The organism is Thioclava sp. 'Guangxiensis', assembly GCF_045348365.1.
Classification (GTDB): Bacteria; Pseudomonadota; Alphaproteobacteria; order Rhodobacterales; family Rhodobacteraceae; genus Thioclava; species Thioclava kandeliae.
On sequence record NZ_CP155822.1, the window covers coordinates 676160 to 732433 of the forward strand.

At 62.0% G+C, this 56274-nt stretch carries 56 protein-coding genes and 1 other RNA gene (2 of these 57 only partly in view); 27 read left to right on the top strand and 30 right to left on the bottom strand.

Translation table 11 applies throughout. From position 1 onward, the window contains the following. From thrC to cyoE, 3 genes are all read right to left on the bottom strand, one after another. Nucleotides 1-687, bottom strand: the 5' end (the start) of a protein-coding gene (thrC, locus tag ABEB22_RS03310; RefSeq protein ID WP_406870815.1) for a threonine synthase. It extends 711 nt beyond the left edge of the window; the window shows 687 of its 1398 coding nt (coding positions 1-687); it begins with the start codon at nt 685-687; its stop codon lies beyond the left edge, outside the window. 112 nt (nt 688-799) lie between these two features. Beyond that, nucleotides 800-988 (bottom strand): hypothetical protein, encoded by a 189-nt coding sequence (locus ABEB22_RS03315; protein WP_350936268.1) that lies wholly within the window; start codon nt 986-988, stop codon nt 800-802. Continuing rightward, nucleotides 985-1944 carry a heme o synthase gene (gene cyoE, locus ABEB22_RS03320; RefSeq protein ID WP_406870816.1) on the bottom strand — a complete coding sequence of 320 codons (960 nt, stop codon included), beginning with the start codon at nt 1942-1944 and terminating at the stop codon, nt 985-987. Before cyoE ends, ABEB22_RS03315 begins: the two co-directional genes overlap by 4 nt. A gap of 362 nt (nt 1945-2306) precedes the next feature. Between cyoE and tldD the strand changes: the two genes are divergently transcribed. The 5 genes from tldD (at nt 2307) to ABEB22_RS03345 (ending at nt 9368) form a co-directional block, all read left to right on the top strand. Continuing rightward, entirely contained in the window at nt 2307-3731 is a 1425-nt protein-coding gene (gene tldD, locus ABEB22_RS03325) for a metalloprotease TldD (protein WP_406870817.1), read from the top strand. Between the two features lie 171 nt (nt 3732-3902). Further along, the gene (gene dprA / locus ABEB22_RS03330; RefSeq protein WP_406870818.1) at nt 3903-5012 is read left to right on the top strand and encodes a DNA-processing protein DprA; all 1110 of its coding nucleotides are present in this window, start codon (nt 3903-3905) and stop codon (nt 5010-5012) included. 101 nt (nt 5013-5113) lie between these two features. After that, nucleotides 5114-7858, top strand: a complete 2745-nt coding sequence (topA, locus tag ABEB22_RS03335) for a type I DNA topoisomerase (RefSeq protein ID WP_406870819.1) — start codon at nt 5114-5116, stop codon at nt 7856-7858. Between the two features lie 160 nt (nt 7859-8018). Next, on the top strand, nt 8019-8720 hold the full coding sequence (locus ABEB22_RS03340; protein ID WP_339114266.1) for a CoA transferase subunit A: 702 nt from the start codon (nt 8019-8021) through the stop codon (nt 8718-8720). A gap of 3 nt (nt 8721-8723) precedes the next feature. Continuing rightward, nucleotides 8724-9368: a CoA transferase subunit B gene (locus ABEB22_RS03345; protein ID WP_339114265.1), complete on the top strand. Its 645-nt coding sequence runs from the start codon at nt 8724-8726 to the stop codon at nt 9366-9368. 454 nt (nt 9369-9822) lie between these two features. On the opposite strand, the gene ABEB22_RS03350 is transcribed toward ABEB22_RS03345, so the two are convergent. Further along, nucleotides 9823-10710: a lytic transglycosylase domain-containing protein gene (locus ABEB22_RS03350; RefSeq protein ID WP_406870820.1), complete on the bottom strand. Its 888-nt coding sequence runs from the start codon at nt 10708-10710 to the stop codon at nt 9823-9825. Nucleotides 10711-11121: 411 nt separating this feature from the next. Here ABEB22_RS03350 and ABEB22_RS03355 point away from each other — a divergent pair, with 411 nt between their 5' ends. The 13 genes from ABEB22_RS03355 (at nt 11122) to ABEB22_RS03415 (ending at nt 23054) form a co-directional block, all read left to right on the top strand. Then, nucleotides 11122-11325: a pilus assembly protein gene (locus tag ABEB22_RS03355; RefSeq protein ID WP_406870821.1), complete on the top strand. Its 204-nt coding sequence runs from the start codon at nt 11122-11124 to the stop codon at nt 11323-11325. A 98-nt stretch (nt 11326-11423) separates the two neighbouring features. Continuing rightward, a complete protein-coding gene (locus ABEB22_RS03360) occupies nt 11424-11618 on the top strand; it encodes a pilus assembly protein (RefSeq protein ID WP_350936283.1) in 195 nt (64 codons plus the stop codon). Nucleotides 11619-11668: 50 nt separating this feature from the next. Beyond that, a complete protein-coding gene (gene cpaB, locus ABEB22_RS03365) occupies nt 11669-12547 on the top strand; it encodes a Flp pilus assembly protein CpaB (protein WP_406870822.1) in 879 nt (292 codons plus the stop codon). A gap of 174 nt (nt 12548-12721) precedes the next feature. Continuing rightward, nucleotides 12722-14083, top strand: coding sequence for a type II and III secretion system protein family protein (locus tag ABEB22_RS03370; protein WP_339114262.1), 1362 nt, complete (start codon nt 12722-12724; stop codon nt 14081-14083). A gap of 3 nt (nt 14084-14086) precedes the next feature. Continuing rightward, nucleotides 14087-14734 carry an OmpA family protein gene (locus ABEB22_RS03375; protein ID WP_339114261.1) on the top strand — a complete coding sequence of 216 codons (648 nt, stop codon included), beginning with the start codon at nt 14087-14089 and terminating at the stop codon, nt 14732-14734. A gap of 217 nt (nt 14735-14951) precedes the next feature. Further along, complete coding sequence (locus ABEB22_RS03380; RefSeq protein WP_350936288.1) at nt 14952-16220, top strand: AAA family ATPase; 1269 nt, start codon at nt 14952-14954, stop codon at nt 16218-16220. Between the two features lie 26 nt (nt 16221-16246). Beyond that, on the top strand, nt 16247-17680 hold the full coding sequence (locus ABEB22_RS03385; RefSeq protein ID WP_406870823.1) for a CpaF family protein: 1434 nt from the start codon (nt 16247-16249) through the stop codon (nt 17678-17680). 2 nt (nt 17681-17682) lie between these two features. After that, nucleotides 17683-18651 (top strand): type II secretion system F family protein, encoded by a 969-nt coding sequence (locus tag ABEB22_RS03390; RefSeq protein WP_350936292.1) that lies wholly within the window; start codon nt 17683-17685, stop codon nt 18649-18651. Nucleotides 18652-18677: 26 nt separating this feature from the next. Beyond that, nucleotides 18678-19655 carry a type II secretion system F family protein gene (locus ABEB22_RS03395; protein WP_339114257.1) on the top strand — a complete coding sequence of 326 codons (978 nt, stop codon included), beginning with the start codon at nt 18678-18680 and terminating at the stop codon, nt 19653-19655. 15 nt (nt 19656-19670) lie between these two features. Beyond that, entirely contained in the window at nt 19671-20228 is a 558-nt protein-coding gene (locus tag ABEB22_RS03400) for a tetratricopeptide repeat protein (RefSeq protein ID WP_406870824.1), read from the top strand. A gap of 23 nt (nt 20229-20251) precedes the next feature. After that, complete coding sequence (locus tag ABEB22_RS03405) at nt 20252-21112, top strand: hypothetical protein (RefSeq protein WP_350936294.1); 861 nt, start codon at nt 20252-20254, stop codon at nt 21110-21112. A 1-nt stretch (nt 21113) separates the two neighbouring features. After that, the gene (locus ABEB22_RS03410; RefSeq protein ID WP_406870825.1) at nt 21114-21620 is read left to right on the top strand and encodes a prepilin peptidase; all 507 of its coding nucleotides are present in this window, start codon (nt 21114-21116) and stop codon (nt 21618-21620) included. 123 nt (nt 21621-21743) lie between these two features. Beyond that, entirely contained in the window at nt 21744-23054 is a 1311-nt protein-coding gene (locus ABEB22_RS03415; protein WP_406870826.1) for an ATPase, read from the top strand. On the opposite strand, the gene ABEB22_RS03420 is transcribed toward ABEB22_RS03415, so the two are convergent. From ABEB22_RS03420 to ABEB22_RS03515, 20 genes are all read right to left on the bottom strand, one after another. After that, nucleotides 23051-23959, bottom strand: a complete 909-nt coding sequence (locus ABEB22_RS03420; protein WP_406870827.1) for a LytTR family DNA-binding domain-containing protein — start codon at nt 23957-23959, stop codon at nt 23051-23053. The genes ABEB22_RS03415 and ABEB22_RS03420 overlap by 4 nt on opposite strands. A gap of 196 nt (nt 23960-24155) precedes the next feature. Next, entirely contained in the window at nt 24156-25058 is a 903-nt protein-coding gene (folD, locus tag ABEB22_RS03425; protein ID WP_339114252.1) for a bifunctional methylenetetrahydrofolate dehydrogenase/methenyltetrahydrofolate cyclohydrolase FolD, read from the bottom strand. Then, the gene (locus tag ABEB22_RS03430) at nt 25055-25360 is read right to left on the bottom strand and encodes a chorismate mutase (RefSeq protein WP_339114251.1); all 306 of its coding nucleotides are present in this window, start codon (nt 25358-25360) and stop codon (nt 25055-25057) included. The genes folD and ABEB22_RS03430 overlap by 4 nt, the downstream gene beginning before the upstream one ends. A 182-nt stretch (nt 25361-25542) precedes the next feature. Then, entirely contained in the window at nt 25543-26130 is a 588-nt protein-coding gene (locus ABEB22_RS03435) for an MOSC domain-containing protein (protein WP_339114250.1), read from the bottom strand. Nucleotides 26131-26266: 136 nt separating this feature from the next. Beyond that, nucleotides 26267-28180, bottom strand: coding sequence for an ATP-dependent zinc metalloprotease FtsH (gene ftsH / locus ABEB22_RS03440; RefSeq protein ID WP_339114249.1), 1914 nt, complete (start codon nt 28178-28180; stop codon nt 26267-26269). Nucleotides 28181-28263: 83 nt separating this feature from the next. Continuing rightward, entirely contained in the window at nt 28264-29469 is a 1206-nt protein-coding gene (gene tilS, locus ABEB22_RS03445; protein WP_406870828.1) for a tRNA lysidine(34) synthetase TilS, read from the bottom strand. Nucleotides 29470-29542: 73 nt separating this feature from the next. Continuing rightward, nucleotides 29543-30379, bottom strand: a complete 837-nt coding sequence (gene ybgF, locus ABEB22_RS03450) for a tol-pal system protein YbgF (RefSeq protein ID WP_339114464.1) — start codon at nt 30377-30379, stop codon at nt 29543-29545. A 2-nt stretch (nt 30380-30381) separates the two neighbouring features. Further along, the gene (gene pal / locus ABEB22_RS03455) at nt 30382-30915 is read right to left on the bottom strand and encodes a peptidoglycan-associated lipoprotein Pal (protein ID WP_339114247.1); all 534 of its coding nucleotides are present in this window, start codon (nt 30913-30915) and stop codon (nt 30382-30384) included. A 66-nt stretch (nt 30916-30981) separates the two neighbouring features. After that, complete coding sequence (gene tolB / locus ABEB22_RS03460; RefSeq protein ID WP_339114463.1) at nt 30982-32310, bottom strand: Tol-Pal system beta propeller repeat protein TolB; 1329 nt, start codon at nt 32308-32310, stop codon at nt 30982-30984. 146 nt (nt 32311-32456) lie between these two features. Next, entirely contained in the window at nt 32457-33755 is a 1299-nt protein-coding gene (locus ABEB22_RS03465) for a cell envelope biogenesis protein TolA (RefSeq protein ID WP_339114246.1), read from the bottom strand. Nucleotides 33756-33774: 19 nt separating this feature from the next. After that, complete coding sequence (locus tag ABEB22_RS03470; protein WP_339114245.1) at nt 33775-34245, bottom strand: ExbD/TolR family protein; 471 nt, start codon at nt 34243-34245, stop codon at nt 33775-33777. Between the two features lie 3 nt (nt 34246-34248). Continuing rightward, complete coding sequence (gene tolQ / locus ABEB22_RS03475; RefSeq protein WP_339114244.1) at nt 34249-34944, bottom strand: protein TolQ; 696 nt, start codon at nt 34942-34944, stop codon at nt 34249-34251. Nucleotides 34945-35061: 117 nt separating this feature from the next. Continuing rightward, nucleotides 35062-35463, bottom strand: coding sequence for a tol-pal system-associated acyl-CoA thioesterase (ybgC, locus tag ABEB22_RS03480; RefSeq protein ID WP_339114243.1), 402 nt, complete (start codon nt 35461-35463; stop codon nt 35062-35064). 4 nt (nt 35464-35467) lie between these two features. Then, on the bottom strand, nt 35468-36181 hold the full coding sequence (locus ABEB22_RS03485; protein WP_406870829.1) for a hypothetical protein: 714 nt from the start codon (nt 36179-36181) through the stop codon (nt 35468-35470). A gap of 54 nt (nt 36182-36235) precedes the next feature. Beyond that, entirely contained in the window at nt 36236-36790 is a 555-nt protein-coding gene (locus tag ABEB22_RS03490; protein WP_350936308.1) for a DUF924 family protein, read from the bottom strand. A 98-nt stretch (nt 36791-36888) separates the two neighbouring features. Beyond that, nucleotides 36889-38511, bottom strand: a complete 1623-nt coding sequence (locus tag ABEB22_RS03495; RefSeq protein ID WP_339114241.1) for a BCCT family transporter — start codon at nt 38509-38511, stop codon at nt 36889-36891. A gap of 252 nt (nt 38512-38763) precedes the next feature. After that, nucleotides 38764-39468 carry a CDP-alcohol phosphatidyltransferase family protein gene (locus tag ABEB22_RS03500; RefSeq protein ID WP_339114240.1) on the bottom strand — a complete coding sequence of 235 codons (705 nt, stop codon included), beginning with the start codon at nt 39466-39468 and terminating at the stop codon, nt 38764-38766. A gap of 177 nt (nt 39469-39645) precedes the next feature. Then, nucleotides 39646-40239, bottom strand: coding sequence for a hypothetical protein (locus tag ABEB22_RS03505; RefSeq protein ID WP_350936312.1), 594 nt, complete (start codon nt 40237-40239; stop codon nt 39646-39648). 167 nt (nt 40240-40406) lie between these two features. Next, nucleotides 40407-41327 (bottom strand): tyrosine recombinase XerC, encoded by a 921-nt coding sequence (locus ABEB22_RS03510; protein WP_350936314.1) that lies wholly within the window; start codon nt 41325-41327, stop codon nt 40407-40409. A 3-nt stretch (nt 41328-41330) separates the two neighbouring features. Beyond that, entirely contained in the window at nt 41331-42047 is a 717-nt protein-coding gene (locus ABEB22_RS03515) for a DUF484 family protein (protein ID WP_339114237.1), read from the bottom strand. A gap of 242 nt (nt 42048-42289) precedes the next feature. Here ABEB22_RS03515 and ABEB22_RS03520 point away from each other — a divergent pair, with 242 nt between their 5' ends. After that, on the top strand, nt 42290-42604 hold the full coding sequence (locus ABEB22_RS03520) for a hypothetical protein (protein WP_339114236.1): 315 nt from the start codon (nt 42290-42292) through the stop codon (nt 42602-42604). A 67-nt stretch (nt 42605-42671) separates the two neighbouring features. Here ABEB22_RS03520 and fsa read toward each other — a convergent pair whose 3' ends face one another. Continuing rightward, nucleotides 42672-43325 carry a fructose-6-phosphate aldolase gene (fsa, locus tag ABEB22_RS03525; RefSeq protein ID WP_339114235.1) on the bottom strand — a complete coding sequence of 218 codons (654 nt, stop codon included), beginning with the start codon at nt 43323-43325 and terminating at the stop codon, nt 42672-42674. Between the two features lie 150 nt (nt 43326-43475). Between fsa and ABEB22_RS03530 the strand changes: the two genes are divergently transcribed. Beyond that, nucleotides 43476-45665 (top strand): primosomal protein N', encoded by a 2190-nt coding sequence (locus ABEB22_RS03530; protein WP_406870830.1) that lies wholly within the window; start codon nt 43476-43478, stop codon nt 45663-45665. 36 nt (nt 45666-45701) lie between these two features. Here ABEB22_RS03530 and ABEB22_RS03535 read toward each other — a convergent pair whose 3' ends face one another. The 5 genes from ABEB22_RS03535 to ABEB22_RS03555 form a co-directional block, all read right to left on the bottom strand. Then, nucleotides 45702-46679 (bottom strand): glutathione S-transferase family protein, encoded by a 978-nt coding sequence (locus tag ABEB22_RS03535; RefSeq protein WP_406870831.1) that lies wholly within the window; start codon nt 46677-46679, stop codon nt 45702-45704. Next, nucleotides 46669-47484, bottom strand: coding sequence for a VOC family protein (locus tag ABEB22_RS03540; protein ID WP_406870832.1), 816 nt, complete (start codon nt 47482-47484; stop codon nt 46669-46671). Before ABEB22_RS03540 ends, ABEB22_RS03535 begins: the two co-directional genes overlap by 11 nt. A 74-nt stretch (nt 47485-47558) precedes the next feature. Then, nucleotides 47559-48014, bottom strand: coding sequence for a DoxX family protein (locus ABEB22_RS03545; protein WP_339114231.1), 456 nt, complete (start codon nt 48012-48014; stop codon nt 47559-47561). Between the two features lie 155 nt (nt 48015-48169). Beyond that, nucleotides 48170-48709: a hypothetical protein gene (locus ABEB22_RS03550; protein ID WP_406870833.1), complete on the bottom strand. Its 540-nt coding sequence runs from the start codon at nt 48707-48709 to the stop codon at nt 48170-48172. Nucleotides 48710-48769: 60 nt separating this feature from the next. Beyond that, complete coding sequence (locus ABEB22_RS03555; RefSeq protein WP_339114229.1) at nt 48770-49552, bottom strand: SDR family oxidoreductase; 783 nt, start codon at nt 49550-49552, stop codon at nt 48770-48772. 154 nt (nt 49553-49706) lie between these two features. On the opposite strand from ABEB22_RS03555, the gene ffs reads away from it, so the two are divergent. From ffs to ABEB22_RS03590, 7 genes are all read left to right on the top strand, one after another. Continuing rightward, nucleotides 49707-49805, top strand: an RNA gene (gene ffs / locus ABEB22_RS03560) — signal recognition particle sRNA small type. 164 nt (nt 49806-49969) lie between these two features. After that, entirely contained in the window at nt 49970-51181 is a 1212-nt protein-coding gene (locus ABEB22_RS03565; RefSeq protein WP_406870834.1) for an efflux RND transporter periplasmic adaptor subunit, read from the top strand. A 10-nt stretch (nt 51182-51191) separates the two neighbouring features. Continuing rightward, entirely contained in the window at nt 51192-53126 is a 1935-nt protein-coding gene (locus ABEB22_RS03570; RefSeq protein WP_406870835.1) for a MacB family efflux pump subunit, read from the top strand. Nucleotides 53127-53208: 82 nt separating this feature from the next. Further along, the gene (locus tag ABEB22_RS03575; protein WP_350936326.1) at nt 53209-55074 is read left to right on the top strand and encodes a DNA polymerase III subunit gamma/tau; all 1866 of its coding nucleotides are present in this window, start codon (nt 53209-53211) and stop codon (nt 55072-55074) included. A 15-nt stretch (nt 55075-55089) separates the two neighbouring features. Beyond that, the gene (locus tag ABEB22_RS03580; protein ID WP_339114225.1) at nt 55090-55443 is read left to right on the top strand and encodes a YbaB/EbfC family nucleoid-associated protein; all 354 of its coding nucleotides are present in this window, start codon (nt 55090-55092) and stop codon (nt 55441-55443) included. A gap of 4 nt (nt 55444-55447) precedes the next feature. Further along, on the top strand, nt 55448-56047 hold the full coding sequence (gene recR / locus ABEB22_RS03585; RefSeq protein ID WP_339114224.1) for a recombination mediator RecR: 600 nt from the start codon (nt 55448-55450) through the stop codon (nt 56045-56047). After that, nucleotides 56048-56274, top strand: the 5' portion of a protein-coding gene (locus tag ABEB22_RS03590) for a TfoX/Sxy family protein (RefSeq protein WP_406870836.1). The gene runs 130 nt beyond the window's last position; the window shows 227 of its 357 coding nt (coding positions 1-227); its start codon is at nt 56048-56050; its stop codon lies beyond the right edge, outside the window.

The window sequence follows — 56274 nt, forward strand, 5'->3', positions numbered from 1 at the left end:
CGCCAGAACACGGGCGAAGTTGATCGAGTTCACACCGGCAAGGCCAACCTCGTCGCGGAAGGTGAAATCGTTGAACATATCCTTCAGCTTGGCCTGGCAATCGTCGAAATCGCCCTCGAGCGCCAGCGCATGGACATTGCCTTCGATCGGCGTGGTCATCTGGCGGCGCTGCACTTCCGACACGCGGCCATGCGGGAAGAGGATGAAGACATCGACATTATCGAGCCCACGGAAGGCCTCGATGGCCGCCGAGCCGGTATCACCCGAGGTGGCACCGACGATCGTGACCTTGCGGTTCTGTTTCGCCAGCTCGATCTGGAACAGCTGGCCGATCACCTGCATCGCGAAATCCTTGAACGCGAGCGTCGGGCCGTGGAACAGCTCCAGCAGGAAATGGTTCGGCGCCAGCTGCTTGAGCGGCGCGCGCGCGACATGACCGAACCCGGCATAGGCACGGGTGATCGCGCCTTTCAGCTCTTCATCCGAGAAGGTCTCGGCGGTGAAGGGCTTCATCACGCGGAAGGCGACCTCCTCATAGGACAGACCGGCCATCGCGGCAATCTCGTCCGCGGTGAATTGCGGCACCGTCTCGGGCACATAGAGCCCGCCGTCACGGGCCAGACCCGTCAACATTGCTTCGCCAAAGCTCAGAGCCGGGGCCTGTCCCCGGGTCGAAATATAACGCATGGTCAGTCCTTCGGTTCGTCGGGGTCTGATACGCCAATGCACGGGCGCTGTCATCCCTGACTGCATATATCATGGAAAAATCAACGCAATCTGCGGCAGAAAAGCCCGCGGATCAGCGCGTCTGGGTGATGGTTGTGGGGGCCGCGGCCTCGGTGGCGGCTCCGGTGGCGGCTCCTGTCTGGGCCGAAAGCTTCACGATGGTCAGCCCGAAGACCAAGAGACAGAACACGGCAAGCGTCAGGCCCAGCCCCTTGTTGCGCGAGGCGCGGGCCAGATGCATGGGATACAGCCGACCACTCATGACCAGGTGAACCCTTGCACGAATTGCGCATAGGCGGGCCACAGATGCAGCGCCTTCTCGACCAGCAGTGCCCCGAAATGCAGCGCCAGATAGAGGAGCGAGAAGTAGAAATAGCGCTTCTCGAAACGGTAGCCCTCGGCCTCTGCGGTCTCTTCGGCGCGGCGCCAGATGACCCAGCCGCCATGGATGAAGATCGCGTTCAGCACCAGCGCCGTGGCCAGATAGACCGGCCCGCCGATCGAAGTCACGCCCAGCCCGATGGCCACCGGCGCGAGGATCAGCGCATAGGCAAGGATATGGCGACGCGTGGTCTTGCGGCCATGGGTCACCGTCAGCATCGGCACTTTGGCCGCCGAATAATCGCTCTTCATGAAGAGCGCGAGCGCCCAGAAATGCGGGGGCGTCCACAGGAAGATCAGGAGGAACATCGCCACTGATTCGACCGACACGCCGCCCGTTGCAACCGCCCAGCCGATCATCGGGGGGAAGGCCCCCGCCGCGCCACCGATCACGATATTCTGCGGCGTCGAGCGTTTGAGCCACATCGTATAGACGATGACGTAGAAAAAGATGGTGAAGGCCAGAAACAGCCCCGCGAAGATATTCGACGCAAGCGCCAGCATCACGCAGGAGATCACCGAAAGCGCCAGGCCAAAGCCCAGAGCCTCGGTCTCGCTGACGCGGCCAGCAGGGATCGGGCGGCTTTGCGTGCGCTTCATGATGCGGTCGATATCGGCATCATACCACATATTCAGCGCGCCCGAGGCACCACCACCCAAGGCAATGAAAAGAATGGAGATAAAGCCAACCAGCGGATGCACAGGCACAGGAGCTACCACAAGTCCCACAAAGGCGGTGAACACTACCAGCGACATCACGCGCGGCTTCAAGAGAGCCACGAAATCGTTGAACTGCGCGTCCTGTCCTTGCGGTTTTACATAGCCGATATCGCTCATCCGTGCCTTCCGGTTCGTCTTTGCCATCTGTCGCGCGGCTGCGCGGCACAAAACCTGTCCAGCTCCTGCCCACGGCATCCCGACCTGTCACGTTTCCGACAAGAGCCGAGAGCTACGAGGTGCCCCGATGCGGCAAAAGCCAAGCACAATCCGCCTCTGAAAGCGAAATCGCGCAGGGGCCGGATACACCTATTATTGATATTACGCCACATCTTTACATAGTGTGAGCGTTCAAATTTGCTGCTGATGAGCGCGTGCGGCCCCGCATCCTGTCTTCAAAACTTGTAACGGCAGGCCGGACGCGACATATCCATAGGCAGACCCGCGCGCGCCCGTGCCGCGCGAAAAGGAAAGGATACCGCATGAGCGAGACCCGCTTTGCCCCGTTCGAAACCCAGCTGGATGAAGAGCGCGCGCTTGCCGTCTTGCGAGAGGCGACGGCGGGCGCCGATGATGGCGAGCTGTTTCTGGAACGCCGTCGTTCCGAGGCGCTCGTCTTCGATGATGGCCGTGTGAAAAATGCAAGTTACGACGCCTCGGAGGGCTTCGGCCTGCGCGCTGTGCGCGGCGAGGTCTCGGGCTATGCCCATTCGACCGAGCTGACCGAAAGCGCGCTGAAATGCGCCGCCGAGACCGCACGTCTGGCCGTTGGCTCCGGTGGCGGCACGATGGCGCCCCCGCCGCAGGGCACCAATCTGCGGCTTTACACCGATAACGATCCGATGACGGACGCGACCTTCGCCGCCAAGATCGACATCCTCAAGGAGATCGATGCCTTCGCCCGTGATCTCGATCCGCGCGTGGTGCAGGTCTCGGCCTCGATGGCGGCCTCCCTGCAGGAGGTCTTCATCCTGCGCCCCGAAGGCGGGCTGGTGTCGGATATCCGTCCGATGGCGCGGATCAATGTCTCGGTGATCGTGGAGGAAAACGGTCGCCGCGAGTCGGGTAATCATGGCGGCGGTGGCCGCTACGGTCTGGCAGGGCTGATCACACCCGACACATGGCAGCCCGCCGTGCGCGAGGCGCTGCGCATCGCACTGGTCAATCTGCGCGCCGAGGCTGCGCCTGCGGGGCAGATGGATGTAGTGCTGGGTCCGGGTTGGCCGGGTGTCCTCTTGCACGAGGCCGTGGGCCACGGGCTGGAGGGCGATTTCAACCGCAAGAAATCCTCGGCCTTTGCCGGTCTGATGGGGCAACAGGTGGCCGCCAAGGGCGTGACCGTTCTGGATGATGGCACCATCCCCGACCGTCGCGGCTCGATCACCATCGACGATGAGGGCACGCCTTCGGGCAGGAATGTGCTGATCGAGGACGGTATTCTGGTGGGCTATATGCAGGACCGCCAGAATGCGCGCCTGATGGGGGTCATGCCCACCGGCAATGGCCGCCGCGAGAGCTTTGCCCATTGCCCCATGCCGCGCATGACCAATACCTATATGATGGGCGGCGATACCGATCCGGCCTCCATTCTGGCCGATCTGAAAGACGGAATCTATGCCGTGGGCTTTGGCGGCGGTCAGGTGGACATCACCAATGGCAAGTTCGTGTTCAACTGCACCGAAGCCTACCGTGTGAAGAACGGTGTTGTGGGCGCGCCGGTAAAAGGGGCCACGCTGGTCGGTGACGGCCCGACCGCGATGCAGAAGATTCGCGCCATCGGCAATGATATGGCGCTCGATCCGGGTGTCGGGAATTGCGGCAAGCAAGGTCAATGGGTGCCCGTAGGCGTCGGCCAACCCAGTCTGATGATCGGCGGGCTGACGGTTGGCGGCTCGGCTGCATCCTGACCTTGGGGCACTCATTTCCTTGGTATGACAACAGGATAGCCGCCTCTCTGGGCGGCTTTTCTATCGAAAGATCAAATAAATTTTTAGCAAAATTCCAGCGATGCCGGATTCGGTAACCTTTCGTTAATCTTAACGCAGCAATCTGGTTTTGCGATAGAGGCGGAGGACCGGATGAAAACAGGCTTGTTTTCTTACCCCACCCCCTTCACCCCACCCACCACGGAAGAAAATGAACTGCTGGTGCTCCGCCTCTTTCGCTCGCGTCGTATCGGGGCCACGACCTTTCACCGGATCATTGCCGAACACGGATCGGTCGCGGCGGCCTTTGAGGCCCTGCCCGAGATTGCCCGTTCTGCCGGTGTGACCGATTATTCTCCTTGTAGCGAGGCCGCCGCTCTGGCGGAACTGAACGCGGGCCGGAAGGCGGGCGCGCGCCTCCTTTGTTTCGGCGCGCCCGATTACCCGCAGGCGCTCTGCGATCTGCCGGATGCGCCTCCTGTCCTGTGGGCAATGGGCGATCTCGGGTTACTCAAACGCCCTGCACTAGCCTTTGTCGGCGCCCGCAGCGCCTCGTCTCTCGGGCGGCGGATGGCGGAAGGTCTGGCCCGCGAGGCGGGCGAGGCAGGCTATGTGGTGGTCTCGGGACTGGCCCGCGGGATCGATGCCGAGGCGCATAGGGCGGCGCTCACCACCGGCACGATCGGTGTGCAGGGCGGCGGGATCGATGTCGTCTATCCCAAAGAGAACAAAGCGCTGCATGCGGATCTTGCCGCGCAGGGGCTGCGACTTTCGGAAAATCCTGTCGGGATGCCGCCGCAGGCCCGCCATTTCCCGCAACGCAACCGCATCATTTCCGGTCTCGCGCGGGCGACGATTGTCATAGAGGCTGCCACGAAATCGGGAAGCCTGCTGACCGCCCGCAATGCGCTCGATCAGGGGCGAGAGGTCATGGCCGTGCCCGGCCATCCGATGGACGGGCGTGTGGGAGGCTGCAACCTGCTGATCCGCGATGGCGCCACATTGATCCGCGATTTCGCCGATATTGCCGAGGCACTGGGACCAGTGCAGACCACGCCCGTCCCTGCCGCCGAGGCTCCGCCCGCGGCGCCCGAAGATCCGGCGCAGGCGCTGCTGGAGCTATTGGGTCCCAGTCCGGTTCTGGAGGAGCATGTGATCCGTGATTTGCGGATCGATGCGGCAAGTTTCGCGCAGATCCTGACCGAACTCGAGCTGGACGGGCTGGTCCTGCGCCACGCCGGAAGCCGGATCAGTCTGGCCTGAGCCAGCCCTGCGACACAGGAAAATCAGGCCCTACATTGACATTGCCCGAAGAAATCCCAATCTTCCGCCCAACTCAAGAACATGCCCAAAGCGAGGTCCATATGGCGGTTGTCGTCGTCGAATCACCAGCCAAGGCCAAGACAATTAACAAATATCTTGGTTCCGATTATACCGTCCTCGCATCCTTCGGGCACGTTCGCGACCTGCCGCCGAAAGATGGTTCCGTCGACCCCGAACATGATTTCGATATGAAATGGGAGGTCGCCTCCGATTCGAAAAAGCACATCAAGGCGATCACCGATGCGCTCAAAGACGATGACACCCTGATCCTCGCGACCGACCCCGATCGCGAGGGGGAAGCGATTTCATGGCACCTCGAGCAGGCGCTTGAGAAGAAGCTCAAGGGCAAGAATGTCAGCCGTGTGACCTTCAACGCGATCACCAAAACCGCGATCCTCGAGGCGATGAAATCCCCCCGTCAGGTCGATACCGCGCTGGTCGAGGCCTATCTGGCACGCCGCGCACTCGATTATCTGGTGGGCTTCAACCTTTCGCCGGTGCTGTGGCGCAAGCTGCCCGGTGCGAAATCGGCGGGGCGTGTGCAATCGGTCTGCCTGCGGCTCATCGTCGAGCGCGAGATGGAGATCGAGGCGTTCAATCCGCGGGAATACTGGTCGGTGGTGGCCCAGATGGAGACCCCGCGCGGCCAGACCTTCGAGGCCCGCCTGACGATGATGGGCGGCAAGAAGCTCGATAAATACGACTTGGCCAACCAGACCGATGCCGAAATGGCCGTGCAGGCGGTGTCCTCGCGCGCGCTGATGGTCAATTCGGTCGAGGCCAAGCCCGCGACCCGCAACCCCTATGCGCCCTTCATGACCTCGACCCTGCAACAGGAAGCTTCGCGCAAATTCGGCATGGGCGCGAAGGCCACCATGTCGGCGGCACAGCGTCTCTACGAGGCGGGCTATATCACCTATATGCGGACCGATGGCATCGACATGGCGCCCGAGGCCGTGATGCAGGCGCGCGACGCGATCAAAGCCAAATTCGGCGAGAAATACGTCCCCAAATCGCCGCGTATGTACAAAAACAAGGCCAAGAACGCGCAAGAGGCCCACGAATGTATCCGCCCGACGGATATGTTTGTCTCGCCCGACAAGCTGAAGGTCTCGGCCGATGACCAGCGCAAGATCTATGATCTGATCTGGAAGCGCACGATCGCAAGCCAGATGGAAGCTGCCCGTTTCGAGCGCACCACCGTGCTGATCGGCTCGAAGGACGAGCAGATCGAGCTGCGCGCCACCGGTTCCGTCGTGACCTTTGACGGCTTCCTGAAGGTCTATGACCAGGGCCGTGACGATGATGATGACGAGGACAGCAACCGCCTGCCGCAGGTAATGCAGGGCGAGGCGCTGAAACTCGCCCCTGCCTATGAGGATGCTTTCGGCAAGGCGCAGGGCGAAGACGCGCTAATCGAGGACGAGAAGGCCGGTATCCGCCGCTGCCCCGCCGCTGTGATGAGCGAGAATGCCGCGATCCTCGGCGCACAGCACCATACCCAGCCGCCTGCCCGTTACACCGAAGCGACGCTGGTCAAGCGGATGGAGGAGCTGGGCATCGGGCGGCCTTCAACCTATGCCTCGATCGTCACGACCATTCAGGACCGTGGCTATGTCCGCAAGGACAAGAACCGGCTGTTCCCCGAGGATAAGGGCCGTCTGGTGACGGTCTTCCTCGAGAACTACTTCCGGCGCTATGTAGAATACGACTTCACCGCAGGGCTGGAGGACCAGCTCGATGACGTCTCGGCGGGCAGCCGCGACTACAAGGAAGTGCTCTCGCGGTTCTGGCGGGATTTCTCGGCGGCACTGGCCGAGACCTCGGAGTTGCGCATCACCGAGGTGCTCGACAAGATCGACGAGGTGCTGGCCCCCCATATCTATCCGCCCCGTGAGGACGGCTCGAATCCGCGGATCTGCCCCGTCTGTGGCAATGGCCAGCTGCATCTGAAGACCGCCCGCTCGGGTGGTGCCTTTATCGGTTGCGGCAATTACCCCGAATGCCGCTATACCCGCCCGCTTTCGGCCCCCGATGGCGATGATGCGGCGCAGGCGCTGGATGGCAAACTGCTGGGCTATGATGAAGGGATGCAGGTCACTCTGCGGGTGGGCCGCTTTGGCCCCTATGTGCAGAAGGGCGAAGTCACCGAGGATGTGCCAAAACCGCCGCGCGCCTCGATCCCCAAGACCTGGTCGCTGGAAGATCTCGATCTCGACAAGGCAATGCTGCTTCTGAACCTGCCGCGCGAGATCGGGCCGCATCCGGAAGATGGCGAGATGATCGAATCGGCCATCGGGCGTTTCGGGCCCTATGTGAAGCACCTCAAGACCTACGCGAATCTGCCCTCGGTGGAGGATGTGTTCACCGTTGGTATGAACCACGCCGTCGAGCTTCTGGCGCAGAAGGCGGCCCGTGGTGGCCGTGGCGCGGCAGCAAAGCCGCTGAAGGAGCTGGGGGACCACCCCGATGGCGGCGCGGTCTCCGTGATGCCGGGGCGCTACGGGCCTTATGTGAAATGGGAAAAGGTCAATGCGACCATTCCCAAAGAGGTCGAACCCGAGCAGGTAACGATGGAACAGGCGGTGGAGTGGCTGGCCGAAAAGGCGGCCAAATCCCCCAAGAAAAAAGCACCGGCCAAAAAACCGGCTGCCAAGAAAACCGCGGCCAAAAAGCCTGCAGCCAAAAAGGCTCCGGCGAAAAAGACGACCGCCAAGAAGGCCGCCCCGAAGAAAGCCACGGCCAAGACACCCGATACCGAGGATGGGTCGGGCGCAGAAGAGTAAGACGGAAAGGCAGGTGCGCAGGCAGCCTGCCTTTTTTCTTGGGCAGATGATCCGAAGCGGGCCGCCCGTTTTCCGTGCCGGCCCACCACCTGCCGCAGCGCAGCATTGACTTGCCCAGAGCGATAGCGCCTTATTGGCATAAACAATTGGAGGAGTATTTATGCAGAAAATTTACGGCTCCGCAGCAGAGGCTCTCGACGGGCTTCTGTCGGACGGCATGCTGATTGCGGCGGGCGGATTTGGCCTTTGCGGCATTCCCGAACTTCTGATCGATGCCATCGTTGCCAGCGGCACGAAGGATCTGACGGTCGCCTCCAACAATGCGGGCGTTGACGGGTTCGGCCTCGGCAAGCTGTTGGAAACGCGCCAGATCAAGAAGATGATGTCCTCCTATGTCGGCGAGAATGCCGAATTCATGCGGCAATATCTCTCGGGCGAACTGGAGCTGGAATTCAACCCGCAGGGCACGCTGGCCGAGCGGATGCGCGCAGGCGGTGCGGGCATTCCGGGCTTCTATACCAAAACCGGCGTGGGCACGCAGGTCGCCGAGGGCAAGGAAGTGAAACAGTTCAAGGGCGAGGATTATATCCTCGAAGAGGGCATCTTTGCAGATCTGGCCATCGTCAAGGCATGGAAGGCCGACGCGACCGGCAATGCGATCTTCCGCAAGACCGCGCGCAACTTCAACCCGCCGGCAGCAATGTGCGGCAAGGTCTGCGTGATGGAAGTCGAGGAGATCGTCCCCGTGGGCAGTCTCGACCCCGATGCCATCCACCTGCCCGGTATCTATGTGCACCGCCTGATCCAGGGTCAGCACGAGAAGCGTATCGAAAAAGTCACCACCCGCCCGAAGGAGGCCTGATCCATGTCTGACGTTCAAAAGGGCTGGGACCGCAACCAGATGGCCGCCCGCGCGGCAAAGGAACTGGAAGACGGCACCTATGTCAATCTCGGGATCGGCATCCCGACGCTCGTGCCGAACTTCATCCCCGAAGGCGTAAATGTAACGCTGCAATCGGAAAACGGCATGCTGGGCATGGGCCCCTTCCCCTATGAGGGCGAGGAAGACCCCGATCTGATCAATGCCGGCAAGCAGACCATCACCGAACTGCCCAACACCGTCTATTTCGACAGTGCCACCAGTTTCGGCATGATCCGCGGTGGCAAGATCGCGGCGGCGATCCTCGGCGCGATGGAAGTGGCCGAAAACGGCGATCTGGCCAACTGGATGATCCCCGGTAAGCTGGTGAAGGGCATGGGCGGCGCGATGGATCTGGTCGCGGGCGTGAAAAAGGTCGTCGTGGTGATGGATCACCAGAACAAGGCCGGCGAATCGAAGGTGCTCAAGGCCTGCACCCTGCCGCTGACCGGCACCGGCGTCGTGGACCGGATCATCACGAATCTGGGCGTTCTGGATGTGGTCGAAGGCGGGCTGAAGATCGTGGAACTGGCCGAAGGCATCAGCGAGGACGAGTTGCGCGCCGCAACCGAGGCCACATTGGTCGATTGAGCCATCGGGCTGAAAATCTTCTAAAGGGCGGATTTTCCGCCCTTTTTTCATCGACCCTCGGATTTATCCTGAACAATTCGCATGATTTCCCCCGATTTCGTCCAAATCTGGAAACAGCGCCTTATTCTTGCCCCAATTGGCCTTCAACTTGCCTTTATCGGCGCAGCGCTTGATCCTGTGGCAGCGGGTGAAGCCAAGAACGCCATATAAAAAGAGCAGAACGACCGAGGCAAGCAAGACCCATACCACATATCGCCCTCCGCATCACCCAATCACACCCGGGGGACGCCATTGGCTATGGGTTCATCATACAGGCCCTCATCCAGACGATCACCGGCGGCCCTGCCGCCCGATCCGTCAGAAGATAAAAAGGCATCCGCTGGCAGGCGGGTGCCTTTTCTCTTTGTCCCGGGGTCTCTTCTTACCTTTGGGTCTCTTTGTCGCGAGGCGAAACTCAGCCGCGATCGGCGAAGACACAGCCATCAGTGACCAGCTCGGGCGGCGTCAGGCACAACCCGCGCGCCACCGACCAGGCCGCCAGCACCTTGGGCACATAATCCCGCGTCTCGCTGAAGGGAGGCACACCGTTATTGCGCTTTACCGCATTCTCGCCCGCGTTATAGGCCGCAATCACCATCAGCGGATCGCGGTCGAATTCGGTCATCAGCCAGTCCAGATAGGCCACCCCGCCCTTGATATTCTGCGATGGATCCTTGCTATCGGCCACGTCGAACCGCTCCGCCGTCGCGGGGATCAACTGCATCAGTCCCACCGCCCCCGCATGCGAGATCGCATCATGGCGCCCCGCCGATTCCGTCGAGATCATCGCCAGCACCAGCGCGGGCGAGACCTGCGTACCGATTGTTGCGGCAAGGATCTGCGAGCCATGCACATCCGCGATCCGCTTCAGGTCGGCCAGACGGGGGGCACGCACGCTCTGCCCTTTGGGCCCCTGGCTGAGCGCCGCAATCGCCTGCTCGAACCGCCCCGCCCTGTCGCCCAATGTGGGCGAGATCAGGTTCCAATACCACTTATAGGCCGAATTGGCAGGCGGCGCCGCAGCCGTCTGGGGCATCACAGGCGTAAAGGGCGTGGCAGACCGTGCCGCCAGCGCCGCCTTCTGCTCCTCGGGATTGATCTGGATGGTGATCAGCCGCTTCGTGCCCGGCGCGGGCGGGCGCACCGTCTTGGGCGAATAGCGATTGACCGTAGGCGTCTGGCTCTGCATCGACATCGTGCGCACCGTGGGCGTGGTGATCACCGATTGCGCAGAAGCCAGTTGCGCGGCCCCTACGATCAAAGCGGCACCGATGCCCCGAAACGCCGCCTGTCTTACATCCATTGGATCATCCTACATGTATGGGGCATCCCCTCCCCGCCTATTAACCCCGAATCCGTTCCACGGGGCCAGTATTTCTCGGCACATCAAGGCTTAACGGATACGATTCCCCGTAAAGCGTTGCCCGTTTCCCGCGAATTTCCCGCCAGAATCGGGAGAATCGCACCTGTTTCCTTCCGCAAATTCGCCGCCGAGGCAGGTTTTGGGCCAGTCAATTCTCCCGCTATGGGACCCGACAGACGAAATTCTCAACAAAAGATAAAGATTCTGCCTTTGGTCCATGAAACGCCCGCAACCCGCCCCAATCTCGCCACGAACCAACGACAAATTCACCTCATGCCGCAGCGTAGAGGGGTTAGGGTGAATGACCCAGCACTGCGGAAAGAGACACCAAATCAAACTTGGAGAGCTGCCATGAAACTGTTTCGTATGACCAAAAAAATCCGCAACGAAGAAGACGGCGCTGTGACCGTTGACTGGGTTGTGCTGACCGCTGCCATCGTGGGTATCGGCGTCGCGATCGTGACCCTGGTTGGCAAAAAGATCTATTCCTCGGCTGATGCTATTGATATTACCGCTGCCGCTCTCACCGAAGACGATCTGAAGGCGGGCGAGTAATTTAGAACCGCCATGTCTTAAAAGGGCCGCCCCAACGGGCGGCTCTTTCTTGTGAAGCGGTCCGCAACCGTGAGAGCCAGCAGAAAAGCAGAGTAAAGATGAGAATCTTCCGCCGATTTAAAGAGCTTACACAACGCGAAACCGGTGCATTGACGGCTGAATGGGTCGTCTTGACGGCCGTGGTTGCAGTCGTTGCACTCGCTGTGGCGAAGGTCGTGGGCCAAAGCACCTATACTGCTTCTACCAAAATCGCCGACTATCTGGAATCAGTAGAGATTCAAGACGATTTTTAACCCGAAAATAGGGTTTTACGCCGCAAAGTACTCTCAGAAAGGGAACCACAATGCGCCTTATCTTTGGACTGGTCTTTATTCTGGGCGTCGCACTGGCCGGTATGGCTGTGTATATGACCCAAGGCAAGATTGCCGAATTTCAGGCCCAGCGTGACTACCTGCTGAAAGAGCGGCAATCCATGACCCAGATGGCCGATATGGTCGTCGTCAAGCATCCGCTCAAATATGGCGAGCGGTTTACCCAAGCCGATCTCGAGGTCATCAAGGTGCAGAAGGGTAAACTCCCCGAAGGCGCCTTTACCGCCATTTCCGGCCCGCAGGGCGACGGGAGCGCACAGGATGCCGCCAAGAAGGCCGCGTTCATCGAGGGCGAGACACGCCCGCGCGCGGCGCTGCGCTCCTATGAGGCAAACGAACCGCTGATCGCCACCAAGATCACCGAACCGGGCGTGGATGCGGGTATTACCGCCCGTCTCGAACCCGGCATGCGAGCCTTCACCATCGGTGTAAATGCCAGCTCCGGCGTTTCGGGCTTCCTGCGTCCGGGCGATCATGTGGATGTCTACTGGTATGGTCAGGTCAATGGCCGCGATGTCGCAAAGCTGATCGAGAGCAATGTGAAACTGATCGCCATCGATCAGAATGCCGATGCGGACCGCTCGGAGGAAACGGTTGTCGCGCGTAACGTGACCGCCGAGATCAGCCCCGAACAGGTCGCCGCACTGACCTTGGCGCAAAGCACGGGCAAGATCATGCTCTCGCTCGTCGGCAATGTCCTCGATACGAGCGATCTGGGCACGATCGAGCTGGATCGCGATCAGCTGCTGGGCACGCCCGAAATCGCTGCCGCGCCTGCCCCCAAGGTCTGCACCATCAAGACGCGCAAAGGCACCGAAGTCATCGAAACGCCTATTCCTTGCACGAACTGAGTATAGAGAAACATCCGCCTGTGTCCCCTGCGGCACAGGCCGTCACGTTTAGCCCGAGCGAATTATTGCCAAATGCCTGTCTTTGGGTCATGCTCGCCTCAAAAGCAGTTAATGATCGCCAAACGGACGCCAGAGCCGTGAGACATTCCCTGTGGTCGGAGAGGCAGGATCACAATGAACCTAAAGACTTTATTCTCGGCAGGCCTTCTGGCGCTGTCCTGTAGCTTTGGTGCATATTCTGCCGCCCAAGCCGAAACCCTGCGCGTGATGTCGGGGGCATCCTCGGCGCCGCTTGCCGTTCCGATGAACCGTGCGGTGGTTGTAGAAAGCGACCAGCCCTTTACCGAATTGTCGATCGCCAATCCGGGCATTGCCGATATCACCACCCTGTCCGACCGGACCATCTATGTGCTCGGCAAGCTGCCCGGCCGCACCACGATGACGATCCTTGGCGCGGATGGCAAACTGATCTCGAATGTCGAGGTGCAGGTCACCCCCGATATCGCCGAGTTCAAGGAACGTCTGAAACAGATCCTGCCCGGCGAGAATATCGAGGTGCGCACCGCCAATGACGGCATCGTGCTGTCGGGGACCGTCTCCTCGACCGGCAAACTCGACCGCGCCCTCGATCTGGCCAATCGCTACGCACCGGACCGCGTCTCGAACCTGATGTCCGTCGGCGGCACCCAGCAGGTCATGCTGCAGGTCCGCTTTGCCGAGATGCAGCGGTCTGTTGCCAAGAACCTCAACGCCTCCATCGGCTTGGGGCTCACCAGCAATAGCGGCAGCACCACGACGGGGCTCAGCAACTCGACCAGCAGCGGCGAAGGCGGCCAGTTCGGTCTGAGCCTGAGCCGCGGCAATTTCGAGATGAGCGTTCTGCTTGAAGCGCTTGAAAGCAAGGGCGTCGTGCGCACCTTGGCCGAGCCCAACCTCACTGCCCTTTCGGGACAAGAGGCCCATTTCCTTGCCGGCGGCGAATACCCTATTCCAGTGGTTGATGATGATAGCATTGCCATCGAATACAAGCCCTTCGGCGTCGAGCTGAGTTTCATCCCGCGCGTTATCGACAATGGCGTTATCAATCTGGAAATGAAAGCCGCGGTCTCCTCCATCGATACCAGTGTCACGATGGAATCGGGCGGTTTCTCGGTCAATGCGTTCAAGCGTCGCGAGACTTCGACGACAGTCGAGATGCGCGATGGCGAGAGCTTCTCGATCGCGGGTATCCTGCAGGATGACTTTAACGGGCTGAACAGTCAGGTGCCGTGGCTGGGCGACGTGCCGGTTCTGGGCGCCCTGTTCCGCTCCAGCGAATACGAGCGCAAACAGTCCGAGCTTGTCATCATCGTGACGCCGCATCTGGTCACGCCCACCAAAGGCACGGCCTATGCACTGCCGACCGACCGCGTCAAACTGCCGTCGGAAAAGGATATGTTCCTCTTCGGTCGCACCACGGGCCGCCCCGTGTCGGGGGCCGCGGCCGAAGTGGCCAAGCAGGACTATTCAGGCTCTTACGGCTATATGATGGAATAACAGATGCACCATTTTGCAATGAAACTCGCGATTTGCGGTGCGACTCTGGCACTGGCCGCCTGCACACAGGAAATCGGTGCGGATCTACAGACCGACGGCTATGGCAATGCAACCGCCCATAACCTGCAGGTGATGACCAATCCGCAGGATTTCGCGATCAACCTGAACCGGAAATTCAGCGCCAGCGTGCCGACCACGATCAACTTCGCCTTCAACTCGGCAGTGCTGACACCTGAGGCCCGCGCGATCCTGGCTCGTCAAGCGGGCTTCATCCGCCAGTTCCCGGAAGTCCGCTTCCGCGTCTATGGCCATACGGATCTGGTCGGCTCGAATGCCTATAACAAGGCGCTCGGCCTGCGTCGGGCACGCGCGGCGGTGGACTTCCTGACCGCGCAGGGCATCTCGCGTTCGCGGCTCGAGGCAATGGTCAGCTATGGCGAGACACAGCCTGTGGTCCAGACCAGCGGCCCCAATATGCAAAACCGCCGCACCGTGACCGAAGTCTCCGGCTTTGTCGCGAGCAACCCTATGGTGCTGAACGGAAAATACGCAGAAATCGTCTTCAGGGACTATGTCACGAGTGCAAGATCCGTGACCACATTGACCGGCGGCCAGACCACCTCTGTGGGAACAGCCGACAGCGGCAGTTAACAAGCATAGTTACAAAACTCTTTCAGCGGGCGGGGCTTGGAAACAAGCTTCGCCCGTTTTCCTGATCGTCGCCTATATCCCCACAATTGAAACAGTATGGCCGCATTCTTGCCAGAATTCGGCATGATCTTGAACGAAAGCGCGACCCCGGCCGCCGAGTCGGCGCGGGGTAACCTAAGGTCAAGAATATGACCGAAGCAGAAGGGACGACACGCAGATGAGTGCAGCACCTATCCTTAGCCCGGAACCGGCACCGCTGGTCGCCTGCACCGTGTCGCGTGATGTGTCCAATTTCAACCTTCTGATCGAGGATATGGAGGCCGAACTGGGCGAGAGCTGGGGGGACCTCGGCTTCGATGACACCCTCTTGTTCCTGAACCAGCCCGATGCCGAAAACCTCGAATTTCTCGCCATCGCGCTGGATGGCGATGACGAAGTCCATCTGGACCGGATCACCCGCATCATCACGACCGCCAAGGACAAAGGGCTGCGGATCATCCTGATCGCGGAGGAGCTGTCGCCGATCGCGCTGCACCAGTTGCTCCGGCTCGGCGCCGATGATTTCGTGCCCTATCCGCTTCCCGAAGGGGCGCTGCACGAGGCAATCCAGCGGTTGGGTAACGAGGAAGACGAGGTGGCCCCTGCCGCTCCGGCCCCCGCGCGCAAGAGCAGCACCGACCGCAATGGCGCCATTCTGGCGGTGCACGGAATGGCGGGCGGCGTCGGTGCCTCCACCTTTGCCGTCAACCTGGCATGGGAGCTCGCCTGCAATCCCGGCGCGACCGGCAAGAAGAAAGGCGCGATCCCCGAAGCGCCCCGCGTCTGCCTGATCGACCTCGATCTGCAATATGGCACCGTCTCGACCTATCTGGACCTGCCGCGCCGCGAGATCATCTTCGATACGCTCAGCCATAGCGCGCAACTCGATAGCGACCTGCTGCATCAGGCCCTGCAGGTCTATCAGGACAAGCTGCATGTCTTCACGGCCCCCGCCGATATGCTGCCGCTCGACCTGCCCACGACCGAGGATATCTCGCGGCTGATCAAAACCGCGCAGAGCCAGTTCGATTTCGTCGTCATCGACATGCCCTCGACCGTGGTGCAATGGACCGAGACCGTGCTTTCGGCCTCCGATCTCTATTTCGCGATGCTCGAGCTGGATATGCGCTCGGCCCAGAATCTGCTGCGGATGATCCGCGCGTTGCAGGCCGAGGAACTGCCGATCGAGAAGCTCCGCTATGTCCTGAACCGTGCACCGAAATTCACCGACCTTACCGGCAAGTCGCGCGTGAAACGTCTGGCAGAGAGCCTCGATATCACCATCGAGCTGCAGCTGCCCGATGGCGGACGCGCGGTGACGCAGGCCAATGATCACGGCCAGCCGATGGCCGAAGCGGCCGCCAAATCGCCGCTGCGCCGCGAGTTCCAGAAACTCGCGCGCACCGTCTACGATCTCGATCATGCGGCCAAAGCGGCACAGGGCTGAGTCCGGCTGGACCAGAAAGGACCAAGATGTTCTCGCGTTACAAGAAGCCGGCCACGCCGCCCGCCCCTGCCCCCGTCCTCGACGACATTGTCGCCCCCGAGCCGGAGGTGGAAAAAGCCCCCCTTATCACGCGCCGGATCGCGCCCGCGGCCCCCGCACAGGCCGAGCCGCAGGACAAGGACCGCCGCCGCCGTCAGAAACTGGGCGAGCTGAAAACCGAAATCCACACCCGCCTGCTGGAGGATCTCAACCTCGCGGCGCTGGAAACCGCCCGTGAATCCGATCTGCGCAGCGAGATCGCCTCCATTGGCTCGGAGGTGGTGCAGGATGCGGGTATCGCGCTGACGGCTACCGAGCGCACCGGCCTGATCAATGAGCTCTATGACGAGGTCATGGGGCTTGGCCCGCTGGAGCCGCTCCTGAAAGACGAGACGGTCTCGGATATTCTGGTCAACGGCCCACAACAGGTGTTCGTGGAACGCGGTGGCAAGCTGCAACTGACCGATACCGTCTTCAAGGACGAGCGCCACCTGATGCGCATCATCGACAAGATCGTCTCGGCCGTGGGCCGCCGCGTCGATGAATCGAACCCCTATGTCGATGCCCGTCTGGCCGATGGCTCGCGCTTCAACGCGATGGTGCCGCCGGTGGCGGTAGACGGCTCGCTCGTCTCGATCCGGAAGTTCAAGAAAGACAAGCTCGGCATCGACGACCTGGTGCAATTCGGCGCCTTCACCGAGGAAATGGCCGCCTATCTGCAAGCCGCCGTCTCCACGCGCCTCAATGTCATCGTCTCGGGGGGCACGGGCTCGGGGAAAACCACGACCCTCAACGCGCTGTCTTCGTTCATCGACAACTCGGAACGTATCCTGACGATCGAGGATACGGCCGAACTCCAGCTGCAACAGACCCATGTGGGCCGGATGGAAAGCCGCCCGCCCAACGTGGAAGGCCGCGGTGCGGTCACGCCGCGCGACTGTCTGAAGAACGCGCTCAGGATGCGCCCCGACCGGATCATCGTGGGCGAGACCCGCGGCGAGGAGGTCATCGACATGCTGCAGGCGATGAATACGGGCCATGACGGCTCGATGACCACCATCCACGCGAACTCCGCGCGCGATGCGATGTCGCGTCTGGAGAACATGATCGCCATGGCCGGCATCGAGATGCCGATCAAGGCGATGCGTGCACAGATCGCCTCGGCTGTGAACCTTGTGGTGCAGGCCTCGCGTCTGCAGGACGGCTCGCGCCGGATGACCTCGATTTCCGAGATCACCGGCATGGAGGGCGATGTGATCTCGATGCAGGAACTGTTCCGCTATGAACGCCTCGGGCTGACGCCGGAAGGCAAGATCATCGGGCGCTTCACCGCCACCGGCGTACGCTCGCATTATGCCGACCGCTTCCGCCAATGGGGCTATGATCTGCCCGCCTCGATCTACGAGCCGGTGGAGGGCTGAACATGGGCGCGATTTCTACCGTTGCCATCTATGCGGTCATCTTCGTCGCCGTGCTACTGCTGGTCGAGGGGCTCTATCTTCTGGTCTTCGGAAAGTCGATCTCGCTCTCGCGCCGCGTGAACCGCCGCATCGACATGCTCGAGAAGGGCGGGCGGCGCGATGAGGTGCTGGAACAGCTCCGCAAGGAAGTGACCCAGCACGAGAAGGGACGGAACATCCCTTTCTACTCTCTCCTCGCCACCAAGGCACAGAAGGCCAATATCGCCTTCAGCCCCAAAGCCCTCATGGGGGTGATGGGCGCGATGAGCGTGATTGTCTTCGTCGGTCTGTCGGTCGGTCTTGCCATCGATCTGCCCACGCGTCTCCTGCTATCGGTTTTGATGGGGTTCGGTGCGGTCTATTTCTGGGTCTCGCAGAAGGCCAACAAGCGTATGGCCCTGGCCGAAGAGCAGCTTTCCGACGCGATCGAGCTGATGGTGCGCAGCCTGCGCGTGGGCCATCCGCTGTCCTCGGCCATCCAGGCTGTGGCCAAGGAGATCCCCGACCCACTGGGCACCGAATTCGGTATGATTGCGGACGAGGCTGCCTATGGCCGCCCCGTTGCGGATGCGCTGCGCGATATGGCCCAGCGTCTGGATATGCAGGATCTGCGCTTCCTTGCCGTGGCGGTGTCGATCCAGCAGCAATCGGGCGGCAACCTCGCCGAAGTGCTCGACGGGCTGTCCAAGGTGATCCGTGCCCGCTTCCGGCTGTTCCGCCGTGTGAAGGCCATCACCGCCGAGCCGAAATGGTCGGGCATGTTCCTGTCGGGCTTCCCGCTGGTGATGCTGGCCGGCGTGTTGATCCTGCAACCCGGATATTACGACAAATGCAAGGACTCACCCCTGTTCCTGCCGCTGGCGATCTCGGTCTTCGTCCTGCTGGGGATGAACTACCTGTTCATGAAGATCATGACCAATATCAAAGTCTAACTCCTTCTGTCGCTTAGAGAGATCACATGGGCCCGCTCAATCAATATCTGCTCCAGACCCTCGGCCCGATGGGCCCGATGATCGCCCTTCTGGGCGCGGCGGCGCTGCTGATCGCGGCGACCCTGCCCTTCTTGCTGAAAAAACGCGCCGATCCGCTGGACAAGATCGCCAGCCAGCGCCGCCGCCCGCAACAGGCAGGGGCCGCAATGGCTCCGGGCAAGCTGCGCGACAGCGGCACGACCAAGCTCGACCGTTTCGCAGGCTTCCTCGAGCCGCAGGACGAGAAGGAAATGTCGGCGGCCAAGAAATGGCTGCAAAGCGCGGGCTATCGCGGCCCCAATGCCGTGCGGACCTTCCACGCGACGCAGGCCGCAATGGCCATCGGCGGGCTGGCTCTCGGCGCGCTTATCATCGTCTACATGACCCTCACCAGCCCCGATCCGGTCGAACCGGCCGTCATGATCGGTATCATCATGGGTCCGGGTGTTGTGGGCTATTTCGGCCCCAAACAATGGGTCAACAGCCGCGTCGCCGCCCGCACCGAAGAATTGCAGAACGGTTTTCCCGATGCGCTCGACATGCTTCTGGTCTGCGTCGAGGCCGGTCAGTCGCTCAATCAGGGAATTATCCGCGTGGCGCGCGAACTGGCGCAATCCTGCCCCGCCATCTCCGAGGAATTCGCCCTGATCGCCTACGAAATCAAGGCAGGCAAGGACAAGGCCACAGTCATGCGCAATTTCGGCGAGCGTTCCGGCGTCAGTGACATTCAGAGCTTTGCCACCGTGATGATCCAGTCGCAGACCTTCGGCACCTCGATCGCGGAGGCCCTGCGTATCTATGCCGCCGATATGCGCGACAAACGCATCATGCGCGCCGAGGAAGCCGCCAACAAGATCCCGACCAAGATGACTTTGGGCACTATGGCCTTCACAGTGCCGCCACTTCTCATCATCCTTGTTGGGCCTTCGGTCTACGATATGGTAGTCAGCTTCGGTAACATGTAAAACCAGACCGGACCGATGCGCGCCACAGGACGTTTCCTCGCCCTTCTCTGCCTATCTGCCGCGCTCGGGGGCTGTATGCCCTTTGGCGCGAAAACCGATTCCCCCTTTGCTCCGGGCTATGCCGATGGCGAGGGCGTGGACGGGCTGATCGTGGGCCACCGGCTGATGGCCGCGGGCGAATACGATCTGGCGCTCAAGGCCTATTACCGCGCCATGGCCGAACAGGGCGTCAATGTCGATACGCTCTCGGCGATAGGCTCGGCCAATCTCAAACTCGGACGGCTCGGTCAGGCCGAACAGATCCTGCGCCGCGCCACCGAGGAGGACGGCACATTCGTGCCCGCATGGAATAATCTGGGCGTGGTCCTGATGGAGGAAGGCAAGGTGGCCGAGGCCGCGCGCACCTTCCGTATCGCCTACGGGCTCGATAATGGCGAATCTGACGCAATCCGTGAAAACCTGATGCACGCGCTCGCAAAGATCGACAAACCTGTCTATGATCCGGCAAAAGAACAGACATTCAAGCTGGTGCGACGCGGGCGCGGTGAATACCTGCTGCTGACCCAGCATTGAGGCCGAGCAAGAGGACGCGGACCATGCGCCAGACCATCCTGATCTGTGCCCTTCTGGGCAGCGCCCTGACGCTTGCCGCCTGCGGTGCGCGCGACAGTGCCCAGGAAGCCAAGGCCATGAAAGCCGTCAATGCGATCGACGAGACCAATCTCTCGGACATCATGCTTACGGTCAGCGACCCGAAAGAGGCCGTGAAATATTTCGAGCGCGCCAGCACCGAAAGCCCCGACCGGATCGACCTTAAGCGCGGCCTTGCCAAATCGCTGGTGCGCGCCAAGAGCCACGAGCGCGCAATCACGGTCTGGCAGGAGGTTCTGGCCATGCCGGGGGCCGGTGATGCCGACCGTGTGGGGCTGGCCGATGCGCAGATCCGCAGCAATGACTGGGCGGCGGCCAAGGCGACGCTCGCCACCGTCCCGCCCACCTACGAGACCTATGACCGATACCGCCTCGAGGCGATGGTGGCCGATAGCCAGAAAGAGTGGAAAAAGGCCGACAGTTTCTACGATACTGCCGTGAGCCTGACGACCCGCCCCGCAGGGGTGCTCAACAACTGGGGCTTCTCCAAGCTCACCCGCGGGGATGGGAAAGCGGCCGAGAAGCTCTTCGCCGAGGCGCTGACGTATAATCCCTCGAGCTTCACCACCAAGAATAACCTCGTTCTGGCGCGGGCCGCGCAGCGCAAATACGATATGCCGGTCATCGACATGACCCAGACCGAGCGGGCGCAGCTGCTCTATACGGCGGCCCTTTCGGCGATCAAGCAGGGTGATGTGAACACGGGGCGCTCGCTTTTGCAGGAGGCGGTAGATACCAATCCGCAATATTTCGAGGAAGCCGCCCGCGCGCTGGCAGCGCTCGACGCCAATAAGGTGAAATCCTGACATGCTCGCTCCGGGGCCTTTCGTCACCGCGCTGGCCTTTCTGCTGGCGCTGACGCCGATCTGTATCTGGATCACCCTTACCGATCTGCGCGACATGAAAATCCGCAATGTAGCGGTCTATACGATGACGGGAATTTTCGTCGTGCTGGGGCTATTGGCCTTACCGCTGGATGTCTGGGCATGGCGCTGGCTCAATTTTGTGGTGGTCTTTGCCATAGGCTTCGTGCTTTTCGCCTATGCGGGGTTCGGCGCGGGCGATATCAAATTCGTCTCCGTGGCCGCGCTCTTCGTCTCGCAGGCCGAAGGGCAGATCTCTCTGGCGCTGATCTGCCTGTCGGTCGGGCTGATCGCGGGGCTGGGACTGCACCAGATCCTCAAGCGCATCCCTGCCTTGACCCGCGCCACCCCCGACTGGAAAAGCTGGGGGGCCAAGCGCACACCCGCCGGTGTCGGTCTCGCCCTCGCGCTCTGGGCCTATCTGGCGCTTGCTTGCGTCTTGGCAGCATAAGGCCAGACAGCGCCCGCCTTTTTCCCGAATTCGGCCACATTGCGGCGGCACTTTCCGATCATAAGCAGGGCTAACAGTCCGTTAATCCCTATCGGAAATCCCGTTTCAGGAAGGTCGTGTCGTATGAATATGATGGCCCGCACAATTACCGCCCCTCACATGCCACGCAGCCTGTCCGAGACGGGCCTGAGCCTTGTGATGATGCGCGACATCCTGTTGAAAACGATGTTCCGCACCAACCAGACCACGCTTAGCTCGCTGGCCGAACTGCTCTGCCTGCCGACCACCCTGCTGCAGGAGCTGATCGACATGGCCCGCGACCAGCGCCTTGTGGAGGCGATGGGCACGCTCCATGCCAATTCCGGCAACGAGATGGCCTTCCAGCTCTCGGATGCGGGGCGCGCGCGGGCGCTCGATGCGCTGGCGCAATCGGAATATTATGGTGCGCTGCCCGTGCCGCTGGCGATGTATCGCGAGCAGGTCAAACGCCAGTCGATCCGCAATATCCAGCTGACCCGCGATGCGCTGCTCGCGGCGATGGGCCATCTGGTCCTGCCACCTGACCTGATCGACCAGCTTGGCCCCGCCGTGGGCTCGGGCCGTTCGATCCTGATGTATGGCCCGCCGGGCAACGGGAAATCCTCGATCTCCAACGGCATCCGCGATGCGCTTGGCGACCAGATCTATGTGCCGCGCGCCATTGAATATTCGGGCCAGATCATCACCGTCTTCGACCCGATCATCCATAACGAGGCACCGCTCCCCGCGGAGGACCCCACCGCCCTGCGCCGCGCCGGACACCGCTTCGACCGCCGCTATGTGCTCTGCGAGCGTCCGACCGTGATCACGGGGGGCGAACTGACGCTGGATATGCTGGACCTCAAGTTCAACCCCACGGCCCGCACCTATACCGCGCCCCTACAGCTGAAAGCCTCGGGCGGGGTGTTCATCGTGGACGACCTTGGCCGTCAGGCCGAGCCGCCGCAGAAGCTGGTGAACCGCTGGATCGTGCCGCTGGAAGAAAGCCGCGACATCCTCGCGCTGCAATCGGGCGAGAAATTCGAGGTGCCTTTCGACACGCTCGCGATCTTCTCGACCAACTTCCACCCCAATGCGATCTTCGACAAGGCCGCGCTGCGCCGGATCTTCTTCAAGATCAAGATCGACGGCCCGAACCAGCGCGACTTCCTCAAGATCTTCAAACTGGTGGCCAACAAACGCCAGATCCCGCTCAGCGAGGCCGCATTGGTGCATCTGCTGAAGGTGAAATACCCCACCATCCACAACGTCTATGCCAATTACCAGCCGATCTTCCTGATCGACCAAATGATCGAGATCTGCAAATTCGAGGGTATCCCGCCGCAAATGACGCCCGAGCTGATCGACCGCGCATGGGCCAATATGTTCGTGCGCGACGAGGAGATCCTGCACTAACTGAGCCGGTAGCCCTGCGGCCCTTCATCCAGATCGAAAAAGCCCGCATCCTCTGCATCGGATAGATAGGTGCGCGAGACAGGGATCACCGCCCCGTTGCGAAGCGTCAGCTCGGCCTTGGAATTCAGCTTGCGCCCTTCCGCTACGGCCTCTTCGGCCACCCAATGCGAGCGGTGGACCTGCAACCCCTGCACCCCTTCCAGCTCTGCCATCGCATCCGCCAGCCGGATCAGCACCTGATGCGAGCCTTTCGACGTCGTGACATGAACATAATGATCGCGGCTCTGCAGATGCCAGATATCGCCCTGCCGGGCCTTGGGCAGACGCTGCAGCAGGCGTGGCGTGGTCAGGGCATCAAGCTCTGGCTCGCGGGTGGCGTCTGGCGAGAAGGCGGGTTCCGGATCGGCAGGCGAGGCATAGGATGCAGCATCCGCTTGCGGCGCGACAGACTGCCTGTCGGAGACAGGGCGGACTTCGTCCTCTCCTGTCGCTGACCCTTTGCTTTCAGGGTAGAAAAGCCGCCGCAGACTGACACAGAAGAACGTCATTACGAAATTGTAGGCGCCGAGTTGCAGAAGCGAAGGCAGATGCGCGTGATCGATCTCGGCGAGATAATGCAGCAAACTGTGATATGGGAAAGCCATCAACAGCCCGAGACTACTGGCTTCCAGCAACGCATAGCTCCAGAAGTTACGGATCTGCAGAACCTCCTCGTAGAGCAGTCGCAACGCACAGCCGATCGTGATTCCCAGCGCCCAGAGCGACGGCCAGTAGACGAGCCTCTCGCCAACCGTCAGCCATTCAAAGGTGCCGAACGGCCCACCAAGCACACCAAATGCCGAAGCTGCAACCCATGTCAGCAGCAGCGTCGGCACGCTCAGCGATCGGAGATAGGCCTGCCACATCCCGTCTTACCTCATACGAATAGTCTTACTCTCCGTTATGGAGGATATAATAAGCTTTAACCCAGCTTACCTCCTCAACCATATCGCAGAATGAAAGAAAATGCGTCCATGAGCGGGAAGCGTCGCAAAAACGAGACAGGCGCCGGAGACTTTTCCGACGCCTGCCCTTATCATTCAATCGCCGCGTGTGGGCGGATTACGCAGTCAACCCTTCAGGCTCTGCCAGACCATTGGCCCGCGCACAGGCGGTCAAGGTATTGGCCAGCAGGCAGGCGATGGTCATCGGACCGACACCACCGGGCACCGGCGTGATGGCACCGGCCACCTGAGCGGCGGAAGCGAAATCGACATCGCCCACCAAGCGGTTCTTGCCCTCGCCCTTTTCGGGCGCGGGAATGCGGTTGATACCCACATCGATCACTGTCGCACCGGGTTTCACCCAATCCCCCTTGATCATCTCGGGACGGCCAACGGCCGCCACCAGAATATCAGCAGAGCGGCAGACAGATTCGATATCCTTGGTGCGCGAATGCGCCACCGTCACCGTGCAGCTGTCACGCAGCAACAGTTGCGCCATCGGCTTGCCCACGATATTGGAACGCCCGACGACCACCGCATTCAGCCCCGAGAGCGAGCCGTGATGGTCGCGCAGCATCATCAGGCAGCCAAGCGGCGTGCAGGGCACCATGGATTTCTGCCCAGTGGCCAGAAGGCCGACATTGGAGATATGGAAGCCGTCGACATCCTTGGCCGGATCGATCGAGTTGATCACCAGATCCTCGTTGAGATGTTTGGGCAGAGGGAGCTGCACCAGAATACCATGCACGGCCGGATCGGCATTGAGCTTGGCGATCAGGGCCAGAAGCTCGGCTTCCGAAGTGGCGGCATCAAGCTTGTGCTCGTAGGAATTCATGCCGACCTCGACGGTCTGCTTGCCCTTGTTGCGCACATAGACTTCCGATGCCGGGTCCTCGCCCACCAGAACCACGGCCAGACCGGGGGTGATCCCGTGATCTTCCTTTAGCTTGGCTACCTGTGCGGCGACTTTCTCGCGCACCGTGGCCGCGAAAGCCTTACCATCAATGATCGTCGCACTCATTTCACGTCTCCTGTGCCAAGAACCCGCTCCTCGCGCAGGATCGATGCCTCGATCATGATGCGATAGAGCTGCTCGAATAGTTCCACGTCTCCGCCGGTCTGCACGGCATGCGCCTTGACCTTGGCGACCACATCCTCGACCCGTTCCTCGATCCGCGCGGGCAGCCCTTCCGAGGGTTTCAGATCGATCGCACGGTCGATCAGGCTCAGCCGGTAGGTCAGCTGCTCGACAATCTGCCGGTCCAGCCGGTCGATCTCGACGCGTAGCTCCCGCATCGAAGCGACAGTTTTCGGATCGAGCATCGGCATCTCCACACAAAAGAACAGGTCAGCCTCCTATCGCAGACCCCTAATCCCAAGACAAGGGTTTGAGGCCATAAGCCCCCGAAACCGGCCTGCCGGACGCGTCGGGAAGAAACTATGCGCGATCTGGAGAAGGCCCTGTTCTGGATGCGACCTAAGCCGGCCATTTACAGGCATCCGGTTCAGCCCTCGCCCTCGCCCTGCCGCCAGACCCGTTGCGTAGGCACCCACAGATCGACAAGCTGGCCCAGTCTCAATCCGCCTGGGCGTTCGACCCATGCGGTAACCCCGCGCCGCCCGAGGGCTGCGGGCTTATAGGCTTTTCCCTTGTCGGGATAGGTCTTGGCGATCTCTATCCCAGGCTGGACACAGGGCAGGTTCTCGAGATCCACAACCAGCGAGACCCCCTCCTCGCTCTGCAGCCGCGAGGAGGGCGGGATATGCGTGAAATCCGGCAGGCCACGCAGCACGATGGAGGCCCCCACCCATTCGGGCTTCAGCTCGGGGATGCGCATGACGAAAGCGGTCTCGGCCATCTCCTCCGCTGACAGGATGCTCAACTGGCGGGTGTTGGCGATCTCGGTGCCCTTGGCAAACTGCCCGGTGACCCGCGAGCAGGAAGCGCGCGTATATCCACGATGCGCCTCGCCGAGCGGCCCCTCGAAATCCAGTTCCATCCGGTCCACCGCCACCGATTGCATCTGGCCCTGTGGCACGATGCCCAACCAGACGATCTCTGCCTGATATCCGGTCCGTCTCAATGCCGGCATGAGTTTCCCTGTCCGATCGCGAAATGCCTTCTGGGACACATGCTTGGGAGAGTTGTCGCAAAGGTCAAGCACAGTCGTTGCGTCGCATGGAAAAGGCCGCCCCGAAGGGCGGCCCATCTACCGGATTGTAGCTTGCTTAAGCGGTCGGCTCTGTCCCGTCGGGCGTGCCCTCGGGCTTCACCTCCTCGGTTTTGGCTTTGGGCACCGAGGTCACCGTCGGCAGACCACCGGTGGGGGTGTCGTCATCACCTCCACCCAGAGCCTCGCCCTTGATGACTTTCTTGATCTCTGCGCCGGTCAGGGTCTCGTATTCCAGCAGGCCCTGCGCAAGGCGTTCCCACTCGACTTCCTGCTCGTCGATAATGCGCACCGCCTCGCGGTAGCCCTCCTCGATCAGCTCACGGACCTCTTCCTCGATCAGCTGCTTGGTCGCCGCCGAAACCGAGAAACCAGCGGTATTGCCGGAATAGCCCTCATGCGCCTCGGCATAGTCGATATTGCCGACCTTATCGGACATGCCCCAACGCATCACCATCGCGCGGGCAATGGCCGATGCCTGCTGGATATCGCCCGCCGGACCGTTCGACACATGGTCGGGACCCCATTTCTTGATCTCGGCCGCCTTGCCCGCCATGGTCATGGCGATCTTCTGCTTGGCCTCGTCCTTATGGTAGTTCAGCTTGTCCATCTCGGGGAGGCTCACCACCATACCCAGCGCCTGACCGCGCGGAATGATCGTGGCCTTGTAGACCGGATCGCATTTGGGCAGCGCAAGGCCGACAATGGCGTGACCGGCTTCGTGATAGGCAGTCATTTCCTTCTGCTCGGGCGTCAGGATCATCGAGCGGCGCTCGACACCGAGCATGACCTTATCTTTGGCCTGCTCGAAATCCTCCATCGTCACGAACCGGCGGCCAACGCGTGCCGCCATCAGCGCCGCCTCGTTGACGAGGTTCATGAGGTCCGCCCCCGAGAAGCCCGGCGTGCCGCGCGCGATGGTGCGCAGATCGACATCGGGACCAACGGGAACCTTGCGGGCATGGACGGTCAGGATCTTCTCGCGGCCCTTGATATCGGGGTTCGGCACATGGATCTGACGGTCGAAACGGCCCGGACGCAGCAAAGCGGGGTCCAGCACATCGCGGCGGTTGGTCGCGGCAACGATGATGATGCCCTCATTGGCCTCGAAACCATCCATCTCGACCAGTAGCTGGTTGAGGGTCTGTTCGCGCTCGTCATTGCCGCCGCCGATGCCCACACCACGGGCACGGCCCACAGCGTCGATCTCGTCGATGAAGACAATACAGGGCGCGTTTTTCTTGGCCTGTTCGAACATGTCACGGACGCGGCTTGCACCGACACCCACGAACATCTCCACGAAGTCGGAGCCCGAGATGGTGAAGAAGGGCACGCCCGCCTCGCCCGCAATCGCGCGCGCCAGAAGCGTCTTACCAGTCCCCGGGGGGCCAACCAGCAATGCGCCTTTCGGGATCTTACCGCCAAGGCGGCTGAATTTCTGCGGATTGCGCAGGAATTCCACGATCTCTTCCAGCTCTTCTTTGGCCTCGTCGATGCCTGCGACATCGTCAAAGGTCACGCGGCCCTGCTTCTCGGTCAGAAGCTTGGCTTTGGATTTGCCGAAGCCCATCGCGCCGCCTTTGCCGCCGCCCTGCATCCGGTTCATGAAGAAGATCCAGATCCCGATGAGCACGAGGAAGGGCAACCAGACGCCCAAGAGCGACATGAAGCCGGACTGTGCCTGCTTGACCACTTTCACCTGCACGCCCGACGAGATCAGCCGCTCGGCGATCGGGTCGGTCAGCGGCTTGACGGTGGAATAGGTCGCAGTGCCGTCTTTCAGCTGGTAGCGCACATCCTCCCCATCGATCTGGACATTGCTGACATTGCCCTTGTCGACCGCCTGAATAAACTCGGAATAATCGACTTGCTGCGAATTCATCGCGTTCTGTCCATCCCCAAACAGGTTGAACAGGGCGAGGATCAGCACGAACAGCACGGCCCAAAAGGCAAGATTGCGCGCATTACCCAAGGAAAAACCTCCAATTCATTTTGGCCCCCCAAAGTGTAGAGCGGGGAACCGTTGGAATGAAAATAGGGATTTAGGCTCAGGGTTCAACGGGTGAATAGCATTGAGGGCGCAAACGGGACGGCAATTTCTGCGATCCAGCCATTCGGCAGCCCTGCCAAGGGGGCGGCAACAAGCGTTTCACCTGCCCAGACTGCGGGGCTGGCCATAAGCGAGGCGCGCGGCAGCCCTGTCTCGCGCCAGTCCGGGCACAGGGCCAGCCCCGCCTCGCCAAGGGCGCCTATACTCAGGCCCTGCAGGCCGATCCCGTCCTGCGAGCCCCGTAGACGCCATCGGTCCCACACCTCACCCCCCTGCACCACCAATGCCTGAACAGACGCCAACTCGCGGGTAAAGCGGATAAAATCACCGTCATGGCTGCGGCGGACACCGGCCAGCGTCCGGGTTTGCCCAATATCGTGGCAGAAGGCCTCCAGCTTGGTGCCGCGCGGCGCATACTCCCCGCCATTGATCCAGCCGAGAATCACGGCCCAGAGCCTGCGCCGGAATTCTCCCTGAAGCTCGGTCTCGAGCCCCTCGAGCGACACCAGCACATCGCCACGATCCACCATCACATGACGCGCAACCATCCCCACCAGCGCCTGCGAAAGCGCCTCTTCGGCGCGGGCCAGATGGGCCACACTCGCAGAGATCACCTCGGGCGTCAGGCCCAGTGCGGCGAGTTGCGGGGCGGCCTTCCTGATGCGCACGCGCTCGTATTTGGGATTGTCATTGGACGGATCATCGGCCCAGTGTCCCCCTCGGTTGCGCAGATAATCGCGTAACGCCCCCCGCCCGAGATCCAGCATGGGACGGTGCCACATGACCCCCGCCTCGCACCACGCATGCCGCATTCCCGACAGGCCCTGCAGCCCCGAGGCCCGCGCAAGGCGCATGATGAAAGTTTCCAGCTCGTCATCGGCTGTATGGGCCATCGCGATATGGCCAATGCCCTGCGCCCGTGCCCATTCGCCCATCAACCCGATCCGCGCACGGCGCGCCTGATCCATCAGGTTGCCGCCCGCAGGCGCGTTCCAGTGCAGCGTGTGATGGGTAAGGCCAAGGCTTTGTGCCACCTGCCCCACCATGCGCGCCTCGTCAGCCGCTTCGGGGCGCAGCCCGTGATCGACGGTCACGACCGAAAGATCCAGCCGTCCCGCCAGCAGATACAGCATCGCCATGGAATCCCCGCCGCCCGACACGGCCAGCGCCACGCGCTGCCCCGCCAGACGGCCGATGAATTGCTCGAGCATCGGGGAGCTCAAAGACAAACTGCCGCGACACGGCGCGGCAGTCTGGGTATTCTCATGGTCCGACAAGGGCGCCTCACATACAGCCGAGCTTCGACATTTCGGATTGTGCCTCCGAGACGGCCGTTGCCTGCGGATAGCGGGTGCCCACCTGTCCCAAGGCCGTGCAGGCCTCGTTACGCTGGCCGAGTTGCCCCAGCGCCCAACCCAGTTTGGTCAGGCTTTCCGGTGCCTTGTCGCCATCGGGATAGGTCGAGAAGGCATTGAGCCACGCGCGCGCCGCCCCTGCCATATCGCCGGATTTCTGCAGCGCCTCACCCTGATAATAGAGCGCGTCGTCGCTCAGCGGGCCGCCCGTATAGGATTGGGCAAAGGCCGCAAGCTCTTTCGCGGCGCGAGGAAAGTCACCCTGATCGAGCACCCCCTTGGCCCGATCGAAGTCCGACTGTTCGTTCATCGCGAGATCGGCGCTCGATTGCCCCGATCCGTTCGATGCCGCCGGCGCCGGTGCCGGTGCTGCGGTTGCGGCCTCGCCGCCCAGCGGCTTGGTCGTGCCAAGAGATCCGATATCGCAGCCCTGCTCCATCTCGCAAACACGGAATTCCAGATCGCCGATCCGGTTGGTGCCATCGCTGACAACGCGGTTGATCTTGTTCTGGAGTTCCTCGGTCTGTGAGGTCAGGCGCGAGAGCGACGCTTCCATTGTATCCATACGTTGCAGCGCCGAGGCACCGCCCGCCGCCTGCAGACCCTGCGAACCGGACGAGACCAACTCCTGACGCAGGCTTTGCACCTGCGTCGAGAGCTGCGCCAGTTCCGAACGGATATCGGCCAGAGACTGCTGGTCCTGCGCGAAGGCGGGCAGACCCGCCATCAGTGCCAGACCGCAGACTACCCCCTTCAGCGCGCGCATCATCAGGAACCTGCGCCTTGCGCGATCACCGTCACGGCGCGACGGTTCTGGGCGTAGCATTCGGGAGCCGAGCAGACCGCGATCGGGCGCTCTTTACCATAGGAGACGGTGCGCAGACGGTTGCCGCTCACGCCTTGGCTGATCAGGAAGGATTGCACCGAGCTTGCACGACGGGCACCGAGGGCGAGGTTGTATTCGCGCGTGCCCTGCTCGTCGGCATGGCCTTCGATCACGGCGGTATAGTTCGGATGCGAGGTCAGCCATTGTGCCTGCTGCGTCAGGATCTGGGTCGCTTCGGGCGTCAGGGTGGATTGGTCAACCACGAAATGGACCATATCGCCGATGGTCTTCTGGAAATAGGCAGGCGAGTTCGGGTCCGAGATATTGCCCTGGCTTACCGAGCCGTCGCCATAGCCGCTGCCGTAAGCGCCGCCCGGATCGGTGACGCCCGACCCGTCGCCGAAGCGGTCGGGATTGTTACACGCGGCAAGGCCCAATGCGCTCAGCAGCAGGGCGGCTTTGATTGCGGTTTTCATAGGTTTTTCCATTATGTCAGAAGCTCGTCATGAGCACGGTAACAGTATTTGGCTCGCTTGGGAATGTCACTGCAGGAGCGGTGACCACGTCACGTCGGAGGCAGCACTCGGGGTCGGCACTTTCTTGAGGTTACGGCCCGAGATATCCACCGACCACAGGCTCGCGCTGCCGCTCGCACCGGGGCTCTCGCGGGTGAACATGATCACGCGGCCATTGGGCGACCAGGTCGGACCCTCGTCGAGGAACGAGGCCGTCAGCAGGCGCTCCTCGGAACCGTCGGTGCGCATCACGCCGATGTGGAAACGGCCCGCATGCTGTTTGGTGAAGGCGATCATATCACCGCGCGGCGACCAGACCGGCGTCGAATAGCGTCCCTCGCCGAAGGAGATCCGCGTGGGCTCGCCGCCATTCGCGCTCATCACATAGAGCTGCTGGGTGCCCGAACGGTCGGATTCGAACACGATCTGCGAGCCGTCAGGGCTGTAGGAGGGGGCCGTCTCGATCGCAGGGCTATTGGTCAGGCGCTGGGGCGCGCCGCCACCGGTGCTCATGCGGAAGAGGTCGGTATTGCCGTTCTGTTCCATCGAATAGAGGATCGAGCTGCCATCGGGCGAGAAGCGCGGCGAGAAGGTCATCGTGCCGGGGGTCTCGGGCAGGAGCTGCGAGCTGACATTGCCCACATTCATCATCTTGATGCGCGGGAAGCCGGTCTCGAAGGTGGTGTAGATCAGCTTGGACCCGTCCGAAGAGAAGCGCGGCGCCAGCACGATGGTGCTGGAATCGGTGAGATAATTCACGTTCGCGCCATCATAATCCATGATCGCGAGACGTTTCTGACGGGCATTTTTGGGGCCGGTTTCGGAGACGAAGGCCACGCGGCTGTCGAAATAGCCGCCCTCGCCCGTGATGCGCGAATAGATCGTATCGGCAACCTTATGCGCCAGACGGCGCCAGCTTTGCGGCGTGGCGGCCAGTTGCTGGCCCTCGCCCATCTCGGCGCCGGAATAGGTATCGAACAGACGGAATTTCACCACGGCCTTGCCGCCCTGCATGGAGACCGCGCCCACCACCAGCGCCTGCGCCTTGATTCCCGTCCAGTCGGGATAGCTGACCGGCGTGCCGAAGCTCGAGAAACGCTGGATATAGGCATCCTGCGGGATCTGGCGGAAGAGGCCGGTGCCCGAGAGATCGGAATTGATCACGCTGGAAATATCCTGCGCCACTTTCGCGGCATCCGGCGTCTCGGCGATAAAGGTGGGCATCGCATAGGGCAGCGGCTCGATCACGCCATCGGTGATCTCGACATGTAGCGGGCCGCCATCCTGCGCCATGGCCGGAGTGGCAACCAGCCCCGCCGACATCACACCTGCGGCAGCCAGTCCGGCCATCATCATACGCAGCATCGAAACACTCCTTGTCTGGTCCGCGCCCGTCCCATGCGGACGGGCAGGTTTTGTCGGTTGTAGCGCGGAATGCGCGACAGGCGCATCACATCCGCACGCGGTCTCGCGATTATTTGCCGAAAACGGGATTTCCGGCATCAGCGCATCCTCATCTTGGAGGGGTTGAAGTCCATCTCGATGGTCTTCCACTGGCCATATTTCTCCGCAGGCAGCGGGAAGCCGTCCGAACCACAGCGGATGATGGCGCGGCGCGCGGCCTCATAGGCCTGTTTTGCCGCAGCATCGCTTCCCCCCTGCGAGCCCACCAGCTTGATCGAGCTGGCGATCGGCATGCCGTCGGGCTGCATCTGCACCGAGACGGTCACCGTGGTGCGCAGCGCCTCGGACGACAGCGCGCCCACGTTCCAGCATTGCTTCACATCCACGATCAGCGCGTCTTTCTCGCCGCTGGTCATCGGCGGCCCCATCGGCGCATTGCCGGTGCCCCCGGTGCCCTCGCCCCCCAGAGCCTGTGCCAGCGCATCCTGCACGGCCTTCTCGGTATTGGGCGCAGGTGCCGCGGGTTTGGCCGCTGCCGGTTTCTTCTCGGCGGGCTTCTTGGCAGGCGTATCCGCTTTCTTCTCGGGCGTTTTCTCTGCCGGCTTATCAGCAGGTTTATCCGATGCCTTTTCCGATGCTGCGGTCTTCACCGGCTCGGGTTTGGGCTCTTCCTTCTTGGGCGGGGTAGGCTTGGTGCGCGGCTTGGGGCTCGAGGGCGGAGCCGAGGTCTTGGCCTCTTCCACCGGCTTCGACGCTTCGGTCTCGATCTCGGTGCCCGATTCCTCGGGCGCCTGCGCCTGCTGTGCCTCTTCCTTGGGTGTCTCGGGCTCGGGGGCCTCGGCCTCTTGAGTGGCCTCTTTCGGCACCTCGGCCACCTGTGCCTCCGGCTCGGGCGTGGGCATCGGATCGGGCGCGACGCGGCGCGCGGGCTTGGCAATGGGGCGCGGGCTGAACTCGGGCGTCGCGGTATCCTGCGGCTCCTCGACCTCGGGCATCATCGAGGGCGGAACTTCCGTGACCTCGGTAGGCTCGGCGGGCTCCTGCACATCCGATAGATCGGGCTTCGCCTCGGGCGTGGGCTCGGGCTCGGCCAAGGCCTCCTGCGGTGCCGGATCGGGCGCCTCCTCGGGCGCGGGCGTGTCTTCGGCCGGAGAGACATCCTCCTCGGGGGCCGCGATCGCCTCCGGCGCGGTTTCCTGCACCTCGCCCGCCTTGGGGGCGGCGGCCTGCATGGCCTGGAAATCGGCATCCGAGATCACCGATACAGAGGTCATCTGGATCGGATCGACCGGATCGCGTGTAAACAGCAGATCGCCCAGCACAGCCCAGAGGATGATCCCTACATGGATAATCCCCGACACCCAGATGCCGATCTTATATGCCCGTTCCGTCCGCATGTAGTTGCGTGCCTTGCGCTTACTGTTTCGCCGGTCCCGTCAGCGACGGACCACCGGATTCGGTCACCAGAGTGATGTTGTTGAAGCCCGCGCCATTGAGCGCGCCCATCACTTCGACCACACGGGAATAATTGATACCACCATCGGCGCGCAGATAGATCTTGTTGCTCTCGCGCTCCTTGGCGATCGCTTCCAGACGGCCCACCAGCTCGTCCTCTGGCACGCTCGAATTCATCAGCGACACCGTGCCATCCAGCTGCAGCGACACCGTGAGCGGCTCTTCCTGCTCGGTCGGCACCGCCTTGGCAGAGGTCTTGGGCAGCTCCAGCGGCACACCGACGGTCATCATCGGCGCAGCCACCATGAAGATGACCAGAAGCACCATCATCACATCGACCATCGGCGTGATGTTGATCTCGGCCATGGCCTGATGCTTCCCGCGTCCGCGACGCCCTCTCCGGTTGGAGTTCTTTGCTACGCCACCGCCCATGGATCAGGCGTCCAGCTGGCGCGAGAGGATGGTGGAGAACTCGTCCGAGAAGGCCTCGTAGCCGCCAACGATACGGTCGGCATCGCCCGAGAGCTTGTTGTAGAAGATCACGGCGGGGATTGCGGCCAGCAGACCGATGGCGGTGGCCACAAGTGCTTCTGAAATCCCCGGTGCCACGACGGCCAGCGAGGTGTTCTGCGAGATCGCGATCTCCTCGAACGCCACCTTGATCCCCCAGACGGTCCCGAAGAGACCAACGAAGGGCGCGGTCGACCCGACAGTCGCGAGGAATTGCAGCCCGTGATTGAGCCTCTCGCTTTCCTTGGTGATCGCGACATCCATCGAGCGCTCGATACGCGATTGCGCACCCGCGATCAGGTTACCATCCTGCCGGTGGCTGCGGCGCCATTCCAGCATACCTGCGGCAAAGATTTTCTCGCTCGCGCCATCGGGACGGGTGCCGATCTGCTCGAACAGCTCATCGAGCGGCTCGCCCGACCAGAAGGCCTGATCGAAAGTCTCGGCCTCGCGGCGTGCCGCGCGGAACGAAATGAACTTGCGGATGATGATCGCCCAGGACCAGAAGCTGGACAGCATCAGCACGATTACCACGAGTTTTACGGTTAGGGAGGCATGGGCAAAAAGGGCAAGCAGCGAGAAATCCATCTGCTGCGCCGTGCCAAGCACGTCTGTTTCCATCGGTCTACTGCTCGTCAAATAGGGGCCGCGTTTGTCGCGGGTTGATTGGCAGCGATTTTAGCGCACATAAAGGGGGCGCGCCATAACATCTACGTCACCTAGGGGCGAATTGCGCACTCAATGCAGGCTTGGAGCCAGCTTCCGGCGTATTTCGGCAGATATCCGCTGTGCCGCCCCCGTTTCGTTAAGGCAGACAAGCGTGACCTGCGCCGAAAACAGCACCTCCCCCGCCCGTGTCACCTCCTGTGCAAGCACGATCCGCGCACCGGTCTCGGCGACCAACCGCGTCATCACAACAAGCTCGTCATCGAATCTGGCGGGCTTGAGATAATCCGCCTCAACCCGTCGCACGGCAAAGACAGTGCCCGTCTCGGCTTTCATGCGCGCCTGATCGACACCCAGCGAGCGGATCCACTCACTGCGGCCGCGCTCGATGAATTTCAGGTAATTGGCATAGTAGACGATGCCGGCCAGATCGGTATCTTCGTAATAGACGCGGACGGGAAACGCGAAGGCCATCACTTTACCCTTTTGGCGCCAGCTTGGCCTCGGCCATATCCTGCGCCATGCGGGCGCTTGCGGCCTCGGCCTTCTCGCGCATCATGTTGGCGCGGGCGAAGAGGCGCAGCGCATGGGAGGCGTCCCCGGACACGGCAGGCATCACCGGATCATAGGCCGCGGCAATCACCGCTGCCACCTCGGGGCGCAGCACCGCCGCCCCGCGCGCCAATCCCAGAGGCGAGCGCCCGGTCCAGGCCTCGTTGCCCCATGCAAGGATCATCTGCACCGCCTGCCCCAGCGCGATGGTCTCGGCGGGCACCTCGGCCATGGCCTCGTCCATCCGCACGAAGCTGAAACAGGCGCGGATCGCCCCCTGATCATCGAAGCGGAAGGTGCGGTAATGGGTGGCCCCCGCATCATCAAGCCGGACGACCAGATCCTGCAATCCGGGGAGCATATGGTCGAGATTGGGCACCTCCAGCAGCTCCTGCCAGTCGCGGAAGAAGAAGATCATCAGATTGGCGCCAATCTCGGGATCGGTCTCGGCCAGCTTATGACCCGAGAGGGCGGCAATCGCCTCCAGCGCGCCCTTCATGATCTGCAGCGTCTCTTCCTGCACCCCGAACACGATCGGCACGATCGGACGGCCCCAGCGCGCGAAATGGTATTGCCCATCCGCGCGGGTGAACAATGCGGTGATCTCTTCGGGCGTCAGGCTATCGGTGTCGGTCATCATGATCCTCTTGTCTTGGGCCCGATCATAGGGCCTCTGCCCACGGAGAAAAAGGCGTCAAAAGCCTTTATGTGTTTCCAGAAAGGCCAGTTCTTCCTTGGTGCTCTCGCGTTTGAGCGCCGCGTTGCGATGCGGGAAACGCCCGAACCGCGCGATGATGTCGCGATGTGCATGGGCAAAGCGCAACCCGTTCTCATCCTCCGCCGCCTCGTAAAGCGCTACGGCGCGGTCCTGATCGGCCAGATCCTCGGAATGCATGAAGGGCAGATAGAAAAAGGCCGGTGCCTGTGGGTCGAGCGCCTTTATCTGCGCATCAAATCCCTGCGTCAGAGCGTGCCCGGCCACCTCGCGCGCCCGGGCATCGCTGGCAAAAGCATGGCCCGTTCCACGGAACATATTGCGGGGAAACTGGTCGAGCAGGATCACCAGCGCCAGAGCGCTTTCGGCCTTCTCGCGCCATGCCGCCAGGGCGCCCTCTGTGGCCTGCGCCTGTAGCGGCCCGAACCGGTCGCGGATAAGGCCGTCGAACAGCTCGTTCTTCTCGAACCAGCTCTCGCGGTGCTCGGGCGCGAACCAGAACTCCAGAACATCTGCGGGGTGGTCATAGGTCATGCGGGCCTCCTCGGGCATGGGCTCCACAGATAGGACGCATGGATCAAATGGAAACGGGCGCCCCGAAAGGCGCCCGTTTCACAGTCCGGAGATCTCGCTCAGGCCTTCTTTTCCGCCTGCAGCCCCTTCACGATGGAATAGCACATCACCAGAAGCACGATGGTGAAGGGCAACCCCGTCGAGATGACCATCGATTGCAGGGCCGACAGGCCACCGCCCAGAAGCAGCACAATCGCCACGACGCCCTCGAAGGTCGCCCAGAACACACGTTGCGGGACCGGCGCATCGACCTTACCGCCTGCGGTGATCGTGTCGATCACCAGCGAGCCCGAATCCGAGGAGGTCACGAAGAACACGATCACGAGGATCACACCCACCACCGAGGTGATCTGCGACAGCGGCAGCTGATCGAGCACACGGAACAACTTCACCGAGATATCGGCATCCACCGCGCCCTGATAGCCATCCATGATCACCTGTTGCAGCGCGACACCGCCAAAGATCGACATCCAGACCACACAGGCCAGCGACGGGATCAGCAGTACGCAGACGATGAACTCGCGCACGGTGCGCCCGCGCGAGACACGCGCAATGAACATGCCCACGAACGGCGACCAGCTGATCCACCATGCCCAGTAATAGGAGGTCCAGCCCTGAACAAAGCCGGTATCCTCACGCCCGAACGGGTTCGACAGCGCCGGAAGCTCGGTCAGATAGGCGCCAAGCCCCGTGCCGATATCGCCCAGAAGCGTCAGCGTCGGACCGGTGAACAGCACGAAAAGCAGAAGCACCAGCGCGAGAATCATATTGATCTCGGAGAGTTTCTGCACGCCGCCCTCGAGCCCGCGCAGCACCGAGATCAACGCGACACCGGTGATGGCCGCAATCAGGATCACCTGGATGGTGGTCGAGATCGGGATACCGAAGACCGCATGCAGACCGGCATTGGCCTGCGTGGCGCCAAGGCCCAGCGAGGTCGCCAGACCGAAGAGCGTCGCGAATACCGCCAGAATATCGATGACATGGCCCGGCCAGCCCCAGATGCGCTCGCCCAGAATCGGGTAGAAGGCCGAGCGGATCGTCAGCGGCAGGCCCTTGTTATAGGAGAACAGCGCCAGCGCGAGGGCCAGAACCGCATAGATCGCCCAAGGATGCAGCGCCCAGTGATAGATGGTCGCGGCCATACCCAGCTTGAAGGCGGCCTCGTTGTCGCCCTCGGCCCCGCCAAGCGGCGCACCGGCGGCACCGGCAAAGGAGGTCGAGAAATGGGTCAGCGGCTCGCCCACGCCATAGAACATCAGCCCGATGCCCATGCCTGCGGCAAAGAGCATGGCAAACCATGCCGGATAACCGAAATCAGGCGTGGCCTCGGACCCGCCCAAGCGGATCTTGCCCCAAGGCGAGACGATCAGGAACAGGCTGAACAACACGAAGATGTCGCCCGCCGTCAGGAAGAACCAGTCGAACCCGCCGGTCACCGACGAGAAGAGCCAGCTGAAGAGGCCCTGCGCGGTGTCGGGGAAGACCAACGTGAACAGCACGAAAAGAACGACAGCCGCGCCGGAGATGGCGAAAACCGGGTTATGGATGTCGAACGCGATCCGCCCGACACTGCCTTCGATATTATCCTGACCGACGCTGTAATCGGTATCGATCGGGGCAGCCGTGCCCTCGGGCGCGGGTACACCCAGATCTTCATCCTGATCCCTTGACTCTGCCATGCAGTCTCTCCTGTCCCGTTTCACTTTTATCGTTCTGGTGAGCTCCGCGGCCAGAACGCCGCACGGCCCGTGCTGCGCGATTTTCCGCACAGCCCCGACCCATCACAGCGTCGCGTCCGCAAAGGGATATTCCAAAAACGACATTTCGTGGCGCTTATGGACTATCTCACAAAAACTTTCCACCATAGGAACAAGCAAAAATCCGCCGGGTTCCCCGACGGATCGCAAAAAGATGACTATGTCCGGATGGCCTCAGCGAGAAGCGGCGGTCTTTATCGGCACCAGCTGTTGAACGATCCCGACAAAAAGCAGGTAGAGCGAGGTCACCACCAGACCGCTATGCACCAGCGGCCCCGACTGGAAATCGGTCCAGGCGGCAATGGCGGCAAACACCACCCATGCCAGCGCTACCGGCAGCGACAGCTTGCGCCAGCGCTGTGTGCGCACGGGGTGGATGAACTTCAGCGGCAGGAACATCGCGATCGTGCAGATCAGCACCAGCACCAGAATGACTGGCGGCGAAGGCGTCGTCGCAAAAACCACAATCGCCACCATATTCCAGCATCCCGGGAAACCTGAGAAGGAGTTATCCTTTGTTTTCATTCGTGTATCCGAGAAATACACGACGCTGAAATAGGTAATCGCCACCACCACGAGCCAGCCCGGCCAGCCCGGCAACAGGTCGGATTTGAACAGCGCATAGGCGGGGATAAAGACATAGGTGAGATAGTCGATAATCAGATCCATCAGCACGCCATCGAAAACCGGTGCGTTATGTTTCACGTCATAGCGTCGTGCCAAGGGGCCATCGATCCCGTCGACGACCAGCGCCACGACGAGCCACAGGAACATGACGCTCCAGTTACGTTCGACCGCGGCATCAAGCGCCAGCAGGGAAAACACCGCGCCGGTTGCGGTAAGGAAATGGACCGATAGGGCTTTGGTTCTTATCATCATGTCTTTGGTCATGCCGCAAAGACTGCGGTGGTTCAAGCGCTGACATGGCACGGGGCGGACCGGTAGGACGGATATGATACATATCGCACAGGGCTGCGGAAACATCCGGCCTCAGGTATAAAGAAGGGCAGCGCAGAGCCGCCCTTCCCGTTCAAGCCATGTCTCTCGGGCCGCGGTTCAGCCCTGCAACACGCCTCCAAGCGTTTCTGCCAGAAGTTGCTCAAACTGCTGAACACGGCGCATGTCATCCTGCGCATCCGCCGTCTCGGCATCCTCGGTGGCTGTAGCAGCCAGTGATTCAATAACAGACTGGGCTGTCGGGACGCCTTCATCCTCATCGGACGGTGGCGGACCCGGCGGCGGCCCCGGAGGCGGCGGGGGCATCATCATCGCAGCCTCCGTCCCGTCGGTCTCCGAGACCGCTTCTTCGCCGAGCGACGCGTCATAGGCCGCCTGCTCCATCGAGGAGAGGGCACCATCGCCATCGAGATCGAAGACCTCTTCATCATCGCTCAGTGTAACCGTTGAACTGGTCGTCGAGGACGATGACGAGGCCTCGCTCGTATCGCCAAACAAAGAAACAAACATGGATTCGGAATCGGCGCCGCTGCCGGAAGGGGGGGGAGGGGGCGGCGGAGGGGGAGCTGCAGCCTGCGTCTCCCCGACGTCAGTCGTGCTTTCGTCATCGTCCGTCGTCGTGCTGCTTGTGGCCATGAGAGCCTGCAGCGCGGACGCGACACTTGCACTACTGGCAAGGGTGGATACGTTCATATCGCGTTCCTTTCTGAACTTGAAACGTCTCCAGAAACTGCGCCCGCAAAATGAACGAAACCTTGCCAGAATATGGTTAACCCATTGACATTTCTGATAGGTAGCCGGTTTACATTTAAAAATTGACCTAACGATAACCGGAAAATTCCGGTTACCGGCTCTTTCCATTAGCGGCGCGGATGGGCCGCGCGATACACCTCCATAAGCCGCGCCTGATCGACCGCCGTGTAGACCTGCGTCGTGGCCAGACTGGCATGGCCCAGAAGCTCCTGAATCGCCCGCAAATCGCCGCCATGGCTCAGGAGATGGGTCGCGAAACTATGGCGCATGGCATGCGGCGTGGCCGTCGCCGGAAGCCCCAGCGCCATGCGAGCCCGCTCCATCGCCTTCGCAATCAGCCGCCCGTTCAGCGCCCCGCCCCGCTTGCCACGGAAGATCGGCATGTCCTGAGCCATCGGGAAGGGGCAGAGCCCGAGATAGGTTTCGACCGATTGGCGCGCCACCGGCAGAAGCGGCACCATCCGCTCCTTGCGCCCCTTGCCCATGATCGTCAGGCTATCGCCCAGAGGAAGATCGGCGCCAGTCAGCGACAGCGCCTCCGAAATCCGCAGCCCGCAACCATAGAGAAGCGTCAGCACGGCGGTGTCTCGCGCCGCCACCCAGGGGTCCTGCGCCTGCAGATCGACCTGCTCGATCATCGCGACCGCCGCATCCTCGGCCAGCGGACGGGGCAATTTGCGCTGGAACCGCGGCGGACGGGCCGAGAGGGGTGCGGTCGCGTCGAACCCCTCGCGATCCGACAGCCAGCGGATGAAGCTTTTCACCGAAGACAACGCGCGCGCCAGAGAGCGCGCCGAAAGCCCCCGCCCCCGCTCATGTGCCATCCATGCCCGCATATCGCCGGTGCTCAGCCGTGCGATCCGCGCAACGCCCAGCGATTCGCCGTGATGCTGGTGCATAAAGGCCAGAAACCCCCGAAGATCCGCGCCATAGGCGATGATCGTCTGCTCGGACGCTCCTTCGAGCCCGCGCAGATGCAAAAGCCAACGCTGCATCGCATCGCGCAGCCCGTCCGACATACCAATCATGACCTACCCCAGAAACCTCTGCATCATACGCTCGAAGACCGCGCCGAAAAAGCCAAGAAGATCGGTGCCTTGCGAAACCTTGAACCGGTTGGGGTCGTTCGACCCCAACACCAGCATCGCCGGCAGCCGCCCCGCCCCCAGATCCAGCGCCAGAACGGCCTCCGACCGGATCGCTTCGGACTGGCTGTCAGGACGTGTATCATGGACGGGCGTGCCGGCCTCGGGGGTCTTGCGCAGCAGGATCGGATCCTGAGAGGCATGACGTCCGTCACGCATATATTCGGCGGAAAATCCCGGCTCGGCCAGACAGAGCACCTTGCCCATATGCCGCAGTGCCGGATCGGCCTCGGATTGATGGGTCTCGAGCACCAGCCGGATCGACTGGACCTCGAGGATTTCGGCTACTTCCTCATGCAGAACCGCCAGAAAACCTCGGAATTCCAGCGGCGCAAGCAGCGACAGGACCGCACGGTGGATCTGATAGGTACCCGCGAGATTTTCGTAAGCCGCGGCAATCACGGAGCGATGGGTATCCTCGAGCCGGTCCAGACGGCTCTCGAGCCGTCTCATTGCAACCGAGCGCAGATCGACAACCTTCCCCGCCCCGATCACATCATCGGCACCGATCAGCACCTGCATCAGGGCCGGATCATCCAGAATGAGATCGGGATCGGACAGAATCTTTTCACGCAAGGGCTGCGTCAAACCGGCTTGTGTCATGGAAAAATGCCTTTAAAAACGGCTCTGTCAGCTAATCTACCAAATTTCCGCATTTTTCCCAAGAGGTTCACGCAAAGACAGCCAACGAATTCCGGTCATGAGCTATTAGATTGGATTCATTGAGTATGTCAGTGAACATAAAAGAAAATTAGACTTACTCTTCGTGAATTTAAGAGCTAAATAAAATAACCATGCTTAGTTACTCGACGAGTGAAATTCGCTCCCGCCTTCAGAAAGAGCTTATGCGTATCGGGATTTCGATGCGCCAAGCCTCGTTGAAAGCAGGCAAATCGCCGGGCTATCTGCATTCTGTCCTGAAGGATGGCAATGACCCGACGGTCAGCAGCCTGACAGAGATCTGTCAGACCAACGGGCTGAACTTTCCCTATATCGTTTTCGGCGTGCATATCGATGATGATGTCGAGGAGCTCCTGCGCCTTTCCCATCGCCATCCTGCCCTGCGCAATGCGCTTCTGACGCTTTTGCGGAGCGGCCAGCCGGACGCAGCATCCGGCGGCACGGAGACGCCGCGCACCGCCCGACAGGTCAAGGCCTAGGACCTGACACCGCCAGATATGAAAAAGGGGCCCCGAGGCCCCTTCCTGGATCATGCCGATCCGGTGATCAGACGATTTTCTGGCCGGTCTTGGCCCAGTCCGCCATGAACTGCTCGAGGCCCTTGTCGGTCAGCACATGCTTGACCATACCCTTGATGACAGCCGGCGGGGCGGTGATGACATCGGCACCGATCTTGGCGCAATCGGTGATGTGGTTGACCGAACGGATCGAAGCCGCGAGAATCTCGGTCTTGAACTCGTAATTGTCATAGATGGTGCGGATGTCCTCGATCAGCTCCAGCCCGTCGAGATTGATATCGTCCAGACGACCGATGAAGGGGGAGATGAAGGTCGCACCGGCTTTGGCCGCAAGGATCGCTTGCGCCGCGGTAAAGCACAGGGTGACATTGACCATATGGCCTTCGGATGCGAAAGCCTTACACGCGGTCAGACCGTCCCAGGTCAGCGGAACCTTGATCGCGATATTGGGGGAAATCTTGGCAAGCTTCAGACCTTCTTCGATCATGTCCTTGGCTTCGGTGGCGACCACCTCGGCCGAGACCGGGCCGGTGACGATGTCGCAGATCTCTTTGGTCACCTCGAGGATATCGCGCCCCGATTTCATGATCAGCGAAGGGTTGGTGGTTACGCCATCGACCATACCGAGATCGTTGAGTTCCTTGATGGCGGCCACATCGGCCGTGTCGACGAAGAATTTCATTGGTGTCCTCCAGATGGGCAGTCGCGGCACTGATAGCGCAAAACGTGGTGTCGCGAAAGGGTGGTTATGGCGGGCAGCGGGGGCTCTGCCCCCCTTGGCCTGCGGCCAATTCCCCCCGGGATATTTATCGACGCTGGAAGGAGGCGCGCCATGAGCGGACAGGACTGGTTTGCGGACGGGGCGCGGGTCTCGGTGCTGACGGCGGAGCCTGTAGGGCGGCCGCTGGATTATCTTGCCCCCGAGGGCGGGTGTTGGGCGGGGGCTTTTGTCATGGTGCCTTTGGGGCCGCGCAAGGTTCTGGGCGTGGTCTGGGGCGCGGGAGATGGCGATTTTGCCGCAGCCAAATTGCGCCGCGTGCTGCAAGTGATGGATGTGCCGCCGATGAAAGCGGATATGCGGCAGTTCCTGATGCGGATGGCCGCCTATACGATGACACCGCTGCCGCAGGTGCTGCGTCTGGCGACCCGTGCTCCGGGGCTGTTCGATGCGCCGGGGTTGCGCAAGATCTACCGTCTGGGCGCGGGCGAGCCGCCACGGATGACCGATGCGCGGGCGCGGGTATTGGAGGTTCTGCGCGATCATGGTGGAGCGGGGTTCCAACTGGGTGAATTGGCCGCTTTGGCGGGGGTGACCACATCCGTTGTGAAGGGGATGCTGACCTCGGGGGCGGTTGTGGAGGCGGACGTGCCCCGCGATGCGCCGTTCGAGCGGCTTGATCCGTCCTTGCCCGGAAAGGTGCTCTCGGAGGCACAAAAAGCGGCTGTTGCACGGTTGGAGGATGGCTCGGGCGGGTTTGCACCGGTTCTGCTGAAAGGCGTCACAGGCTCGGGCAAGACGGAGGTCTATCTGGAGGCAGTGGCCGATTGTCTGCGGCAGGGGCGGCAGGCGCTGGTGCTTTTGCCCGAGATCGCCTTGTCCTCGGAGTTTCTGGCCCGCGTGGAGGCGCGCTTCGGGGCGAAGCCGGGCGAATGGCATTCGGGCGTGACCCAGACCGAGCGGCGGCGGCTGTGGAAGGCCACGGCCACGGGTGAGGTGCAGATGGTGGCGGGGGCCCGTTCGGCGCTATTCCTGCCCTTCCGTGACCTGGGATTGATCGTGGTCGATGAGGAACATGATACCTCCTACAAGCAGGAGGAGGGTGTCTTGTATAACGCCCGCGATATGGCGGTGTTGCGGGCCTCCCTTTGCGGGGCGCAGGTGGTGTTGGCTTCGGCCACACCATCGCTTGAGACCTGGGCCAATGCCGAGGCCGGCAAATATGCGCGGGTCGATCTGGGGGCGCGGTTTGGCGAATCGAAGCTGCCGGAGATGCGGCCCATCGATATGCGTAACGAGACCATCGAGAGCCAACACTGGATCGGGCCGACGCTGGTGGGCGCGGTGATCGAACGGGTCCGCCGTGGCGAGCAGGCGATGCTGTTTCTCAACCGTCGTGGTTATGCGCCGGTCACCATATGTCGGGCCTGCGGGCACCAGATCGGCTGTGAGCAGTGCGATGCGCGGATGGTGGAGCACCGGTTCCTCAAGCAGCTTGTCTGCCATCAATGCGGCGAGACGAAACCGATCCCTACACAATGCCCCAATTGTCGGGTCGAAGGGAAACTGGCCCCTGTGGGTCCGGGTGTCGAGCGTCTGGCCGAGGAGGTGCGCGAGCGCTTCCCCGACAGCCGGATGGCGGTGCTGTCCTCGGATCTGTTCACCACGGCGCGGGCGCTGAAGGAGGCGATTTCCGATATTGCCAATGGCGGGGCGGATATCATTATCGGCACGCAGATCGTGGCCAAGGGGCATAACTTCCCGAGACTGTCGCTCGTGGGGGTGATCGATGCCGATCTGGGGCTGCAGGGGTCGGACCTGCGCGCCGCCGAGCGCACCTTCCAGCTGATGCGGCAGGTCGCGGGCCGTGCGGGCCGCGCCGAGACCGAGGGGCTGGCGCTGTTGCAGACCTATCAGCCAGAGCATCCTGTGATCCGTGCGATCTTGGGTGGGGATGAGGAAGCCTTCTGGCGCGCCGAGGCCGCCCAGCGCCATGCGCAGCATGTGCCGCCCTATGGGCGGATGGCAGGCATCATCCTCTCGGGACCGGATCTGAAACCCTTATTTGACATCGGCGAGGCGCTGTCGCGTCAGTCGGGGCCTTTGCGCGAGATCGAGGCGACAGTCTATGGCCCCGCCCCTGCCCCCGTGGCGCGGGTGCGCGGGCGGCACCGCGTCCGGCTTCTGGTGAAGGCCGATAAGCGCGCGCCCTTGCAGGCAGCGCTGGCGCGTTGGGTCGCGCAGGTGCGCCTGCCCAATAATGTGCGCCTTGCCATCGATATCGACCCCCAGAGTTTCATGTGAAGCAGCGTTTCATGTGAAACCCGGCGGGTCGATAGATCAGTGACAACGGGCCTCGGCCAACAGCCGATAGCTGTCTTCCGGCCCTTTCGGCACGATCAGCGGCGGGTTGAGACGCTTGATCGAGTAATAGCCTGCCTTGATATGGTCGAGATCGACCGTTTCGGCCACGCCTGGCTGGTTCAGCATCCGCACCATATGCGCATAGAGCGCAGGATAATCGCGCAGCATCTTCAGGTTGGTCTTGAAGAGCCCGTGATAGGCCACATCAAAGCGGATCGAGGTCACGAAGATGCGGATATCGGTCTCGGTCAGACGGTCGCCATGGAACCACGGCCGGCCATCCGACAGCACGGTCTCCATCCGGTCCATCTCGGCAAAGACACCGGCCACGGCCTCGTCATAAGCCGCCTGAGAGCTGGCAAACCCCGCCTTATAGACCCCGTTATTATAGGCGTCATAGATGCGGGCAGTCTCGGCCTCGACATCCGCCTCGATATCCTCGGGGCGCAGGCGCGGGGTCTCGGGGGCGAGCCCTTCAAAGGCCGTGTCGAACATACGCACGATATCGGCGCTCTCGTTATTGACCAGAGTATCGGTCTTTGTATCCCAGAGCACCGGCACGGTCGCGCGGCCGGTATAATGCGCATCGGCACGGGTATAGAGTTCGTGCATAAAGGACGCGCCATGCAGGGGGTCTTTATCCGCCCCCTCGAAGCCGCCGAATTCCCAGCCCTGATCACCGAGGCGCGGATTGACCACTGTCACCTCGATGAACGCCTCCAGCTTCTTCAGCTTGCGGGCGATCAGCGTGCGCGAGGCCCAAGGGCAGATATAGGCCACATAGAGGTGGTAGCGCCCGGCTTCGGCCTTGTAGCCGCCCTGCCCCGTGGGGCCGGCCGCCCCATCGGGCGTGATCCAGTTGCGGAACCCCGAGACCTGCCGCACGAAGCGGCCCTTGTCATCGGCCTTCTGCACCGGCTGCCAGTCGGCAGTCCATTTGCCATCAACGAGCATTGGCCATCTCCTTTGTCTGCAATGTTACCGGCAGCCCCCAAGGGTCCACCAGCGTGGCCTCGCCACCGAGCCCGTCAATCTCCTTTGCCTCCCCGCGCAGGGTCAGCCCCGATAGGCCGGTGGCCGGACGGGAAACGGTCCCTGCCCCCCGGGAGTTCCAGATATTGGTGGCGATATGGTGGTGATAGCCCCCCCAGCCGAAGAACTTCGCACCGGGATAATCGGTCATCACCGAAAGGCCCAGACGGTCACCGTAGAACTCCATCGCGGGTGCGAGCCCGCCCACCTGCAGGTGCACATGGCCGATGGTCATCCCCTTGGGCGCGCCGGACCATTTGCCGGAGCGCTGGTTGTGCAGATCCTGCAGATCCAGCGGTTCGGTCACCATATGGATCTGGTCGCCCATACGGATCCACTTGTCGCGCGGACGGTCGACATAGACCTCGACGCCATTGCCTTCCGGATCGGCCAGATAGATCGCCTCGGACACCGAGTGATCGGAGGCGCCCTGCAAAGGCGCCCGACGCGCCACCGCGTTATCGAGCCAATCGGCCAGAGCGCGGCGCGAGGGCATCAGGAAGGCCGTATGGAACAGCCCCGCCTCGCGATGGCTGGCCTTGCGGGCCGCCTTATCCGTCCGCAGCTCCACCAGCACGTGGCCATCCGCGCCATAGCGGGCCACCGTGCCGTCCGATGACAGCCGCGCCAGACCCAGCACGTTTTCATAGAATGCGCCCACGGATTTCAGGTCGTGGACCGTCAGAACGACATGGCCGATTTCAATCGGTGCATCACTCGTTGCCATTTCAAACCTCCTGCCACCCGCGTGGCGTTACAGGTTGCGGGGAATGCGCTCCCCGCAAGCTTCAATCCAAGAATTCAGCGGCGGAACAGACGGCGCGTCGGGAAGATGGCGGCGGCACCGTCACCCAGCAGAGCCATCATGCCCATCACGGCGGCCCACATCACCGGATATTCCCAGCCGCCACCAGCATTCGAGAAGGTGAAACCGTTAGGGATATGCGCGGCAATCGCCGCCCCCAGCAGCACCGGCACGAAGAGCGCCGAGACGATGCGCGGCAGCACACCAAAGATCAGGGCCAGACCACCGAAGAACTCGGCCGCCATGGTCAGCAGACCAACCCAGCCCGGCAGACCGAGGCTCTGGAAATACCCGGCGGTGCCCGCAGGGGTGAAAACGAAATATTTGATCAGCCCGTGGGTCACAAACAGCGCACCCGTCGTCAGGCGCAGGCCGAAGATCCCCCAAGGGGCAAGGTTACGGTCGGCTGCAGGGGCATCATGGGCTGCGGTATTGAAAGCGATATGTGCCATTGTCTTGTCTCCATCCCCGGCGCGGCGTTCAGGCAGGAGGCCTGAGGCTCGGGGCCGGTAAGTTGCGGACCGTTTGTGCTGGCCCTTTCGATGAAGCCAATATGCGCTCCGTCCTTTGCCAATAAAATGGTCTTTAAATAGAAACACTATCCACATTATGTTCCCAATGTGCGTCTTTTGATTGTCTTGAGCACTCGCCGCCGGATCAGCCCGCTGACAGGCCGGATGACCATCCAGTAGCGCGCGAAATTCACCCGAGCCGCCTCATCCAGACAATAGATGCGCGTTCGCGTCGTCAGGCAGGCTTTGCCCTCACCTCCGATATGGTAGTGCAGTGCAAGTTTGACGGAGCCCGCTTGGTCATAGGTTTCGAAGGCCTGCAGATCCGCCAAGGGGTCCTGCCCGTAGCCTGCCTGCCAGAACCGCCCGACCATGCCGAACACGGCCTCTTGCGAGTGGCGGGCGAGTGGCGTGAAATTGTCCAGAGTGAAGGCGGGGCGGTCATGGGTCCTCCCCCGCAACCGTGCCCAGCCGCGTATCGGCGCTTCCCTGAGCGCGATCGCCCCGCGGAAGAACGCGTCATCTTCGGGCTTATAGACCAACGCCTCGGCCATGATACGGGAGGCAGGCGCATCTATCAGGATCGAATGGGTTTCCTGAAAATGGAAATCGGGGAGAATATTGTCGATCAGCATAAAAACTCCGGCCTGAACTGAACGCATCAATCCAGACCGGAGAAGATGTGGCAAGGGTCATCAGACCTCGATGGAGCCCACCGAGCCACCATCCACGCGCCAGTTGGCGCCGGTCACAAAGCTTGCGCGTTCCGAGCAGAGCATGGCGATCACGGGGGCCACCTCTTCGGCCTTGCCGCGACGCCCCAGTTTCAGGAAGGGACGTTCTTCCTTCAGGAAACTCTGGATCGCCTCGTCTTTCGACACGCCAAGCTCCTTCGAGCGTTTCTCCATCATCCCGTCAGTCATCGGCGTCTCGATGAAGGCAGGCGCCACGCAATTGGCCATCAGCCCTTTGGAGGAATGCGCAAGCGCGATGGATTTCGAGAAACTCAGCAGCGCCGATTTCGCACAGTTGTAAACCGTTTCATCGGCATAGGGCTGGGCCACGTTTTCCGAGGTCACAAAGACCATCCGGCCCCAGCCGCCCCTGATCATTGCAGGGCCCAGATGGCGGGCCAGACGGACAGCCGAGAGAAAATCGATATCGATCGCTTCTTTCCAGTCCTCTTCCGCCATCTGCAGCGGATCACCTTTGGCCCCCGTCACCCCTGTGGCATGAACCCAGATATCGAAATCGGTCCCGACCTTGCCAATGAATTCCTCGACACCTTCGGGCGTCGAGAGATCGCCCGCCACGGCTTTCGCGCCCAGCGGCTCGGCCACGGCATCGAGCTTTTCCTGATCGAGATCGGTCAGCACCAGATCGACCATTTCCTCGGCCAGAATCTTGGCGGTCTCGCGGCCCATGCCGCCCGAGGCTCCGGTAATAAGCGCACGGCGTCCCCTGATCTGTAGATCCATTTGAAATTCCTCCTGAGTAACTGCAGTTGGAAGGCCAACGCCACCGCCCCCGTCCCCTGTTCCAAGGGAACCGATCACGCGCACGCGAGCGCCGTCTGAAGCAGCATCGAAAACAAGACTTGCGAAAGCGACGCGGATTTTCTATATGCCCCCTCGAGAGGCTGGCGCGGGCGAGCGCCTCGCCAACCCGGTCAGGTCCGGAAGGAAGCAGCCGCAACGAGCCCCGCTTGGGTCGCTGTCCAGTCTCTCACCTTTTCTTCCCCGCTTCAGCTTGTCTTCAGGTGCATCCGCCACACCGTCTCCAAAGCCATATGGTCTTGGATCAGCTGATATTTGCGTGAATGTACGATTTCATCAGACAGATTTTGCCCCATACGGCGTTGAACGTGAAAGACGCATGGAGTGATGGACGGGCCTATGACGCAAAAATTGAAATCGGCACGCGTGAAAGTCGCTTCAGTGCTGGCCGTTATCGTGATTGCGGCGGGCCTTCTGGCGTGGTTCCATTCACGCAGCAATGCCGCCGAGGAAGCCGCGCCCCAGACTGTGGCCGTCAGCCGCGGTGATGTGCGTAAGACCGTGCTGGCGACCGGCCTGATCGAGGCCGATGATCTGGTGTCGGTCGGCGCGCGGACCTCGGGCCAGATCGAGACACTGGCCGTATCAGTCGGCGACGAGGTCAAGGAAGGCGATCTGATCGCGCAGATCGACAGCCTCGAACAGCAGAATGCCGTCGCACAGGCCAAGGCCGATCTGGACCAGATCGACGCCGAGATCACCTCGAAACAGGCCGAGATCAAGGTCGCGCAACTGGATGTAACCCGCCAGTCCGGGCTGAATTCGCAAAAGCTCTCGGCCACGTCCGATCTTGAAACAGCCGAGGCCACGCTCGAGATGGCCAAGGCGGGGCTGGTCTCGCTTCAGGCGCAACGCGCCCGCGCCGTGATCGAGGTCTCCTCGGCCGAGCTGGATCTCGACCGCACCAAGATCACCGCGCCTATCGACGGCACCGTCGTGGCCGTGGTCAATGGCGAGGGCACCACCGTGAACGCCTCGCAGGATGCGCCGACCATCGTCAAACTCGCCAAGCTCGACAAGATGCAGATCAAGGCCGAGATCTCCGAAGCGGATGTGATCAATGTCAAAGCGGGCCAGAAGGTCGAGTTCTCGCTTCTGGGCGATCCGGACCAGACCTATGAGGCGACGCTCGACAAGGTCGAGCCCGCGCCGTCTTCCATCGAGGATGATGACGAGATCGATACCGATAGCGCGATCTATTACGATGCGCTGTTCACCGTGGACAATCCCGATGGCCTGCTCAGGATCGGCATGTCGGCCAATGTGACGATCATCATCGACGAGGCCGATAACGCGCTGACGCTCCCCGTCTCGTCGCTGCCGCCCAAGGGGCCAGACGGGAAATACCGCGTGCAGGTGATGGGCGCTGACGGCAAACCGGCCATGCGCGAGATCACCGTGGGGCTCGAGGACCAAACCACTGCCGCCATCACCGACGGGTTGACCGAGGGCGATAAGGTCGTGGCCATGCAGGCGCCTTCCGGCCCGCCCCCTTCGGCCAGCAGCGACCGTGGTGGTCCGGGTGGTCCGCCGCCGATGATGGGCATGTAAGGGGCGTCTCATGGCATTGATCGAACTGAAGAATATCCGCCGTAGCTTTGCTGCGGGCGACCAGGAAGTGACCGTCCTGCATGGCGTCGATCTGAAGATCGAAGCGGGTGAGATGGTCTCTATCATCGGGCAATCGGGCTCGGGCAAATCGACGCTGATGAACATTCTCGGCTGTCTCGACCGTCCGAATGAGGGCAGCTATCTTTTTGACGGTGCCGAGGTGGGCCGGATGGCCGACGAGGATCTGGCCGAGCTGCGTCGGGCGCATTTCGGCTTCATCTTCCAGCGTTACCAATTGATGCCCGAACTCGATGCGGTGGAAAACGCCGAGATCCCCGCCGTTTACCGTGGCATGTCGCGGGGCGCGCGCCGCAAGCGTGCGCAGGACCTGCTGACGCGGCTAGGCTTGGGCGAGCGCCTTGGCAACCGCCCCGGTGCGCTTTCGGGCGGGCAGCAACAGCGGGTCTCGGTAGCCCGCGCACTGATGAATGGCGGCGAGGTGATCCTGGCAGATGAGCCCACCGGTGCGCTTGACAGCCAGTCGGGCAAAGAGCTGATGGCCCTCTTGCAGGAGCTTCATGCCGAGGGCCATACGGTCATCATCGTCACCCATGACCCCGAGATCGCCGCCCAGACCGAACGCGTGATCGAGATCCGCGACGGGCGCATCATCGACGATACCCGCAAGGTGCCGCATCACTCGGGAGCGCGCATCACGCCGCCTTCCGAAGGCGCGGGGGGCTTTGGCGTCTGGCTCGACCGGTTGCGCGAGGCAGCTCGCATGGCGATGAAGTCCATCGCCGCCCATAAGCTGCGGTCCTTCCTGACCATGCTCGGGATCATCATCGGCATCACCTCCGTGGTGTCCGTGGTGGCGCTGGGGAATGGCTCGCAACAGAAGGTGCTGGAAAACATCGCCTCCATCGGCACCTCCACCATCTCGATCCGTCCGGGCACGGGCTTTGGCGACAGGCGCGCCAATCGGGTGGAAACGCTGGTGGGCTCTGATGCCACGGCGCTCGAAAGCCTCGATGTTGCGCAAAGCGTCTCGCCCGAAGTATCGGAGACCGCCAATGTGATCCACGGCAATGTCACCGCCTCGGCCTCGGTCAACGGGGTGACGGCGGGTTATTTCGACCTGGGCGCCTATACGGTGACCAAGGGCGCAGTCTTTGACGAAAGCGACGTCACCAACCGCACCCAGGTCGCGGTGCTTGATGCGGACGCCGCCGAGACCTTCTTTGGCACCGACAACCCCATCGGCCAGCGCGTACTGATCGGGCGCATCCCGCTGCAGGTGATCGGTGTAGTGGAAAGCTCGGGCGCGAGTTTCGGGCCGCAATCGATCAAGATCTTCACCCCCTATACCACCATGATGGTGCGGGTGACCGGCGCCGATACGGTCGATTCGATCACCGTGCAGGTGAAGGATGGCGCCGATATGGATCAGGCCGAAACCGCAATCAACAACCTGCTGGAACAGCGCCACGGCACGGTCGATTTCTTCCTGCGCAATTCCGACACGATTCGTGAAACGATCCAGTCCACCTCGCAAACGCTAACCTATTTGATCTCGGCGATTGCAGTGATCTCGCTCATCGTGGGCGGCATCGGCGTGATGAACATCATGCTGGTCTCGGTGACCGAGCGCACGAAGGAGATCGGCATCCGTAAGGCGGTGGGTGCGCGACGGTCCGACATCACAGCGCAATTTCTGATCGAAGCGGTGATGGTCTGCATATTAGGCGGGGCGCTAGGGGTCGCCTTGGCGTTTGGTATCGGTGAGGTCATCACCATTGTCTCGCCCAGCACGCGGCTCGTCTATTCGGGGGTCACGATCGCTGCGGCCTTCACCTCGGCCACGCTGATCGGGATCGTCTTCGGCTACCTGCCTGCCCGTTCGGCCTCGCGGCTTGATCCGGTGGTGGCGCTCGCACGCGAATAGCCCGCGACGAGGGAGAACACATCATCGCACCTTGCCCGCGGGCGGCCCAATCCCTAGATTGGCGCCAACCAAAGGAGAGGTCATGACAGACGCGATGGGAACCGACGCCCCCGAAAAAGGCGGCTATCAGGTTCTGGCCCGTAAATACCGCCCCGCCACCTTTGCCGATCTGATCGGTCAGGAGGCGATGGTGCGCACGTTGAAAAACGCTTTTGCGGCGGACCGGATCGCGCATGCCTTTGTCATGACGGGCATCCGCGGTGTTGGCAAAACCACCACCGCGCGGATCATCGCCAAGGGGCTGAACTGTATCGGTGCAGATGGCCAAAGCGGCCCCACTACCGAACCCTGTGGCGTCTGCGAGCATTGCCGCGCGATTACAGACGGCCGCCATGTCGATGTGATGGAGATGGACGCGGCCTCCCGCACCGGCGTGGATGATATCCGCGAGATCATCGAGAGCGTGCATTACCGTGCGGCCTCGGCCCGCTACAAAGTCTATATTATCGACGAAGTCCACATGCTCTCGACCAACGCCTTCAACGCGCTGTTGAAGACGCTGGAAGAGCCGCCCGCGCATGTGAAATTCATCTTTGCCACGACCGAGATCCGCAAGGTGCCCGTCACCGTGCTCTCGCGCTGCCAGCGGTTCGACCTGCGCCGGATCGAGCCGGAGGTGATGATCGACTATCTCACCAAGGTGGCTGCCAAGGAAAACGCCCAGATCAACGCCGATGCGCTGGCGCTGATTGCCCGCGCCGCCGAAGGCTCGGCGCGCGATGCGATGTCGCTGATGGATCAGGCCATCTCGCATGGCGCGGGCGAGACCACCGCCGATCAGGTCCGTGCAATGCTGGGGCTTGCCGACCGTGGCCGTGTGCTCGATCTCTTCGACATGATCCTCAAGGGCGATGCCGCAGGCGCTTTGACCGAGATCGCGGGGCAATATGCCGATGGCGCCGATCCGATGGCGATCCTGCGCGATCTGGCCGAGATCACCCATTGGGTCTCGGTGATCAAGATCACGCCCGATGCCGCCGAAGACCCGACCATCCCCCCCGACGAGCGTGACCGTGGCATGGGCATGGCCGAGAAGATCCCGATGCGGGTGTTGACGCGGCTCTGGCAGATGCTCCTGAAGGCTATCGAGGAGGTCTCCTCGGCCCCCAACGCCATGATGGCCGCCGAGATGGCGGTGATCCGCGTGACCCATGTGGCCGACCTTCCCGACCCCGAGGCGCTCTTGCGCCGCATTCAGGACGGGCCGGGGGTAAAGCCCCCCACGGGTGGTGGTGGCGCGGGCGGAGGTGCCCCTGCGGGTGGCGCTCCTTCTGGTGGCATGGGTGGCGCTGCGCCCTCGGGCGGGCCGGTGCACGGACCGACCATGTCCGGCAATGGTCAGGTGATGGCGATCCATCCCTATGCCACCACGATGCGGGCGCGCTTCGGCCAGCCCATTGTGGCCGCAGGCAATCTGGCGCTGGCCCAGCAGCCCTCTGCCGAGGAAGCGTTGGCACGGTTCGACACATTCGAGAAGGTCGTCGACCTGATCCGCCGGATGCGCGACATGACGCTGCTGATGGATGTGGAAAACGGGCTGCGCCTCGTGCGCTATCGCCCGGGCCTCATCGAGTTCCAGCCCGCAGAACGCGCACCAACATCGCTGGCCGCCCATCTGGCGCAACGTCTCCAAAACTGGACGGGACAACGCTGGGGCGTGTCGGTTGTCAACGAGGGTGGCGCCGAGACCATTGCCGAGATGCGCGATGCCGACCGGCGCATCGCAGAGAAAGCCGCAATGGACAACCCTCTGGTGCAGGCGATCTTTGCCACATTCGAGGGCGTGAAATTCGAGAAGATCACCTCTTCGGAGGAGATCGCGCAAGAGATGCAGGACACCGTCCTGCACGAAGTCGAAGATGAATGGGATCCCTTCGAGGATCACTGAGAAAGGAGAACCCCGATGTTCAAAGGTATGGGCGGCCTGGGCGGTCTTGGCGACATGGCCAAGATGATGAAACAGGCCAAGGAAATGCAGGAACGCGTGCAGGGCCTGCAGGAAGAGATGCAGAAGATCGAGGTCACCGGTGAAGCCGGCATGGGCCTTGTGAAGGTGCGCGCCGCCGTTTCGGGCGATCTTCTTGGGCTCGATATCGACCCTTCGATCCTCGTGGCCTCCGAGAAAGAGGTGGTCGAGGACCTGATCATGGCAGCGATCAAGGATGCGCAATCGCGTGCCAAGGTCCGCGCGCAGGAAGAGCAGAAAAAGATGCTGCAGGATATGGGTCTTCCGGCCGATATGAACCTGCCTATCTGACCTGATGGCCGGGCCCCGCGACGAAATCGAGGCGCTGATTGCGCTGATGTCCCGCCTGCCGGGCCTCGGGCCGCGATCCGCGCGGCGCGCCGTGCTGCATATGCTCACGCGGCGCGAGGGGCTGATGGCGCCTCTGTCGCGGGCAATGGGCGAGGTGGCGGCGCATGCCCGCGAATGCACCATCTGTGGCAATATCGGAACGGGCGAGATCTGCGAGATCTGCACCGATCCGCGCCGCGCCACCGGCGAGATCTGCGTCGTGGAAAGCGTGGCCGATCTCTGGGCCATGGAGCGCGGTCAGGCTTTCAAGGGGCGCTACCATGTGCTGGGCGGCACGCTCTCGGCGCTCGATAGCGTAGGCCCCGACGAGCTGGGCATCCCCAAACTTCTCGACCGGATCAGCGCGGAGAACGTGACCGAGGTGATCCTGGCGCTCAACGCCACGATCGAGGGTCAGACCACCGCCCATTATATCGCCGAGGCGCTGGAGGCGCGCGAGATCAATGTCAGCACGCTGGCGCAGGGCGTGCCGATTGGCGGCGAGCTGGATTATCTCGATGACGGCACCATCGGCGCGGCGCTGAAAGCCCGCCGCAAGTTCTAGATGCCTGTCTCTCCCGATATCGAGCTGCTCCTGCGCGAACAGCTTGAGGGCCGCGTCCATACGAAGCGGATGTTTGGCGGCTATGGCGTCTATACGGATGTCAAATGCGTGGCCTTCCTGATCAATGACGCGCTGTTCCTGCGCCCCCTGCCCGAAATCGGCGCCTATATCGAGGGCACGGGCCACGATCCCGTCAAGGACAGCCCTGTGAAAGGCGCGCAGGGCTA

What these genes read in the sequence shown, in the direction of transcription:
- ABEB22_RS03350 (WP_406870820.1), bottom strand. Translation starts at nt 10,710, where the DNA reads ATGGATGTAAGACAGGCGGCGTTTCGGGGCATCGGTGCCGCTTTGATC.
- ABEB22_RS03510 (WP_350936314.1), bottom strand. Translation starts at nt 41,327, where the DNA reads ATGATTGGTATGTCGGACGGGCTGCGCGATGCGATGCAGCGTTGGCTT.
- ABEB22_RS03420 (WP_406870827.1), bottom strand. Translation starts at nt 23,959, where the DNA reads ATGTGGCAGGCCTATCTCCGATCGCTGAGCGTGCCGACGCTGCTGCTG.
- ABEB22_RS03580 (WP_339114225.1), top strand. Translation starts at nt 55,090, where the DNA reads ATGTTCAAAGGTATGGGCGGCCTGGGCGGTCTTGGCGACATGGCCAAG.
- tolQ (WP_339114244.1), bottom strand. Translation starts at nt 34,944, where the DNA reads ATGGAAACAGACGTGCTTGGCACGGCGCAGCAGATGGATTTCTCGCTG.
- ABEB22_RS03505 (WP_350936312.1), bottom strand. Translation starts at nt 40,239, where the DNA reads ATGAACGTATCCACCCTTGCCAGTAGTGCAAGTGTCGCGTCCGCGCTG.
- ABEB22_RS03490 (WP_350936308.1), bottom strand. Translation starts at nt 36,790, where the DNA reads ATGACCTATGACCACCCCGCAGATGTTCTGGAGTTCTGGTTCGCGCCC.
- tldD (WP_406870817.1), top strand. Translation starts at nt 2,307, where the DNA reads ATGAGCGAGACCCGCTTTGCCCCGTTCGAAACCCAGCTGGATGAAGAG.
- dprA (WP_406870818.1), top strand. Translation starts at nt 3,903, where the DNA reads ATGAAAACAGGCTTGTTTTCTTACCCCACCCCCTTCACCCCACCCACC.
- ABEB22_RS03360 (WP_350936283.1), top strand. Translation starts at nt 11,424, where the DNA reads ATGAGAATCTTCCGCCGATTTAAAGAGCTTACACAACGCGAAACCGGT.
- cyoE (WP_406870816.1), bottom strand. Translation starts at nt 1,944, where the DNA reads ATGAGCGATATCGGCTATGTAAAACCGCAAGGACAGGACGCGCAGTTC.
- ABEB22_RS03340 (WP_339114266.1), top strand. Translation starts at nt 8,019, where the DNA reads ATGCAGAAAATTTACGGCTCCGCAGCAGAGGCTCTCGACGGGCTTCTG.
- ABEB22_RS03530 (WP_406870830.1), top strand. Translation starts at nt 43,476, where the DNA reads ATGAGCGGACAGGACTGGTTTGCGGACGGGGCGCGGGTCTCGGTGCTG.
- ABEB22_RS03410 (WP_406870825.1), top strand. Translation starts at nt 21,114, where the DNA reads ATGCTCGCTCCGGGGCCTTTCGTCACCGCGCTGGCCTTTCTGCTGGCG.
- ABEB22_RS03385 (WP_406870823.1), top strand. Translation starts at nt 16,247, where the DNA reads ATGTTCTCGCGTTACAAGAAGCCGGCCACGCCGCCCGCCCCTGCCCCC.
- recR (WP_339114224.1), top strand. Translation starts at nt 55,448, where the DNA reads ATGGCCGGGCCCCGCGACGAAATCGAGGCGCTGATTGCGCTGATGTCC.
- ABEB22_RS03435 (WP_339114250.1), bottom strand. Translation starts at nt 26,130, where the DNA reads ATGCCGGCATTGAGACGGACCGGATATCAGGCAGAGATCGTCTGGTTG.
- ABEB22_RS03470 (WP_339114245.1), bottom strand. Translation starts at nt 34,245, where the DNA reads ATGGGCGGTGGCGTAGCAAAGAACTCCAACCGGAGAGGGCGTCGCGGA.
- ABEB22_RS03485 (WP_406870829.1), bottom strand. Translation starts at nt 36,181, where the DNA reads ATGATGACCGACACCGATAGCCTGACGCCCGAAGAGATCACCGCATTG.
- cpaB (WP_406870822.1), top strand. Translation starts at nt 11,669, where the DNA reads ATGCGCCTTATCTTTGGACTGGTCTTTATTCTGGGCGTCGCACTGGCC.
- ABEB22_RS03515 (WP_339114237.1), bottom strand. Translation starts at nt 42,047, where the DNA reads ATGACACAAGCCGGTTTGACGCAGCCCTTGCGTGAAAAGATTCTGTCC.
- fsa (WP_339114235.1), bottom strand. Translation starts at nt 43,325, where the DNA reads ATGAAATTCTTCGTCGACACGGCCGATGTGGCCGCCATCAAGGAACTC.
- ABEB22_RS03405 (WP_350936294.1), top strand. Translation starts at nt 20,252, where the DNA reads ATGCGCCAGACCATCCTGATCTGTGCCCTTCTGGGCAGCGCCCTGACG.
- ABEB22_RS03495 (WP_339114241.1), bottom strand. Translation starts at nt 38,511, where the DNA reads ATGGCAGAGTCAAGGGATCAGGATGAAGATCTGGGTGTACCCGCGCCC.
- folD (WP_339114252.1), bottom strand. Translation starts at nt 25,058, where the DNA reads ATGAGTGCGACGATCATTGATGGTAAGGCTTTCGCGGCCACGGTGCGC.
- ABEB22_RS03545 (WP_339114231.1), bottom strand. Translation starts at nt 48,014, where the DNA reads ATGGCACATATCGCTTTCAATACCGCAGCCCATGATGCCCCTGCAGCC.
- ABEB22_RS03355 (WP_406870821.1), top strand. Translation starts at nt 11,122, where the DNA reads ATGAAACTGTTTCGTATGACCAAAAAAATCCGCAACGAAGAAGACGGC.
- ybgC (WP_339114243.1), bottom strand. Translation starts at nt 35,463, where the DNA reads ATGGCCTTCGCGTTTCCCGTCCGCGTCTATTACGAAGATACCGATCTG.
- ABEB22_RS03465 (WP_339114246.1), bottom strand. Translation starts at nt 33,755, where the DNA reads ATGCGGACGGAACGGGCATATAAGATCGGCATCTGGGTGTCGGGGATT.
- ABEB22_RS03555 (WP_339114229.1), bottom strand. Translation starts at nt 49,552, where the DNA reads ATGGATCTACAGATCAGGGGACGCCGTGCGCTTATTACCGGAGCCTCG.
- pal (WP_339114247.1), bottom strand. Translation starts at nt 30,915, where the DNA reads ATGAAAACCGCAATCAAAGCCGCCCTGCTGCTGAGCGCATTGGGCCTT.
- ABEB22_RS03380 (WP_350936288.1), top strand. Translation starts at nt 14,952, where the DNA reads ATGAGTGCAGCACCTATCCTTAGCCCGGAACCGGCACCGCTGGTCGCC.
- ABEB22_RS03570 (WP_406870835.1), top strand. Translation starts at nt 51,192, where the DNA reads ATGGCATTGATCGAACTGAAGAATATCCGCCGTAGCTTTGCTGCGGGC.
- ABEB22_RS03430 (WP_339114251.1), bottom strand. Translation starts at nt 25,360, where the DNA reads ATGCTCGATCCGAAAACTGTCGCTTCGATGCGGGAGCTACGCGTCGAG.
- ABEB22_RS03400 (WP_406870824.1), top strand. Translation starts at nt 19,671, where the DNA reads ATGCGCGCCACAGGACGTTTCCTCGCCCTTCTCTGCCTATCTGCCGCG.
- ABEB22_RS03345 (WP_339114265.1), top strand. Translation starts at nt 8,724, where the DNA reads ATGTCTGACGTTCAAAAGGGCTGGGACCGCAACCAGATGGCCGCCCGC.
- tolB (WP_339114463.1), bottom strand. Translation starts at nt 32,310, where the DNA reads ATGATGATGGCCGGACTGGCTGCCGCAGGTGTGATGTCGGCGGGGCTG.
- ABEB22_RS03565 (WP_406870834.1), top strand. Translation starts at nt 49,970, where the DNA reads ATGACGCAAAAATTGAAATCGGCACGCGTGAAAGTCGCTTCAGTGCTG.
- topA (WP_406870819.1), top strand. Translation starts at nt 5,114, where the DNA reads ATGGCGGTTGTCGTCGTCGAATCACCAGCCAAGGCCAAGACAATTAAC.
- ABEB22_RS03415 (WP_406870826.1), top strand. Translation starts at nt 21,744, where the DNA reads ATGAATATGATGGCCCGCACAATTACCGCCCCTCACATGCCACGCAGC.
- ABEB22_RS03575 (WP_350936326.1), top strand. Translation starts at nt 53,209, where the DNA reads ATGACAGACGCGATGGGAACCGACGCCCCCGAAAAAGGCGGCTATCAG.
- ABEB22_RS03315 (WP_350936268.1), bottom strand. Translation starts at nt 988, where the DNA reads ATGAGTGGTCGGCTGTATCCCATGCATCTGGCCCGCGCCTCGCGCAAC.
- ABEB22_RS03375 (WP_339114261.1), top strand. Translation starts at nt 14,087, where the DNA reads ATGCACCATTTTGCAATGAAACTCGCGATTTGCGGTGCGACTCTGGCA.
- ABEB22_RS03500 (WP_339114240.1), bottom strand. Translation starts at nt 39,468, where the DNA reads ATGATGATAAGAACCAAAGCCCTATCGGTCCATTTCCTTACCGCAACC.
- ABEB22_RS03550 (WP_406870833.1), bottom strand. Translation starts at nt 48,709, where the DNA reads ATGCTGATCGACAATATTCTCCCCGATTTCCATTTTCAGGAAACCCAT.
- ybgF (WP_339114464.1), bottom strand. Translation starts at nt 30,379, where the DNA reads ATGCGCGCGCTGAAGGGGGTAGTCTGCGGTCTGGCACTGATGGCGGGT.
- tilS (WP_406870828.1), bottom strand. Translation starts at nt 29,469, where the DNA reads ATGCTCGAGCAATTCATCGGCCGTCTGGCGGGGCAGCGCGTGGCGCTG.
- ABEB22_RS03370 (WP_339114262.1), top strand. Translation starts at nt 12,722, where the DNA reads ATGAACCTAAAGACTTTATTCTCGGCAGGCCTTCTGGCGCTGTCCTGT.
- ABEB22_RS03540 (WP_406870832.1), bottom strand. Translation starts at nt 47,484, where the DNA reads ATGGCAACGAGTGATGCACCGATTGAAATCGGCCATGTCGTTCTGACG.
- ABEB22_RS03520 (WP_339114236.1), top strand. Translation starts at nt 42,290, where the DNA reads ATGCGTATCGGGATTTCGATGCGCCAAGCCTCGTTGAAAGCAGGCAAA.
- ABEB22_RS03535 (WP_406870831.1), bottom strand. Translation starts at nt 46,679, where the DNA reads ATGCTCGTTGATGGCAAATGGACTGCCGACTGGCAGCCGGTGCAGAAG.
- ABEB22_RS03395 (WP_339114257.1), top strand. Translation starts at nt 18,678, where the DNA reads ATGGGCCCGCTCAATCAATATCTGCTCCAGACCCTCGGCCCGATGGGC.
- ABEB22_RS03390 (WP_350936292.1), top strand. Translation starts at nt 17,683, where the DNA reads ATGGGCGCGATTTCTACCGTTGCCATCTATGCGGTCATCTTCGTCGCC.